The organism is Clostridia bacterium (assembly GCA_017410375.1).
Taxonomy (GTDB): Bacteria; Bacillota; Clostridia; order RGIG6154; family RGIG6154; genus RGIG6154.
Map to the genome: position 1 here is coordinate 1 of JAFQQW010000025.1, position 52,492 is coordinate 52,492.

Genomic DNA, 52,492 nt, shown 5'->3' on the forward strand with positions numbered 1-52,492 from the left:
CGAGGATTCCGCTCCATTGCTTGCTTTTTGTCAATTTGAACTCTACCGTACCTCTGTACGCCGACGAATTCAAATTGACAAAATATAACTTCCTTTTTCTTAAGTCTACAGCGTGTCGATAGGTTTATCGACACGCTGAGAGCATGCAATCGGATGATTGCATGCTCTTTTACAATTTTTTACGGAATTCCGTTGGTGTACTGCCGGTCATTTTTTTAAATTGACGGCTGAAATGTGCAACACTTCTGTATCCGCAATTCTCTGCAATTTCATGGATGGCTTTGTCGGTGGTGCGCAGAAGCGATTGGGCAATGATTATGCGATTTTGTATAATGTTTGCCATGGGAGAAATGCCGTATTTTTGCTTATACACGACATGAAAACGGGACGGGCTCATATGGCAGGTGGCAGCAACCTTTTCGATGTTCCAGTCAAACTGCGCACAGCCCAGTATTTCGGTACGCATGTTATGGATTGTAATTTCTTTGTCGGTGCGAGGCTGAACAGGTATGGTGCTGAAAATCTCTTTTGTTTTTTCCAGTAATGCTTTCAGCAAAAGGTCGAGGGTGGCACCGTGTTCGGTGCCGGAATGAAATTCTTCATGCAGTAAACGTAAAAGTGTGTAAAAAAAGTCAGTGTTCTGTATTTGAATCGGTGTATCGAAAGTTAGCTGACATTGTTCCTTTTGCGTTGCACTGAACACCACAAAACTGTTGATAAAAGGACCTTTTGCACTTTTAAAATATTGCTTGCTTGCAGGGCTAAACAAAATGATGGTGTTTTTCGGCAAGACAGATAGTGTACCGTTTAAAACAATTTTGGTGTCGCATTGAAAAAGCTGAAATGTGCAGTAAGGTGCATAGTCTCGCTTTGTATAAAATCTTTCTTTCTGTACGTTGTCTATACCGGTACGATAAATTTTCATCAGCTTCACCTCGCTTTCTTTTAGTATATCACACAAACAGAAAAAATCAAGATTTTTAATAAAAAATGCAAAAATCAGCTTTAAAAGAGCAAAAAAATGAACATTCGATACAAAAGAAAAATGCAAATTCCTAAAAGAAAAAGATATTGAATGTCATCTGATTATATGATACAATGAAATTAGATTATAATCAGGAAAGGAAGATGAATAATGAAAAGATGTATCAGTTTACTGTTAACACTTTGTATGTTGCTTTCGCTTGTTCCGGCAATCCCGGTATCGGCAGAACAACCAATAAGTGTATATGTAAACGGTGAAAAACTCGAGTTCGACGTAGACCCGGTTCTGATTAACGACAGAACCATGGTTCCTATGCGAAAAATCTTTGAAACCTTAGGTGCGGTTGTTTCCTGGAACGGAGACAGTGAAACTGCATCGGGTGTCCGCAACGGTGTTCGTGTTTCTGTGACCATTGACAGCCCAAAAGCAAGGGTTGGCAACGAAACAAAAACGCTCGACCAGCCTCCGGTGCTGTTAAACGGCAGAACCTTAGTTCCGCTCCGCTTTATTTCCGAAAGCTTTGGTGCGAAGGTAGAGTGGGTGGATGAAACCCAGACGGTTAACATCACCATGGAAGGAACGGCGAACGAAACATATTATTTTGCGGCAAAAGCCTTTGAGGCGCTTGGCTCCTGGGAGCTTTCTTCTGATTGTTTATTCGGTTCTACCGGCTCTAAAGATGATGAAACCGGTACCGTTCCGGGTACAGAGCCTGCGGTAACCCGACTGAATGTGAATCAGGAAGGTACATACAAGGTTTGGGTGCTTGCCCGTGACTTTGCAACCAACCGCCAGGGACACCGTTATTTTAATGTTGCAATTGACGGAAAGATGAGTGATATGAAGGTTGGTACCCACGGCAAAGACGGGTTCCATTGGCAGGAAGCGGGCTTGTTTATCTTAAAACCCGGCAGCCATACCTTGGAATTGCATGATACCTCCGGTTATTGGGCGCGTTGTCAGGCGGTTTTGGTAACCGCGGACAAGGATTTTGTGCCGAGTGTGGATGCAATCGGTGAATATGCAATTAAATACAGCAGTGCAATCAATCAGAGTATTCCGGTTTGCGTATATCCTTACTGGGCAACACAGCCGATGCAGGAATCGGATGTTATTTCTATTGAAAATGACGGCTACAAAGTAAACTTCATCAAAGGTCAGGGTGCAAAAGGTGCTTTGATTCAGAATGAAATCTTTGTAAAGAAAAACGGCGAATGGTTAAAGGTGAAGGATAAATCCGAACAGTTCGGCTTTTTGATGATGGCGGCTGACCATTCCGAAACTGCAACACCCCGTGTAAAGGGGCAGGTCATTACCTCCAATCTGGAAGGTGAATTCTTTAAGCAGACCTTAGAAATTAACGGTAAGCAGGAAACCATTACGGCTTCGAATTTCTATGAATCGGGCGTACCGTACTGGTTCCTGGCGAACAATATGCAGAAAATTTCGGATACCGAGGTTAAACTGTTCTTCCCGACAAAAGCAGGTGCAACCGTAACGGCAATCTGCTCTTTGGATGCATTGTGCAATGAACCCAAATTCCAATTGAATGCGAAATTTGATAAAGATGGTGCATATTCGTTCCTGTTTTTCTCAGGTGATGCAATAGATGAAAGCAAATTTGAAAGAGTGCTTGCGCCCTTTATGTTTACCCGAGAATATGTTCCCACAACCGGTGTATTCTCCGAAGTTTATATGTTTACGCCCATGGTATCTTTCGTAACCAACACAGCAGATGGCGGTACCATGACCGAGGGGGTAGTGGTAGACCCGACCTCTACTGTTCAGGATGTGGCATACGTTGAAAATGCACGGTACGGTTTTGTGCTTCGTGATGAACAGGGTGGAATGCGACCTGCTCTTTGCGCGCCAATGTTTGGCACGCCTGCTTCTAACTTCAAGGCAGGGGATACCTATTCCTTTGCGTACCGTGTGTTTGCAGGGACAGATGGTTGGTATGAAACCTTTAAGCATGTTTCGCAGGATATCTATGAAGTAAAAGACATCCGTACCAATTACCATGCGACTTTAAATGAAGCTATTTTCAACATTACCGATTTGATGGCAGATGACCTTTATGGTGCATGGGATGAAAAGACCAAAGGCTTCTATTATGCGGAAATGGATCATACGGCATCCCAGTGTAATCCTTTGGAAATTGTACAGCGCTACCTGCTTTCCGAGGATGAAGAATTTTATGAAGAACGCGTAGTGCCGACCATTGCATTCCTGCTTTCCAGACAGAACAATCATTTTAACCGCTATTTAGACGACGAGTCATATATGGGCACGAAAAAGTTAGGACTTTCGCCCAACATCAGCGGCAGTGCGATGTACACAGCACTTTATAAGATGTCCCAGGGCAGAATGCCGTATCTGCTGGATGCAGCATTAACCAAAAATACCAAGGACGGTCTGGCAGGTGTTGCTGCGCAGGAAAGCTTCTACGAAATCACCGGTGATGCACAGTATAAGGAAAATGTGAAAAAAGCGGCGGATGCCATTATCAGCAGTTATGAAACCGAAGCATTCAAGCGAGGGGACGACCTGCTCTTGAACGCGGGCTTTGTTTCCGGTGACTTTAATACCGAGCTTTCTGCGTTGATTTATACTTATGAGCTGACCGGCGAACAAAAATACTTAGATGCAGCAGAAGAGGTCGGCAGAAATGCAGCTTTGACCCTCTCTTCTTTAGGCTACCAGAATGGTTATGATGATAATATGTATCATGTAGATCCGCAGACTGCCGCGGATGCGCATGTTATCTACGCAGACAATACAGATGCGTGGTGGTGGAGAGGTGATGTGCAGTGGAGAATTGGTTTCCCGCATGGCACATGGGGACCTCTTGAAGGCACAGTTTCCACCATTGATGAGGACGATGCGCCCGGTTGGACATTTGCAACCGCAGGTCTTACCACAGAGCATGCAAGAACCGCAGGTCACAGTAACTTCATTTTAATGAATACCTGGGCACCGAGCTTCTTGAAGCTTGCACAGTATACAGGTGATGAATATTTCACCACCCAGGCAAGAAATGCTATTGTCGGAAGATTCAGTAACTATCCCGGTTACTACATCGACCGTTATTACACCGACTATATGAAGGAAAGATATCCGTATGAAGGACCGGAATACAACATGTTCTACTATACCCATGTTGCACCCTTTGCGGCATTGGCGGAAGATTTCCTGATTACAGAATTCAAAACCCGTTCGAATGGAAAAGTGTCTTTCCCTGAAGTGCATTTTGACGGCTATTCCTACTTTACTGCAACCCAGTACGGTGCGCGTCCCGGTCAGATGTACGGAGAACAGGATTTATGGCTGTGGAATACAGACGGTATTATGGAAACCTCTGATGTGAATGTAAACTTCCTGGCTGGCAGAAAAGATGGGGTAATGGGTCTTGCGCTCATGAATCAGTCTCAGAATGAGGTAACAACCGAAATTACTTTGGGTGCAAAAGTACCGAAGTTTACAGGCGAAGCGACCCTTTACGCACTTGACGGAAGTCAGTCTGCCGTGCAGGTAACAGACGGTAAGTTTACTGTAACCATCCCTGCAAAAGGTATGCAAACTGCAATTTTAAAGATTCCCGGCATGAAAAAGCCTGCCTACGCATTGGATGAAATCAAATATACCACAAACTACGGTAAAACTGTTACAACGCACAAAAATGGAAGAGGCTATTTGATTCAGCTGAATCCCGAAAAATATCATGCGTATGTATTTATTACCGATCAGGATATTAAATCGTTGCGTGTGGACTACGAAGTGAACGGTAAAAATGAAAGTGTTGTGTGCGACAGCTATCCCTTTGAAGCTATTATTCCCGTAAATTCGCCCGATGCAGAGTTAACTTATAACTTATATGCAACTCTGGCAAACGGTACCGAATCCTATTACGGCAGCGGAAAACTGGCGCCGATGTCCAATGGCCCTGCAACAAATGACATCAGTAAATTCACCCCCGGTGTTTCGAATATTACAGATAACAGACTTGATTTGAGCGGTATGGAGATGTCTCCGGAAATCCCGAAGAGCTTTAAAGGTTCTAAACCGATTGTGTCTTATATCGGTGTGGGCGTGGGAACATTACGTGTTGTTTGCTTGCCGATTGCGTTTGGATATGATGTGAAAGAGAATACCGCAACAGGCTTGTATGTACGAGGCACCTTAAAACTTATTGACGGTTCGGGCGGATTTAATTTCGAGGCCCGTGTTTTGAGCAACGAAGCACGTTCTGATGTTCTTGTTTTGAATGTTGCGGAAACGCCTGATATGCACTTAGAGTATAAAACAGAAAATATGGAGCTTGTTAATTTTGAGGTTTCCAGAACACCTTTTACAGACAAGCTTCCTGAAATTGACAATTCCAACGTGCCTACCATCGAGGAGTTGGCAATGAAGAATCTGCCCAAGAACTTTAAGGAACAACCCCTTAATGTAGATTATGCCGGTGTTGGCGTCGGAACCATCCGTATTGTTGCCTTTACAGACAATATGGATTATGAAGTGAAGTCCGATATGTTCTTTGGTACCAGAGTGAAGGGTAACTTTGTTCATAACACCACCAAAGCAGTTACACCGTTTGAAGGCAAGGTTCTGGGCAACGAAGTGCGTTCAAACAGTACCATTATTGTTGTTGAAGCATCCGTTCCCGGTAATGAACCTATTGAAAACTTCACATTGACAGATTGTGTTCTTTTCAAACCCGAGAAATAATTATAAAGAAGGCATGCAGTCGCATGTCTTCTTTTTTTGAAGACACAATATTGTTGAAAAGTCCAGAAATTAGTTGAAAAATCCATTGGAAATATGTAAAGTGTATGGTAAAATTAGAATGAATAAAAGAGAAAGGGTGAAAATTATGAAAAAGTGTTTAGGAATGTTTCTTGTGTTTTGTATGTTACTTGCACTTAGCCCGACATCTTCTGTTGTTTCTGCACAGCAACCGATAAGAGTGTATGTAAACGGTGAAAAAATTGAATTTGACGTAGATCCGGTTTTGATTAACGACAGAACTATGGTTCCCATGCGCAAAATATTTGAAACATTAGGTGCAGTTGTTTCCTGGAACGGAGATTCCGAAACCGCATCGGGGGTAAGAAACGGAGTTCGGGTTTCGGTATCCATTGACAGTCCGATTGCTAAGGTAGGACGGGATATGAAAAAGCTGGATCAGCCTCCTGTTCTTTTGGATGGGAGAACATTGATACCTCTTCGTTTTATTTCTGAAAGTTTTGGCGCTGAAGTTGAATGGGTAGATGAAACACAGACGGTTTATATCACTTTGAAAGACAGCGATGAAGGCACAATTTATTTTCCTGCTAAAATATTCAGTGATTTAGGCTCGTGGTCTGTTGAATCAGACTGTTTGTTTGGTTCTACAGGTTCTAAAGACGATGAAACCGGCTCTGTGCCCGGCACTGCGCCTGCTATTACAGAATTTGAAATCAAAAGTGACGGAAAATACAATGTCTGGGTGCTTGCAAGAGATTTTGCGACCAACCGTCAGGGACATCGCTATTACAATGTAGGTATTGATAATGAAATGAGTGATATCCGCGTAGGTACACACGGGAAAGACGGATTTCATTGGCAACTTGGTGGCACCTTTGATTTGAAATCCGGCGTACATCAGTTGAAATTGCATGATACCTCCGGTTATTGGGCACGTTGTCAGGCGGTTATGCTCGTGAAAAATCCGGATTTTGTTCCAAACGTAGATGAAATAACAGACTATGCCTTGAAATATGCAGTCAACGAGGGACAGAACTTGCCTGCATGTGTGTATCCGTACTGGGCAACACAGCCTATGACAGAATTTGAAACGGTTACTCTTGAAAATGATACATATAAAGTGCATTTTATCAAAGGACAGAGTGCAAAGGGGCAATTGATTCAGAATGAGATTTTTGTAAAGAAAAACGGTGAATGGATACAAATCAAGGATAAGACAGAGCAGTTCGGCGTTTTGATGATGCAGGCGGATTCGTCTGTTACCGGTACACCCAGAACAAAGGGGATGACCATTACCTCCAATTTGGAAGGCGAATTTTTTAACCAGACAGTCACGGTTAACGGTGAGCAAAAGCAGTTTATTGCAACAGATTTTTATGAAACGGGTATTCCGTACTGGTTTTTGGCAGATGATATGCTGAAAATTTCGGATACTGAAATTAAACTGTTCTTCCCGACAAAAGCCGGTGCAACACTGTCTGCAGTCTGCAGTCTGGATGCACTTTGCGACGAGCCGAAGTTTACCTTGAATGCAAAATTTGATGTGGATGGTGCGTATTCGTTTCTGTTCTTTTCAGGAGATGCTATTGATGAAAGTAAATTTGAACGTGTAATGGCACCGTTTATGTTTACCCGTTCGTATGTACCCCTATCCGGTGTGTTTTCTGAACCGTATATGTTTACACCAATGGTTTCTTATGTAACCAAAACGGATGACGGTGGCACGCTCACAAGTGGTGTGGTGGTAGATCCTGTTTCTACCAAACAGGATGTTGCTTATACTGAAAGTGCACGGTACGGGTTTGTTTTGCGGGACGAAAATGCAAAAATGCGTCCGGCGCTTTGTGCGCCTATGTTTGGTACACCCGGTTCAAACTTCAAAGCAGGGGATACATACTCTTTTGCGTATCGTGTGTTTGCGGGTTTGGATGGCTGGTATGAAACCTTTAAGCATATTTCACAAGATATTTATGAAGTGAAAGATATTCGCACAAATTATTATTCTACATTAAATGAAGCGGTTTACAACATTACGGATTTGCTTGCTGACGATTTATATGGTGGCTGGGATGATAAAACAATGGGCTTTTATTATGCCGAAACCGACAACACGGCATCCCAGTGCAATCCTTTGGAAATTGTACAGCGGTATCTGCTTTCCGAGGACGAGTCATTCTATGAAGAAAGGGTTGTGCCTTCTGTTGCGTTTTTGCTGACCAGACAAGGCAACCATTTTAATCGGAATCTGAATGATACGTCTGTCATGGGCACACAAAAATTGGGTATGGCACCCTCTATCAGCGGTGGTGCGATGTATACATCTCTTTATCAGATGTCGCAAGGCAGAATGCCATATCTGCTGGGTACGGCACTTGGTAAAAACAATATGTCCGGTCTGGCAGGGGTTGCGACACAGGAAAGCTTTTATCAGATTACCGGAGATGAGAAATATAAAAAGAATGTCATGACGGTAGCGGATGAGATTATTGCTTCCTATGATTCGGATGCGTTTAAACAAGCGGATGCCCTTTTGAGAAATTCTGCATTTGTATCGGGCGATTTTAATACACAGCTTTACGCATTGATTTATGCCTACGAGCTGACCGGCGACAAAAAATATCTGGACGCGGCAGAAGAAGTAGGACGTAATGCGGCACTTACGCTGTCTTCACAAGGTTTCCAGAACGGGTACGCCCATAATACCTATCATGTTGACCCACAAACAGCCGCAGATGCCCATGTAATTTGGGCAGATAACGTGGCAGGATGGTGGTGGAGAGGGGATATCCAATGGAGAATTGGTTTTCCGCACGGCACTTGGGGACCGCTTGAAGGCACAGTTTCCACCATCCACGAAGAGGATGCACCCGGCTGGCTGTTTGCAACTGCAGGTCTTACCACTGAGCATGCAAGAACGGCAGGACACAGCAACTTTATTTTAATGGAAACCTGGGCGCCTGCGTTTTTAAAGCTTGGTATGTATACAGGTGACGATTATTTCACAACACAGGCAAGAAACGCGCTGGTTGGCAGATTCAGCAATTATCCCGGTTACTATGTTGATCGCTATTATACCAACTATATGAAGAATGAATATCCTTACGAGGGACCCGAATACAATATGTTCTATTATACACACGTGGCTCCCTTTGCCGCGATGGCGGAGGATTTTCTGATTACCGAATTCAAAACCCGGTCGAATGGTAAAATTTCGTTTCCCGAACTGCACTTTGACGGATATTCCTATTTTACGGCAAGCCAATACGGTGCACGCCCCGGAAAAATGTATGATGTAGATGGTTTATGGCTCTGGAACACGAAAGGAATTCTGACAACCTCGGATGTAAATGTGAATTTTCTGGCAGGCAGAAAAGATGGTACTTTGGCACTTGCTTTAATGAACCAGTCACAAGAAACTGTCACAACAGAAATTACTTTGGGTGAAAAAGTGCCGAATTTTACCGGTGAAGCAACCCTTTATGCCCTTGACGGCAGTCAGTCTTCGGTGCAGGTGACGGATGGAAGATTTTCTCTTACTATTCCGGGACGAGGTATACAAACTGTTGTTTTGAAAATAGACGGTATCCAAAAGCCCTCCTATGCACTGGATGAAATTAAATATACTACAGAGTATGAAAAGACGGTTTCCGCGCATAAAAACGGCAGAGGATATGTGATTCAGTTTAATCCGGATAAGTATCATGCCTATATTTATGTAACTGATAATAATCTGAAGTCTTTGAAGATTGATTATGAAGTCGATGGAAAAAAGGAAAGCCGAGTGATTGAATCTTATCCTTTTGAAACCATTATTCGCGTGGATTCTTCGACAGAAGAAATAAGTTACAGCGTTACGGCAACATTAGCAGACGGGTCTGTGGCAGATTACGGCAACGGTGTTCTGGCACCTATGTCGGACGGACCACAGGAAACCAATCTTAAGAATTTTGTTCCGGGTGAAAGCGGATTTACAGCCTCCGGGGTAAATTTATCAACTCTTCAAGTTTCTTCTAAGGTTCCGGCGAATTTTGACAAATGCGTTGTGGAAGTTTCAAGAATCGGTTTGGGACCGGATGCGTTGCGTGTTGTGATTCCGACAGGCAAACTCAGCATTCCGGATGAAAATAATGCATATACCGGATTATATGTGCGCGGTGTTCTGCAAATGAAGAATGGGACAGGTGTGTTTCAATTTGACAGTCGTGTAATGAGCAATGAAATTATCGGTACGGAGAACATTATGAATGTATTGTCAAACGCAAATATGCATCTGGAAAACAAACCAGAAAATATGAATTTGGTTTATTATGAAATTTCTAAGAAACCGTTTACCGATGAAATTCCGATGGATGAAATTCAACTGGAAATTGAGAAGGAAAATGAAAAGGCGGAGCTTCCGGACGGACTGGAACAGTTGAAATTGAATGTAGATTATATCGGTGTTGGTCCCGGTGTGTTGCGTGTGGTTGCAAAAACAGACGGAATGGGCTTTGATGTGCAACAGGATATGTTTAAGAAGCTGAAGGCAAAGGTTTCGCTGAAACAGAAATCCGGGGACGGAACTTTGAATTTTGATGGTGTAGTAGTCGGAAATGAAATGCGAGCCGGTGCAACGGTGGTGCTTGTTGCCATAGATGGATTGCCGGTAGGTGTAGCAGATAATTACGACCTTACCGAATGCGTTCTTTACACAGAAACTAAATGATATTTAAAAGAGGACTGTGCGTAAGCATGGTCTTTTTTTAATCGATAATAAAATTTAAAATGAGAAAAAAAGAGAAAAAAGATAGAAAACGAAGAAAAAACGAGATATAATCGAATAGTTTAAAAAATTTTATTTTTTCGCTTGACAAATCATAAAAGTTGTTGTACAATAATCAAGTGTTGAAAATCAAGAATTTTGAAGGAGGTAAATTTCTATGCGTACTTACATGGCGAAAGCAAGTGAAATCGAAAGAAAATGGTACATCATAGATGCGGAAGGCAAACCCCTCGGTCGTGTAGCTGCTCAGGCTGCTGCTATTTTAAGAGGTAAGCACCTTCCCACATTCACACCCCATGCAGACTGCGGTGACCACGTAATCATCGTAAATGCTGCTAAGGCTATCCTGACCGGTAACAAAGAAGGTCAGAAGGTTTACTACCGTCATACCGGTTGGATCGGCGGTTTGAAGGAAACCAGCTACAAAGAAATGATGGAAAAATTCCCCACCAGAGCAATGACAATGGCAATCAAAGGTATGCTTCCCGGCAACACCTTGGGTGCAAATGCATTAAAAAGACTCAGAGTATACGCTGGTGCAGAACATGACAATGCTGCACAGAAGCCCGAACTCTGGACCAGAGAAATTAAATAAGGAGGTAATGGTAAATGGCTAACGAAAAAGGACTTTATGGTACCGGTAGAAGAAAGAAGTCTGTTGCCAGAGTAAGACTGTTACCCGGCAAAGGCGAAATCACTATCAACAAAAAATCTATTGACGAATATTTCGGTCTCGAAACTTTGAAGACAATCGTTAAGCAGCCCCTGGTTGCTACCGATACACTTTCTAAGTTCGATGTGATTGTAAACGTTGCAGGCGGCGGTTTTACCGGCCAGGCAGGTGCAATCAGACACGGTGTTGCAAGAGCATTGCTTGAAGCTGATGATTCTTTCAGAGCAATCTTAAAGGCTGCAGGCTTCCTCACCCGTGACCCGAGAATGAAGGAAAGAAAGAAGTACGGCTTGAAAGCTGCACGTCGTGCTCCGCAGTTCTCCAAACGTTAAAAGATATCGTTTTTTACAACCCCACTTTTTCGGTGGGGTTGTTATTTTATATGAAAAAAACTCTATAAGGGGAGTCGTTTGTCCGAAATCGAAAAACTTTTTTCTAAAAAATATAATTTTCTCTTTACTTTTTGATTTTGTTGTGTTACAATGAAATAGGAATTATGTGTGTATGTTAGATTTTGAATTCTGAAAAAATTAAAAAACTAATATAAACACATGTATTTTTGAAAAAATTGTGGTATAATTATTTGTATAATAAGGTCGGTATGACCTATTAAAAAGTAAAAAATAGAAATATATAAAAGGAGTGGATTTAAATGATGACTATTACACGCACAAGCAGAATCCTTGCAATTGTTTTGGCATTTGCTATGATTTTGTCTTTAGTTCCTGTAATGGCGGCAGCAGCAAGTGCAGAAAATTATGTGGGTTATGCAGAAATTACATACCCGGAAGATGGTTCTGCTACTTATGAAATCAAAACCAATTACTTTAATGCAGAAGGCAAACCTATCCAAGGTACCGTTGCAGTAAGAATTGCATCTCCCGTAGATGAATTGTTCTACTATGACATGCTTGCAGTTAAAGAAGACGGTGAAATCTCCATCCAGATCACCATGGACGCTGATGAAGATGTTCAGGGCAGATATGATGTTGAGTTCATCAACGAAGATCTCGGTGACCAGAGATATGCTTGCTACTACTTTACTGCAGATAGCGAAGGCAATGATACTTCTGCAGCTTCTTTTGAAGAAGTTGTTGCAGATCAGATTGAAGCAAACAACTTTGACAGCATTGAAGTTCAGCAGATGCTCGCAACTTCTGATGCTAAAATCTACAAAAAGTATGTTGTAGAAAACACCGGTGTTTCCAAGGAATTTGCTGACGAAGTAGCAGAAGCTGTGGCTACAGCTCTTGAAGGTATCGATTACGATGGCGAATACATTGACAATGTAGAAGTTGAAACTGTAGTTGCTTTGTTCGATTCTATTAAGAACAACTCTACCAAATCTTATATGGATACCTTTATTGGTGACTCCATGATTATGGATCTTATCGAAGAAGAAAGCGGCGAAGATTTTGATGATGCAAGATCTCAGTTTAAGATGCTTTCCTCCAGTGCAAAAGCTCAGGTTGCAACCAAAATGTGTGCATACCTCGGTAGCTTCGATAACATTCAGGATATCGTAGATGCTTTTATTGATTCTCTTCCTGAAGAAAATGACGACTACACACCCGGTCCTGGTGGCGGTAACAAGGTTCTCGGTGGCGGTACCACCAAGCCTTCTACAATCGCTGTAACAAGTGTATTCACCGATATCGATACAACTGCATACTGGTGGATGATTGAACCCTTACAGGTTCTGTATGATAACGGTTTCATCAATGGTAGAACTGCTACTACCTTTGCTCCCGGTGAAAACATCACCAGAGCTGAATACTTAAAGATTTTGGTTGCTGAACTTGGTCTTGATGCACCCGGTGCAACTGAAAACTTTGATGATGTAAGTGATTATGACTGGTATTACAAATATGTTGTTGTAGGTTCGGCTCTTGGTATTGTTAAGGGTAGAAGCGCAACTGAATTTGCTCCGAACGAGCTTATTACCAGAGAAGAAATTTCCGTAATGACTATGCGTGCAGTTCGTGTTGCAAACATCAAACTGAACGTAGTTTCCACCGGTGCAACCTTCACCGATCAGGCTTCCATTTCTGATTGGGCTGTTGAAGATGTAGTTGCTTTGAAAGAAGCAGGTATCGTTTCCGGTAGAGACACCGGCGCATTTGATCCGAAAGCAAATGCTATCAGAGCTGAAGCTGTTAAGATTCTCCACGGTATCTATGCTGCAAAATAAGATATAAGAAATGGTATAACGGAGGCTCTGCCTCCGTTTACTGATTATTAGACATTACATGGTTTAAATTCTTATAAGAATGGTTAACATGAATGTAACGACATGATTTATCAGGAAAAGGAGGCGTTATTTATGGCAACCAAGAAAGCAAAATCTGACGAACTGATGTACAAAAATCGTCCCCTTGTCAGAAGAGGTAATGTTTTGTATTATGGTTTTATCGACGATAATTTTATTGTAAAGCTTACCGAAGACGAAACCGAAAAAGTGGGAGATGTAGAATTGGGTACTAAGGTTACTGTCCAGTTGACCACCAATAACACTCGTCTGAAGGACAAAGAACGTATTATCCGCCAAAGCAAAAAGAACGGTCTTTATGACGCGTTAGACATTGGCGTTGTTTGGTTAGAAGAAGTTTTGGACTATCAGGACGCGTAAATTGAAAGGTGTTAATTCGCTTGTTTAGCGGGTTAACACCTTATTTGTTAAAAAAATGTTACAAAAAAATGTAAAAAATGCTTCAAAAGCATTGACAAATTGGTAAAAATGTATTATAATAAGCACATCAATAATGAAAGGTGTGTTTAACATGTTTATAAAAGGTAAATCTGTTAAAAAGCTCATCGCCATTCTTTTGGTTGGCGTAAATCTTTTAACAGCGATACCTGCATTGGCGATTGATTATACCGGCATTTGTAAAATTTCCGGTGATGCGGTCAATATCAGAAGCGAAGCGAATACATGGTCCACAGTTTTAGGCATGGAAACATATGGGGATTCCTTCCCGGTTTTTGGTGCTGCAAACGGCTGGTACAATATTTCATATAAAGGCAAATCCGCCTGGATTTGCGGAGATTATGTGGAAGTGTCTGATGTAAATGAATGGAATAGCAGCAGTACAGTTACCGGTGATTATGTGAATGTTCGCAGTGAAGCCGGGATCTACAGTTCAGTCCTGACATGTGTTACATATGGAACCAAAGTTACCGTATGTGGTGAAGAAAACGGCTGGTACAAAGTGAAAGCAAACGGTGTGGAAGGATACATAAGAGGCGATTATCTTAGCAACGGTGGCGAAACTATAAGTGTAGAACGCGCGGTTGCAACCGGGACCGGGAGCAATGCTGTTGTACAGGAAGCAATGAAGCATCTGGGCAAAGCATATATTTATGGTGACGAAGGACCGAATTCTTTTGACTGCTCCGGTTTAGTATGGTATGTGTACAAACAGCTTGGATATAATATGCACCGTACAGCAGATATGCAGATTTATAACGGTATCCAAATCAGCAAGAGTGAGCTTCTGCCGGGTGACCTTGTGTTCTTTTCGTCCAATGGCTATTCAATTACACATGTAGGTATTTATATTGGCGATAATAAAATGATTCATGCAAGCACAAGCACCACAGGTGTTATTATTTCGGATTTAACCTCCAACTATTACATGCGTGTTTACTATGGTGCGTGCAGAGTTATAAATTAGGTTGAAATTTCAATTGGGATATGATATAATAGGACTCGTATAGAGTCCTGTTTTTTTTGGAGTGATTTATTTGTGAACCGTGTGCTGTTTGTTTTTTCAGTTTCCGTGCTGTCGGGCATTCTTTTGCCGGATAACTTGCCGATATTGATGAGTGTGCTCGGCTTTCTTGTTTTGATACAGGTTTCTGTTTACGCATATAGCAAACGTTTTACGATTTTGCCTGTTATCCTTGGCGTTTCTTTCGGTTTCTTGCTTTCTGTTTTCGGCACGCCGGACAGCGTGCTTTTGCCACAATGCGGAAAAACTGTTTCGTGTACAATTGAAGTGCAAAGCGTCCCGGAAAAGAATACTTACGGTTTTTCTTTTGAAGGTATGGTTCGTTCCGTGAGCGGAAAACCGGTGTCTGAGCGGACAATCGTTTATGTTAACGGTGAAAGAGAAATCAAAGAAAACACCCTTCTTACTTTTAATACAGCGAAACTTAATTTACCATCCGAGCAGATGAATTTCAACAGCTTCGATTATCAGAAATACCTAAAAAGTAAAAAGATTTTTGTAACCGTAACAGCAAAAGCAGAGAATATCACAAAGGCTACAGCTTGTAAAATGAATCTTTCACGGCTGGCATTGAAAACAAATGCCTATCTTTGTAGGATTATTGATAAAAGCTTTGGTAAAGACGATGCCGCTCTTCTTAAAGGTTTGTTGCTGGGAGATAAATCCGGATTAAGCGGAGATGTAATTGCAGATTTTAGAAGCAGTGGTCTTTCACATGTGCTTGCGGTTTCCGGATTGCATTTGTCAATGATTACAATGATTTTGGGACTGTTTTTGCGTTTCTTCAGTAAACGAACCAGAGCATTTTTCCTTTTGCTTTGCATATGGGGCTTTGCTTTTATTGTCGGTTTGCCTGTTTCGGTGGTTCGTGCGGCATTTATGTTGAGTGTATTGACGCTTTCAGATTGCTTGCATTGTGAAAATGACACACTGACAAATATGGCACTTGTAGCTCTGGTGCTTATGGTTCAGAATCTGTATGTGATTTATGATACAAGCTTTACCATGTCTTTTTCAGCAACACTTGGTATTGTTTGTGTAATGCCGTTCTTTAAAGACAGAAAACCGAAAAGGCTTCCTTCTATGCTTTGGGAAAGTCTTATGATTTCTTTTTCTGCGCAAATCGGAATCATGCCGGTTTCTTTACTGAATTTTGGTCATATATCATTTGTGGGGCTTATCGGAAATCTTTTGATTGCTATTTTGATTCCTGTCATATATTTAATGACATTCCTCTCTTTTATTTTCAGATTTCAATTTCTGCTTTCTGTAAACGGCTTTCTTTTGAAAATGTTGTCTTTGTGGGCGGAGATTTGTGCAAAAATTCCTTTTGGTACATTTGTTCTTCCTTTTGAGCCAATACTGATTTTCGGTGTTTTCGCACTCGCACTTGTTTTTCTTTTGCTTCAGGCTTTTCCGAATGTTAAAATACCATCAATTGCCATTGGGGTATGCTTACTATTAATTGTTAGCGGTTACTTTATCGGTACAGCACCGCCAAAGCATACTGAGCTCACTTTTATTAATGTAGGACAGGCAGATTGTGCAATTCTGCGAACAACAGCCGGTGAAAACTATTTAATTGATGTGGGTACAGAGAAAGATGCTGAAAATGAAGTGGTGCCGTTTTTACAACGGGAAGGTGTTACACACTTAAACGGAATTTTCATTTCACATTTTGATGATGACCATTGCGGTGGTATTGAGAAAGTTACAGAAAGTCTGAAAACGGATGTGCTGTATGTGCCGGACACAACAGATGTCGGTGTCAGACAGTATGAGATTATAGTACATGCCAGGGAAAATGGGATTCAGGTTATTCCGTTACAAAAAGATGATGTGTTGCAGGCACAATCAGTCAAGTTTACCGTTTTACATCCCGATGGAACCGTCCCGGACAAGCATAATATAAGCTCGTTGGTTGTTCGTGCAGACAACGGGGATTTTTCCGCCGTGTTTCCCGGAGACCTTGAAAAAGATAATGTGCTAAGGAACTGTGATGCTGATATTTTAAAGGTTGCCCATCACGGTTCTGCAAACGGTTCAACACAAGCTTTTATTGACAGTTGCACACCGGAAATCGCGGTGATTTCTCTGGCGAAAAACAATTCTTACGGATTTCCCGTACCCGTTGTGCTGGATCGGCTAAGACAACACACAAATCATATTTACCGAACGGACCTGAACGGAACGGTTCGGATTACATGCAATAACTTTACATATTATGTACATACGCTCAGATAGGAGATGGGAAATTGGAAAAGATAAAAGCAGCAATTAAAAATAAAAATTTAGACCACATGTACTTTTTCTTTGGGGAAGAGGTGTATCTGGCAAATTACTATGTTCAGCAGGTAAAAAACACGCTGCTTTCGGATGCTTCGTTTGATTTTACACAGTTTGAGAGTGAAGATATTTCTGAGCTGCAGGAGGCTGTAGAAAGTGTCCCTGTGCTGAATGAACGAAAAGTCGTTGTGGTTAAAGGACAGGACTTAAGTTCCGAGCTTAAGGCGGCCGATGTGGAGTTTCTTTCGCAACTTTTAGAAGGTGTGCCGAATTCGACTTGTCTGGTTTTTGTTTCTGTAAGCATTAAAAAGAACACAAAGCTTTATAAGCTTTTGCAGGATAAATGTACAGTATGCCAGTTTGACAGACAAAAGCCTGCGGAAATCATAAGATGGCTTGTGAATTTAGCAAAAGCCAACGGGATGCTGTTGGGGCGTGATGCGGCGGCGTTGCTTCTTGAATATGCAGGTTCGGATATGACGACATTAAAAACCGAAATGGAAAAGCTCTTTTCTTACTGCATAGATACAAATATTATTTCCGAAAAAGCAATTGAGGAAATTGTAATCCGAAGTGTGGACGCGAAAATTTATTATTTGCTGGATGCTGTTTTTGGCGGAGACGGCGAGAGAGCTTTTATGCTGTTGCAGGAGCTTAAAGTGGAAAACGAAAAGCCGATATATATCAATGCATCTGTTATGGGCACACTGCGGTCGCTGATTGAACATGCCTACTTACAGAAAGAGGGGAGAAGTCCTGCGTCGATAGCGGACAAGCTTCGCCTCCGTCCCATTCAGGCAAAAAAAAATACCGCTTACTTAAAGCGGATTGACGTGCCGTTTTTAGAAAACATGTTAAAACGGTGTGTAGATCTGGATATGCGTATGAAACGAGGAGCGGACGGTTTTGCGGGGCTTTCTTTGGTTATCGGGGAAATGCTTATGAAAACCAAAAGATAAAATAAAAACGGCAAACCGAAAGGTTTGCCGTTTTTCACTTAATTAAAATTAAGCACCAATCTTATTAAACTTCAAAGTCATCTGAGACTTCTTTCTGGAAGCAGTATTCTTTTTCAAGATACCCTTGGCAACAGCCTGGTCTAACTTCTTCACAGTTAATCTATACAGTGCCTGGCACTGTTCTTTGTCTCCTGCAGCTACAGCTGCTTCAAACTTTTTGATGGTTGTTTTTAAATTGGTTTTAACCATTTGGTTTTGCAAAGTTTTGGTTGCGATAACCTTAACTCTTTTTTTCGCAGATTTAATATTCGGCATACGTTTCACCTCCATAAAGATATTCAGCAACCAATATTATACATCCTTTTTTTAAAAAAAGCAAGTCTTTTTTTGAAAAAAAACAAATTTTTTTAAGAAAATAGAATGTTTATGTGCTTTTTTTAGTATGAATCTAGTTAAGATGGAATAAAACCAACATAAACACATGGATTTTTTGAGTTTTTTACTTTATAATAATATTGGACATTTAATATTATAAAGGAGTGATTTTGAATGTTTAAGAAAACATTAAGTGTTGTTTTGGCACTCAGCATGATTTGTGCAATGCTTCCGGCATTTACGATTGTTTCCTCTGCTGAAGCTGTGACAGATATTGTTTATCCTATGGACTATATCCGTCTTGCTGTAAACGGCACAACCGAAAAGGATGTAGGTGTCATTTATCCGGACACCCTTTCTAGAACAATGTATAACATCAACAGCTGGACATCAACACAGCCTGCTTCGGACTGGGAACCGAATCCGGAAAACCATGTTACATATTTCTTACTTGCGTACGACGGTGCAACTTCCAACATGAAGTTCTCTGTTCCCGGCGGTACAAAAAATCCACGTAATGAAAACCCCTGGATTGGATATAACTTGCTTCGCGGCAACGGTGCTTACGGTTATTGGAACGGCACAATCGTAATTCCCGAAAGTGCGATTGATGACCCCAATACTGCAGAAGTGGAAACCGAAAGAGAATTCCAGTTCGCATCCTATGTTGCACGTACTCCCTCTAATGGTGCCTGGAACCGTTATGCTATTGGTGGCACCAATGGTACAAGCGGACGTGGTATATTTATCTCTGTTGACGGTAAATATGTTTCTGTAAGTCAGGAAGAGGGTAAAATCGACGCGTTTACCAACCTCATCAATGTTCATGAAGAAGGAAAACTTGATATCTATCCCTTTATACAGGCAGGTTATGTAGACTACAATAATACTACCTCTACTTATTGGCAGTGGGAGTGGAGTGCACCTATTTCCTTGACCGCAGGTGTTCATGAAATTGAATGTAAGCTTGCAGGTGGTGCGTTCTTCCCCGGTTTGGTCATTTCTTCCAAGCTTGGTCATGACTGGACAAAGGCTGTGCCGATGTATGATAGGAGTGTTTCCTTTAACACCGGTACCGGTAATCTCAAGAATAGAGAATTCGTTGCAAATTCCTTCGGCGCAAAAGGTTATATCGATACTACTGCACCAAGCACGGTTTCTAATGTAAACAGAACCGACTATGATTTTGATGAAGTAACACTTGCGTGGAATGCAGCTACCGATGCAAAAAATGCAAACAACCTCAACCCCTACAGCGTTGGTTATGAAGTAACCATGTCTTTGGATGATGAAGTAGTAAAGACAGTTTCTACTGTTGACACTTCTATTACAATTGATGAATTGTCACCGAGTGCGACTTATGATTACAGCATCGTTGCAATTGACGGTGTAGGTAACAAATCCACTGCTGTAACAGGTACTGTTGCAACCAAGGATGCATCCGAATCGGATGAAGCATATTTTGCACCCGAAGCTGAACTTACAGCATACGAAACAACCACAAGTTCCGTTTCCCTTACATGGGATTCTGCACTCTTGGGTGATGCGGCAACCGGCACAGCAGACGATATTTCTTACAATGTGTATGTAAACGGCGTTTTCTGTGAAAATATCGATGGTAACAACATTACAATAGAAGGCTTGAATGCTGAAGTTGAATACAATTTTGCAGTTATTCCAATGTTGGGTGATGCAGAAAGCACCATGTCCAAATTAGTATTGGATGCATCTACTGCTGATTTGCCTTATCATGATACAGGTGTTCCTCCGGTTCTCTGCTATGAGACGGTGGAAAACTGGACAGGTGGCGGTGCTGCCGGTAATGGCTTCTTGTATGCTACCACCTGGTTGGGTGCATCCAACGAGTATAGAGAAGTTGAAGTCGATATTGCTGAAGCAGGTAATTATTATGTAATTGCAAATGCTTATGCTTATGGTGAAACCTTAGACAGACACATTACTGTGGATGTTACACAAAATGGTACAACTTACAATGCATATAAGGGCGGACAGGATGCAGACGATGTAAAACTTTGCATAAACACCGGCAACGATTACAAAGCTGAAACATCTAAAGCAATCGCTTTGAATGCGGGTAAAGCAACCATTAAGGTTACTGCTAAAGGCGGTGCAGTTCGTGTTGACTATGTTGCGCTTGTAAAGGCAGATAGTTTCGATGCTGCAGATGCTGTAAACCAGTCCTTTAAAGACGAATTTAATACGTCCAGCCATATTCCTTCCGACGTGGACAGAGCACAGTTCCAGGAATATTTTGGTTTAGGTCTTATGTCTGCAGATCAGGTAACCTTTGAAAAAGACGGTACAAATGCAATCATCAACTGGACACCTAACAGCCTTGTAAAAGGAAATAAAGCAATTGAATATGCTGTTTCCATTAATGGTGTTAAAACCAAAACCTATGATTATCAGGCAAGAACACACACTTATGAAATGTCTGACGACGATGAATTCGGCGGCTTGCTGCTCGGTGATAACACTTTGACACTTACCGTTTATAACGATGGTGAAGAAGTGTTCAAAAAGAGCGGTACAGTAACCTTAGATGCATCTGAATTGGAAACACCGTACTTCTCTGGCACAGCACTGGCTACAACTCTTACTGCTGACGCGGATGAAGACGCATTAACCTCTACCTTGCCCTTAACCTGGGGTGCGGCAGTTGTAAATGACGGTGAATTCACAGGCTCTTATAATGTATATGTAAACGACGAACTGAAAGCAAACGTTTCCGAGCCGGAATATGTTGCAGAAGGTTTGGAACCGGCTACCGAATACAATGTTAAGGTTGTTGTTGTGGATGGCGAAACCGAGCTTGACGAATATGTAACCACATTAACAGCTTCCTTCACAACTGCGGTTGAACCTTCTATTGCTCTTGTAGAAGCAGGCGAGAACAGCGCTACTGTTAATGTAACAGATTTGTATGGTGTAGGCGAATATGAAATCGCTTTGTACGGCGCGGCTGCAAACTGGTCATTAAACGATGACGGTTCTGTTACTATTATTGATTTACTCCCGGGCACAAGATATGAAATTACCGTAAAATCTATTGTAGATTTCCCGTATTCGGAAGAAAAAATCACTTATGTACACAAAAAGTTTGCATTTACCACAGCAGGTAGCGCTTCGGGTGAAGCAACTTATACAACCGGCATGCCGATTTTGAACGGTGAGTATGCTGAGGAATTAGGACTTCTTGGTTCGGACGGTGCATCTCCTTCTTCAAACGGCAAGTGGAACTACAATTCCGCTGACGGCTATAAGGGTGCATACGGTCAGGCAGGTGTTCCGGTATTCTATGCAGGTGCAGGACACTCTGTAACCTTTACTGTAGAAAGCTCGCAGGAAGCACAGTACTATGTAGGCGTTCAGTCTGCAAACTATGCATCCGGCACCCGTTATGTAACTGTTGCAGTAAACGGTGTGGAAATGGGATATCACTTCGCTGAAAACGATTCTTCCATGAAGAAGGTTGTAGCGCCCAACCCGGTTACTCTGAACGAAGGTACAAACACCATCAAGGTTCAGGCAAACGGCGGTTGGTGCCGTATTGACCACGCGGTACTCATTTCTGCAAACTCTTATGCAGATGCGCAGGCTAAGTATGATGCTGCAACAGGCGGTGCAGCAGGCATTACCGATGCATTTGGTATTCCTACAACCCTGATTTCCGAAGGCAGTGTGATTTTGACACAGCTTGGTACTGACAGCGTAATGGCTTCCTGGACTCCTAACGAAGTGGCACGCGACAAGACCCTCACCTTCTCGCTGACCTTAAATGACGAGCCACCGGTTGTTCTGAACAACAATGCAAGAAGATATACCTTTAACGCCTTCGACGGTCTTGTGCTTGGTACAAACACCTTAAAGATGGTTGTAACAGATGAACTGGGTAACGAAGAAGTGGTTAACAAGACCATTGAAATTGCGACCTTGCTCGAAACTGAAGTTAGCGAAGTTATGATTCAGGAAGAGGTTGACGGTGTAATGCAGGATAGCGATTATACCGATTCTGTAACAATTTCCGTTTCTAACCCGACAGGTGAAGTGAAACCCGTTAAGGTTATGGCTGTTGTATACAGCGGCAACCGTGTAATTGAAAAGCATGTAAAAGATATTGACTTGTTGTTAAGCGAGAGTGTAACATTTGATTTGGCAAACGATGCAAGATCAATCAAAGCGACTGCTAAGCTTTCGCCCGCACTTGTACAGGTTAAGTATTTTATGCTGGATATGACTGACGACGGTTACTTACCCTTAGAACTTAACTACTAATTCAAGTTAAAAAAGCATGATGCGTTTGCATCATGCTTTTTTTGTGTTTTTTGCAGCGTGAGAGGTGTTTTGAATAAAGCAAAAACGATAAAAATAAAAAATGTAAAAGTTTTTAAAATTTTTCTTTACATTTTGCTTTTTTTGTAGTACAATATAGTATATAAAAGCATATTTACGGAGTTCCGAAGGTAGTGGATGAAAAAAGGACTCTTGTGAAAATGTAAAAAAACAAAATTTATATAAGGAGTGATTTTTGAATGTTTAGAAAAACATTAAGTATGGTTTTAGTAATTGCTATGCTTTGCACAATGCTTCCCGCATTTGCACTGACTGCTTCTGCTGAAACCGTAGCGGATGATGTGTATACCGAAGGTATTCCGTATCTCCGCAAAGTAATCAATGGCTTAGACGAAAACGGCACACCTAAAAATGAGCCTATCGCTTTGCCGGATTCATTCGAATTTAACACAGTAAATGACAACGCATCCACAAGTGATTTGCCGGCAGGTGAGCTGACATATATTTTGACAGCTTCTACCACACCTGCGGTATCTAACTTTACCGGCACCATGACATCATCGAATATTCTTAACCCGGTTACAGGTAACGGTAACGGCATACGTCAAACAGAAGATGTAAACGCTACAATTGTTGTTCCCGGTCCGCAGGCTAAGGCATTTCAGTTGGTTACCGTTGCACGTTCTCCTTCTGCCGCCGGTAATCCCGGTACGGTAGAAGTTACAATTGACGGCGAGTTGGTTGATAGCAAACTTGGCGGTGGTCATGCATATGTAGGTGCATGGACTGCGGCAGGCTTCGGTACAACTACCGACCAATCCAACAGCCAGTGGGCAGTGTCTCCCCGTTGGGACTGGGGTAATACCGTTACCTTAGAACCCGGTGTTCATGAGATTGACGTTAAAATGAAGAATGGTTCCAGTGCAGGTCTTTATGCATTGGTGCTTTCTACCGCAAGAGGTTATGACTGGACTAAGATTCATGGCTTGATGGCTGCTGTTCCGCAGGGTTCTGCCGCATCTGTAGACGCGTTCCAGAATTCTTTCGGTGCAGCAGGCTTGTTGGACTACACTGCTCCTGCAGCTGTTACAGGTGCTTCTGCTGAAGTAGATTTTGTTGAAGCTACTTTGAGCTGGAACGGCATTTCCGAAGCAAACGGCTATAATGATGTTTATGCTTACACTGTAACAGTTGAGGGCCCCGGCTATGAAAAAACTAAAACAACGATTGATGAAGAAATTACCTTTGAGGGTCTGCTTGCAGATACTGAATACACCTATACCATTAAAGCAATGGACATGGTAGGTAACGTAGGTGCTGCTGCAACCGGTACATTCACAACCCTTTCTGCAGCAGATTCCGATGAAGCATATTTTGGCGCAGGTGCAACTCTTTCCAAAATCGGTGCTACCGTTTCTTCTTTGGATCTGACCTGGGATTCTGCACTTTTGGGTGCATTGGCTTCGGGCGAAATTACATATAATGTATATGTAGAAGATGAATTGCTTGAAAATACAGCTGGCAATACAATTACTGTTTCCGGCTTGAAGGCTGAAACAGAATATGATGTGAAGATTGTTCCCGTACTTAACGGTGTTGAAGGTTCCTTCTCTGCTTTGGCTGATACCTTTGCTACTGCTGATTTGACCTATACTACAGTTACTGCAGGTCCGTTGGTAGCATACGAAACTGTAAATAACGGCAACGGCTGGACAGGTAACGTAACCGACTCCTCTTTGGGTGGCGGTAATATGGCTTACCGTTATTGGAAATCTCCTGACGAAGCTTGGGCAATCTCTGATGACGAACCCTGCTACTTCGTTGGTAACAACAACAGTGCTGCACAGACTGCAACTGTAAATGTTCCGGAAAACGGCAACTATTATGTTGTAGCACGTGGTTCGGTTTGGACCGGTACAAACAGATACCTTTCTATTAAGATTGACGGTACAGATGCACAGGCAAATACCACAGAAGGTACACACTTCTTAGGCTGGGGTGGCGGTAACAACGAACCTGCTCCTGTAGGTAACACCATGGTTAACGACTACTCTGAAAGCCCCATTGCTTTGACTGCAGGCGAACATACCGTTACTCTTGCAACTAAAAATGGTTGGGTACGTGTTGACTATGCAGGTTTGGTAAAAGAAGCTGACTATGATGAAGATGGCGATGCTGACAATGCAGATATCTACTGGTTGCTCAACAACACCCTGACTTCTAAGGAAGCTGTTATGGAATTCTTCGGTTTCAACCTGATGAAGGATACCGATGTTACCATGACACAGACCGAAGATAACACGGTTGAAATCGCATGGAAGCCCACCACACAGGCAAAGGGTAACAAAAACCTTACTTTTGAACTTTACATCAATGGTAATAAGACCAAGACTTATGATTACGAAGGCAGAAGCCACACCTATTCCATGTCTACTGACCCTGAAAACGGCGGTCTCGGCATTGGCGAGAATGTAGTTAAGTTTGTGGCTAAGAACGGCAACACCGTTCTGGTTGAAAAGGAAGAAACCTTTACAATTACTGCTGAAGATATTACCACTGCATATTTCAGTGGTGCAGCTCTTGAAACACCTTACAATGCAACCACTCCGGTTGAAGATATGACAGATACTCTGGAAATCAACTGGACTGCTGCAATTGTAAACAATGGTGAATTCGAAGGTTCTTACAACGTATACGTTGATGATGAACTGGTAGGCAACACCGCAGATACTGCATATGAAATCACCGGCTTAACTCCGGGTACTGAATACGAAGTTAAGGTTGCAATCGTTGAAAACGAAGTAGAGCTTGATTCTTACATCACAACCTTAACCAAGACCTTCACAACTGCAAATCAGCCTGAGATTGCTTTGGTTGGTGATGCAGGTGAAACAGAAGTTGTTCTTGAAATTACCGATATGTTTGAAGCAGAAGAATACGAAATTGCTTTGTATGGCTCTGCAGCAGTTTGGACTCTTAACGATGACGGTACAGTTACCATCACCGAATTGCTCCCCGGCACAAGATACGAAGTAACTGTTAAATCTACCGTTGCTTCTCCTTATGCAGATGAACCCATTACTTATGTACACAAGAAGTTTGCATTTACCACAGACGGCAGTGCTTCGGGTGAAGCAACCTATACCTCCGGTATGCCGATTTTAAACGGTGAGTATGCTGAAGAACAAGGCAAACTTGGTGTGGACGGCGGTCAGAACAACAATGACGGCAAATGGAACTATGTTTCTAGTGACGGCTATAAGGGTGTATTTGGTCAGGCAGGTGTTCCGGTATTTTATGCAGGTAGCGGTCATGCGGTAACCTTTACTGTAGAGTCTCCGGCAGAAGCACAGTATTACGTTGGTGTAGAAACAGGTTGTTATGATGCAAATGCCCGTTATGTAACTGTGACCGTAAATGGTCAGACAATTGATTATCGCTATACTGGTCAAGATATGACCAAGAGCGTTGCACCGACTCCTGTAACCTTAAATGAAGGCGAAAACACCATTGTTATTAAAGCAAACGGCGGTTGGTGCCGTATTGACCACGTAGTGTTTATTTCGGCAAATTCTCAGGCGAAGGCAATGGCTGAGTATTCTGCAGCAAACGATGCAACTGCAATGGAGGGTGCATTCGGTATTCCTTCAACCATGATTTCCGAAGGCAATGTGATTTTGACACAGCTTGGTACAGACAGCGTAATGGTTTCCTGGACTCCTAACGAAGTTGCACGCGATAAGACTCTTACCTATAAACTGTCCTTGAACGGTGAACCGGAAGTTACTTTGAACAACACAGCAAGAAAATATATCTTTAACACCTTTGATGGTCTTGTACTTGGTACAAACACCTTAAAGATGACCATTACAGATGAACTGGGTAACGAAGAAGTGGTTAACAAGACCATTGAAATTGCTACATTGTTAAATGTTGACGTTGCACAGGAAATGATTGTGGAAGGCGAAGGCGAGGATGCTGTTGAAACAGAATATGTGGATAAAGCAACTATTACCGTATCCAATCCGACAGGTGCAGTGAAGAAGGTTAAGGTTATGGCAGTTGTATACAACGGCAACCGTGTAATTGAAAAGCAGATTCAGGATATTGACCTGCTTTTGAGCGATACCATCGTATTTGATCTGGAAACAACAAACGCAAGAGCGATCAGACCGACCGGTAAGCTTTCACCTACACTTACACAGGTTAAGTATTTCGTTCTGGATATGGACAACAATGCATATCTCCCGCTCGAAATCAACTATTAATTAAACCAAAGACGCCATAGCGAGGCTGTGGCGTCTTGCTTTTCCAAAACACAGAAAGGAAATCAGATTTATGCAACTTACGCAGGAAGAAATTATGAAAAAATCAACTATGACTGTTTTTAAATGTCATCTGATTATGATTTTCGTAACCTTTTTACTTATGTTCTTTTTATCAAGCTCCAAATGGTTTGTGATTGCGTTTTATACGTTTATCACCGTAAGCTACGGCTTTTTGCTATACTCTGAAAGTCTTATGGCGGCACGAAGAGATTTTTACAACGCTAACGGTGATATGAAAAAGGTGGATTTGAAATTTGGATTTAAAATCGGCTTCCGTGCGCATATTTTGTCATTGGCGCTACTGCTTGCAGAGCTCTTGTTTTATCTGGTTTGTATGGCAACCGGGCGCATGGAGTTGTTTACTGATAATCCAATGCGATTCTGGATGTTCCCGTTCTTTGGCTTTTTCCCGAATGTCGGAACTTACCAATGGCTGACTTTCCTTGTGTATCTGCTTATGTGTTTCTTTCCCTGCATTGTATGTGGAATCTGTTATTATATCGGAATCCGTCAATGCAAAACAAAAAACAACTAAAAAAAGCATCCCGAAAAATTCTTTCGGGATGCTTTTTTACATATATTTTCATTGAGGTGGTTTATAATGGTCATTAAAATGAACGGTAGAGTGGTGTTGTTGATTCTGACAACGATTTTGGTGCTTTTGGGAACAATTCTTGTATCTTTTGGGTTACGAACAGAAACGGTAGCCAGATTTCCAATGGAGGGTCAAATTTTTGTTGTGGATGCAGGGCATGGAGGGTTGGATGGCGGTGCGAGTACAGCAGATGGTGCTTTGGAAAAAGACATCAATCTAAAAATTGCCAAATATTTGGAGGCATACTTAAAGCAAAGCGGTGCAAAGGTAGTGATGACCCGAACAAAGGATATTTCTTTGCATAAAACGGATGAAAGCTCTGTGAAAAACCGAAAACGAGAGGATTTGTTAAAGCGCAGGGAAATTGCAAACACTTCCGGAGCAGATTTAATGGTAAGCATTCATTTAAATTGCTTTGAACAGACAAAATACAGCGGTGCGCAGGTGTTTTATGAGCAGAATTTTGCCGAAAGCAAAGCTTTGGCGACTGCTTTGCAAAATACAATGCGTGAAAATTTAAATAAAGAAAACAAAAGGGTGGAGCAGAAGATTCCTGCGGATAAATTGCAGTTTCAAAATCTCTCTGTGCCGACCGTGCTTGTCGAATGCGGTTTTTTGTCCAATCCTGAAGAGTCTGCACTTCTGAAAACCCCTGAATATCAGCAAAAGGTTGCACTTGCCATTTACATGGGGATTTTAAGATTTTATAACGCGGAATAATAAATTGTACGATTACACCGTTTCTTCGAAGGCTTAAAAAGTGTCATTTGTGCATTTTTTTATATCATTAATATAAGATTTGAACAAAATGATGTTTTATAATAATGGTATAAGTGGATTTGTATTCACAAGAAAAATGAAAAGGAGAGATGAAGAACATGAAAAAGACAATAGCATCATTTTTAGTACTGACTATGCTTATGTCTCTTTTTGCAGGCATTTCGGTGTTTGCAGAAGCAAAAACGGATTTTGAAGCCTTTGACTTGAAATATGCTTCTCACGGCATGAAAGAAAACGGCACATTCCGTTTTATTGTCTTAAAAAGTGATGTTCCTTTTGAAATCACCGAAGACAATATGTTAAACCTTGCGGTAAAGGGGGTTTTAGAACACGATGGCGGTTCTATTCCTTTTGAAAGCTACATTAAAAGTGTAGAAATGCGTGATCCCAAGGTTGTTTTGGTTGTTCCGCAAACTAAGGAAGTTACCGTAAAGGAATTCCCGGATTCTGAACCCAAAACCAAAAAACATACTTTTAAGTGTAAAATCTATCCGGAAATTTATGAAGCGCCCAAGGAGGAAACCAGCATTGTGATTCAGGATGACGGTCCGGTGCAGGAAATGCCTTACAGAGCAAACAAGCTCTATTATTTCTTGGACACAGACAATTTCCTGGATAACAAAGGAACCTGGAATGTAGGGCAGGATTCTCCTTTTAAGAATTTTGATGCTTACAACAAAAAAGATTGCCGTGCGACCTCTGCGTTAACGGTTGGCAGAGACGGAACCTATTATGTGTGGGTTCGTGCCCGCGATTATGCAACTGACAAGACCGGTTCCAGACGTTCGGTGGTTGAAATCAACGAAACACAGCTTCCGAATCAGGTTGGTAATCATTTAGGTGAAGGCTATGTATGGCAGCTCGCGGGTACAATCGACTTAATTGCAGGTCAGAAATACGATTTATCTGTGGTTGCAGCTACCGCTTATGCAAAGTTTGATATGGTATGCGTAACCAACGACAGTGTTTTCAAGCCCGTAAACAGTCTTACAACCTTAAAAGATATTGTAGTGGGTGAGAGCTATGATGCATCTAAGGTTGTAGCAGACAACAGTCCGCTTCCGGCAGATCCGAACAGACCGAATACAGAAATTGCAGTAAATTTCAACGGTGAATACATGACCTTTGATGTGGAACCGCAGCTTATCAACGACAGAACTATGGTTCCTTTAAGAGCTATTTTTGAAAGACTTGGCTGTGATGTGGAATGGATTGACGAAACCCAGACCGTTATCGCAAAAAGAAACGGCAGAACCGTAGCAGTTACCATTGGCAGTAATGAAGCAAGTGTTGCCGGCAATCCGGCTTATGTAGATCAGCCTCCCGTGCTGATTGACAGCAGAACTTTAGTACCGCTTCGCTTTGTATCTGAAGCCTTTGGCTGCGGTGTAGAATGGGAAAATGATTCGCAGACTGTATTTATCTTTGCGGAAGAACCGGTTGACGCAACTTATATTGATGCCAACGGCTTTGCAGTTCTTGGTTCCTGGAAATACAGCAAGGACGGCGAGGTTGAAATTCTGCAGGGTATTTCCGACTCCAAAAACGAAGAAGGATTTAACGGCGAAGGTGCTGTACCTGCTGAAACCACAATCAACATTGATGAAGCAGGTACATATAAAATCTGGGTTCGTTCCAAAGACTATCCGACCAACAAACCCGGCTCGCGTTACTTCCATGTTGCGTTTAACGGACAAAGATATCCCGATAAATTCGGTGATCACGGTAAGGCTGGTTACGGCTGGGAAGAAGCAGGTGTGCACGAGCTTCAGCCTGGTTCATATAAATTAGAACTTATTGATACCTCCGGCTTCTATGCAAGATTCGGTGGCGTTTTAGTTACTTCCGAACTGGATTTTGTTCCCTCAGACGATGATACAGAACTGCGTAAGGTGGTTGCACCGTATAATCGCTTTAATGAGATTTTACCGCCCAGCTATCCGGCTTATGCAAAAGAGGATATTGCGGCAGTAAAACAGGATTCCATTGAAAATGAATCCAATAAAATCGTATTCTATCAGGGTGAATCTTCTAAGGGTGCGTTGGTACAGTATGAGTTGTATGCAAAAGACAAGGCGAACGGTGAATGGGTACTTGTTAAGGATAAAACCGAAGACCAGGGCTTTTTGATGATGTATGCAAAGAAGGCATCGGTTTCCAGCAAAACCATGGGATCTCCGGTAGGTATTGTGGCTGATATTGGTGGATTTGAAGTTTCCAGCGCAACAGACAATTACTATCGTATGGGTCTTTCCGAATGGTTAATGCCTGCTGATTTTGAAAAGATTTCCGACAAGGAAGTTAAGCTGACTTTTGCGCCTAAGCAGGGTGTAACTTTTAGCGCAACCTATTCCTTTGACGATTTTGTAGATGACCTTAAGGTAACAATCCATGCATCTTTTGAAAACGACGGGGCATATTCCTTTGAAATGTATAATGGTAACGGTGTGATGCCCGAACAGTTCGATACCGTTACTGCACCGATGGTTTATGTAAAGCACGCGCTTCCTGAAACCTCCATCCTGCTGTCCGAACCCTGGATGTTCACACCTATGAACACCTTGCATTTTACAGCAGACAACAACGTAAAAACACCGGGTAGAGCATTAACTGCAGGCCTTGCAGTTGATCCGACCTGTGTAGCACAGCATGTGGCACATCCGGATACGGCTGATTTTGGTACTGTATTCTATACAACCGGCGGTCAGGTTCGTCCGCATCTGGTTGCGCCTGCAATGGGTGCAAACGACTCTAACTTCAAAGCAGGGGATACCTATACCTTCTCTTACCGTGTAATTAACCGCTTTGAAGACTGGTATGATACCTATAAGCACATTGCAATTGATATGTACAATTGTAATGATATCCGTACCAACTACTACGGTTCTTTAAATGATACCATCTACAACACCACCGAGCTGATGTTAAACGATGATTATGGCGGATGGGATGACGACTGGATGGGCTGGTACAATATGGAAGGTAAAAACTTGGTTACCCAGTCAAATTTCCTGACTCTGTTCCAGAGATATCTGCTTACAGAAGATGAAACTTTACTGAACGAACGTGTTGTTCCGACCATTGCATATTCTCTTTCCAGAGGTGGCAGATCGTTTATGCCGTCGAGAGAAACATCTACCACAAACTATGCTTCTCCCATGGCTCCGCTCAGCGGTATCGCATCCGGCTACGGCGTTTCTACCTACGGTGGTATGTATGAAATGTCGCAGGGCAGAATGCCGTATCTTTTAGACTTGGCATTGCGTGAAGCAAGCAACGATTCTGTTTCTAACCTTGGTGCAATGTATAAATACACCGGTGATGAAGCCTACAAGAAGGAATTGATTGCAACAGCGGATGCGTACTTAGCGAACAATCCCATGGTAGGCAAAAACCGTGAGGATGAGCTTGTAAACAACTTTGTGTTTGGTGATTATACCATCATGACCTCCACTTTGGTGGCAGCATACGAATTAACCGGCGATCAGAAGTACTTAGATGCGGCTGAAGAAGCAGGCAGACTGCTTATGACCTCTGTATGGACAACCGGTTATCAGAATGATTATACCACAAACACCTATCATATAGACCCGGCAGAAACCACCGCCCGTCGCCTGAATGCAGAAAACTATAATTTCTGGTGGCATGGTGCAGAAAAGTGGAGACTGGGTAACGTGGACGGTGAAGCTAAGACTGCACAGGATCTGTTTAATGCAGGCGTTCTGGCTCTTCCCGAAGAAGATGTTCCCGGATGGCTTCCGTCCAGAACCGGTCAGGGTACCGAGCATCTGGTAACACCCGGTCACGGTAATATTATTACCATGAACAACTGGGCAGGTGTTGCGGTTCGTTTGTCTAAGTATACCGGTGACGAATGGTTTGAAACTCAGGCGAGAAACGCGCTGGTTGGCAGATATACCAACTATCCCGGTTATTATACCGACCGTTACATCACACACCACATGCATCCTGATTACCCGTATAAAGGACCTGACCTGACTTCGGTATACTGGCATCATATTCCGATTTTCCTGACCATGGTTGAAGACTTCTTAATCAATGAAGCATGGGCGAAATCCAACGGTCATATTGAATGGCCACACCTGTATCAGAGTGGTTATGCATACTTTAATTCTTACCACTTCGGTCAGGAAGCAGGTAAGTTTTATGACGAAAATGATATGTGGTTGTGGCTCGACCGTGGCATTATCGAAGTAGATAACTTCAACATCGACTATGTAGCGGCTCGCAAAGACGGCGTTTTAGGCTTGGCACTCATGAACGAGGACAATGCTGAACGCACCACAACCATCACTTTGGGCGATAAGATTCCGAATGCAACTGCTGTAAACGGCAAAGCAATCGTATATGATGAAAACGGCAATAAGGCTGAAGCGGACGTGGTAAACGGTCAGTTTACGTTAAACATTCCCTCCAAAGGCTTAAGAGCAGTTGTAATCAAGGATATTGAAGTAAAAACACCTGCATTTGTAAAAGAGTACAAATATTCGAACGAAATTGGCTCTACCGCATCGGAACACACCAACGGTAAGGGGTATGTGATTCAGGTTACCGATGATTACTATCATGCATACGTTTACATTTCCGACACCTCTGAGCAGATTCAGAGTGCAACACTTACTTATACTGTGAACGGCAAGACAGAATCTGTTACCGATACCACCCAGGGTATTGAATGGCTTGTTAAGGTGGATGATCCCAATGCAGAATTCAAGTATACCATTGAAGTGACAAATCTTGATGGCAACAAAGTAAGCTATGGTGGCGGTTCACTGAAAACACTTGCAAATTCCACCCTTAAGGGTACCGGCGTAGATGTTTCTGCACCTCCGGTTGTTGCAGGCGAATTAGATCCCGCACTTCCGAACTTTGACCCCATTGATGTGACTTATAAGGCACAGGGGACCGGTGGCGGATATATCCGTCTGGTTATTCCGGCAGGTCAACTTCCGTTTAACGCAACCAAGAATATTTTAAAGAATGTAAAGGCAACCATTATCATGAAGGAAGTGGAATCCGGTAAAGAAACAACGGTTGAAACTACACTTGCAGGTAATGAAGAGCGTTCGGATGGCGGTACAACCCTGCTTGTGAAGCCTACTCAGGATATGCCCGTTAAGGACTATGACAACGACAAAGCAAAAACACATAAATTTATTCAAATCACATTATCGAGATAAAGATAAGGAGCAACGCAAATAATGCGTTGCTCCTGTTTTTTCGAAAAATTTTCGTAAGTAACAACATTGACAGTCAAAAGTATTTTATGTATAATAATAGACAAATAGTTTTGTTTTGTCCACTAATTAATGCGTTTTGTACCTTTACAAAATGTTTTAATTATGGTATAATTAAAAAAAATAAAAAGGAGAGATGAACATGACAAGAAAAATCCTGGCGTTGGTTTTAAGCTTAGTGATGGTTCTTTCATGCATGCCGGCACTGTCTGCTTTTGCAGCAGATACAAAGACGGATTTTGAGCCTTTTGACTTAAAATACGGCACACACGGCTATGATATGAAGGAAAGCTTTCGCTTTGTTGTATCCAACGCAAGCATTCCTTTCGAGGTGACAGCAACCAATATGCTGAACCTCAAAGTAGAAGGTGAATTTGAGGCAGAAGGAAAAACCATTCCTTTTTCCAGCAGAATTACAGGCGTTGAACTGCGTGACGGCAGCAGCGTTCTGATTATTCCCGGAACAGAGGAAGTTCCTGCTTCTGAATGGCGAGATGTAACAAACAAATATCCGCCACACACCTTTAACCTTAAGGTGTACCCCGAAATTGTAAAGGTAGAGATTAAGCCTTCGCAGATTGTGGTTGAAACGGATGAAACACCTGTCCCCATGAAATACAGAGAAAACTGTGTTTACTATTTCTTAAACAAAGTAAACTTCCAGAATGAGTTAGGCGGTTGGGCAAACGATACCCAGTCTCAGCTCGGCAACCTTTACGGTGGCGGTGCAGCGGGTGCAACAGCTTCTGCTGATCTGGTTTTACCTTACGATGAAACCTACTATATCTGGGTGCGTGCAAGAGACTATGCAGGCGACCGTCCCGGTACACGCTATATGAATGCCGCAATTGACGGTACAACTTTACCGAACACGTTGGGTAAGCACGGTCAGGAAGGTTTTGCTTGGGAGCTTGCAGGCTCGGTTGATTTAAAAGCCGGTGCGCACGAGTTTTCCATGATACACACCAGCGGTCATTACGGAAGATTTGATATGGTTTGTGTAACCGATGACAAACGCTTTGAACCGGTAAACAGCTTGCCGACTTTAGTGGAAATTGTGAACACCAATACATATGATCCGACTAAAGTTGTACCCTTTGAAAAAAACAACGAGGTTAAAATCGATCCCAACAGACCGAAAACCGATATCGCTGTTAAATTCAATGACGAATGGATGCAGTTTGATGTAGACCCCGTTTTAGTGAACGACAGAACCATGGTACCGCTCCGTGCCATTTTTGAAAAGCTCGGCTGTGATGTTTCCTGGGATGATGCGACTGAAACTGCAATTGCAAAAAGAAACGGTACAATTGTAACCGTAACGGTTGGCTCGAACACGGCAACCATTGCAGGTGAACCGAAATATCTGGATCAGCCTCCGGTGCTTTTAAATGACAGAATCATGGTGCCGTTGCGCTTTGTATCCGAAGCGTTTGGTTGCTATGTAGAATGGGAAGATGCAACCCAGAGTGTATATATCGAAGCAGATGAAGTGCCGTATGCATTTTATGTAACCGGTGACAGCTTTGGTACGCTTGGTACATGGTCCAGCCAGCCTGACGGTTTGTTACAGGGTATTTCTGTTGCAAGCAATGAGAATGGCTTTGACGGAAACGGTGCAGAACCCGCTGTTGCAACCTTTAACATTACCAAAGCAGGTACTTATAAGCTTTGGATTCGTGCGAAAGACTATGCAACCAACAAGCCCGGTTCCCGTTACTTCCACATCAGCTTTAACGGTCAAAAATATCCGGAAAAGTTTGGTGACCACGGTAAAGAAGGCTTTGCCTGGGAAGAAGCAGGTACTTATGAATTACAGCCCGGCAGTTACAACTTAGAGCTGCTGGATACTTCCGGCTTCTTTGCTCGTTTTAACGGTGCATTCTTAACCTCGGACGTAGACTTTGTTCCGCCCGCATCTGAATCGGATCTTCGCAAGATTGCAGCACCTTATAATGCGCTGGATGAAATTTTGCCCGCAACGTATCCGGGCTATGTTACCGAAGATATTGCGGTTGCAAAAACCGATTCGATTGAAAATGAAACTACAAAGGTGGTATTCTATCAGGGTGCCTCCTCTAAAGGCAATATTGTACAGTATGAAATCTTTGCAAAAGACCCGAGCGGCAACTGGCAGCTTGTAAAGGGCAAGAACGAAGAAAGCGGTTTCTTAATGAAATCTGCCGCAACAACTGATCTTGCAAATAACGCTATTGGTTCGGGCATCGGTTTGTCTGTAAATAAAAACGGCACGACCATTTCGGGTACCGTGGATAACTATTACCGTATGGGTGATACCACATGGTTGATTCCGGACGATTTTATTAAGGTTTCGGATTCCGAAGTGAAGCTGTACTTCCCGGCAAACGATAAAGTTGCATTCTCTGCAACCTATTCGTTTGACGATTTGGTAAAAGACCTTAAGGTTTCAATTGATGCAACTTTCAATCAGCCCGGTGACTATTCCTTCTCGATGTTTAACGGTGACGGTGTTGAAATGGAAGATTTCCATACTGTAACTGCACCGATGCTTTATGTAAAGCACGACATTCCGGATTCTCCGGTTGTTATTACACAGCCCTGGATGTTCACACCTATGAACACCTTGTATTTTACCGCTGACAATAACAAGAAAACTCCCGGATTGGAACTGACTTCAGGTCTTGTAGTAGACCCGACTTGTGTTGACCAGCGTTATACACATCCTGATACCTCCGATTTTGGTACAATTTTCTATACAACAAGCGGTAAGGTTCGTCCCTCGTTGGTTGCACCTATGCTTGGTACAGACAGATGTACCTTTGCGGCAGGGGATACCTATAACTTCTCTTATAGAATTGTAAACCGCTTTGAATACTGGTATGATACCTTTAAGCACGTTGCGGTTGATATGTATAACAATACCGACCTTCGTACCAACTACTATGGCTCTATCAATGATTCTATCTACAACATCGTAGATTTGATGAAGGATGATTTCTATGGTGGTTGGAGCGATGATTGGATGGGCTGGTACAACATGGAAGGCCAAAACCTTGTTTCACAGTCCAACTCCATGATTTTGTTCCAGAGATATCTGCTCTCGGAAGACCCTGAACTTTTAGAAGAAAGAGTTGTTCCCACCATTGCGTATGTACTTTCCAGAGGTGGCGCACACTTCCTGCCTTCGCATGAGTATTCCACAGAAAGCTATGCAAAATCCATGGCACCTCTTTCAGGTTATGCAAACATTTATGGTGCCTCTGTTTGGGGCGGTATGTATGAAATGTCCCAGGGCAGAATGCCGTATCTTTTAAATCATGCAATCACAAATGCAAGTAAAAGCAGTGTAACCCATGCAGGTGCGGTTTATAAATACACAGGCTCTGAAGAAGATAAGAAAGCTTTGATTGAGACTGCTGATAAATATATGGCAAACAATGCATTTACAGGTGCAGGTCGAGAAAAATATCTGATTAACGGCTTTGTTTACGGTGACTATATTACAATAACTGCTACCTTGACTGCAGCATACGAATTAACAGGCGATAAGAAGTATTTGGATGCCGCTGAAGAAGCCGGCAGACTCTTGATGACTGTTATCTGGACAACCGGCTATCAGAATGATTACGCAACCAACACCGTTCGTGTAGATCCTGCCGAAGTTGTTAAACGTCCCGTTAATGTAGACGTTGCAGGCTATAACTTCTTCTGGCACGGGGAACAGAAATGGAGACCCGGTAACGAAGACGGCTTTGACTATAGTGCAAAAGAGCTTTACGATATGGGAACCGGAATCATGATTCCGGAAGAAGAAATTCCCGGCTGGCTGGCTGCACCTACCGCACACGGCACCGAGCATTCTTCCACCCCCGGTCACGGTAACGTAATTACCATGAACAACTGGTTGGGTATGATGGTAAGACTTTCCAAGTACACAGGCGATGAATGGTTTGAAACCCAGGCAAGAAACGCGATTGTAGGTCGTTACCAGAACTATCCCGGTTACTATATTGACCGCTATGTAAGCAGCCCGATGCATGCAGATTATCCCTACAAAGGACCTGACATCACATCGCTTTACTGGCACCATATTCCGATTTATCTGGCAATGGTAGAAGATTTCTTAATCAACGAAGCGTGGGCAAAATCCAACGGCAATGTAGACTTCCCGTATCTGTACCAGAGCGGTTATGCATACTTTAATTCTTACCAATTCGGTCACGCCGCAGGTAAGTTCTATGATGAAGAAGATATGTGGCTCTGGATTGACAGAGACATCATTAATCCCGACAGTATCAATATTGACTACATCACTGCAAAGAAAGACGGCGTTTTAGGTATCGAACTGATGAACGAAGATAATAAGGAACTTACCACCACTGTTAAATTGGGTGCTAAGATTCCGAATGCAGAATCTATCAATACCACCGCAACACTTTATGATGAAAACGGTAACAAATCTACTGTGGACATCGTAAATGGTGCGTTTACCGTAACAATTCCGTCTAAGGGTATGCGAGCATTGGTTATTAAGGATATTGCGGTAGAAACTCCGAAATATGTTCGTGAGTACAGCTACTCCAATGAGCTTGGTTCTACCATGAGTGCACACACTAACGGTTTGGGTTATGTAATCCAGGTTGTGGATGATTTCTATCATGCATACATCTATATCTCCGATACTACCGATGATGTGAAGAGCGCAACCCTCACATATACCGTAAACGGTGAAACCAAAACTGTAACGGATACCACCCAGGGCTTGGAATGGCTCATTAAGGTGGATGACCCGAATGCAGAATTCACTTACACAATTGAAGTGGAAAAAGCAGACGGCACAAAAGCATCCTACGGTGGCGGCACCTTAAAGACCCTTGCAAATTCTGAATTGAAGGGAACAGGTGTTACCAAACAGCAGGCGCCTGTTGCAGGTACAGATACAAATGCAAGTGTACCGGCAAATACATTAAAGTTTGATGCGTTTGATTTGACCTACGGTTCACAGGGTATGCAGCCCGGTGTCTTCCGCTTTGTGGTAAGCAAGACAGCGATTCCGTTTGAAATCAAAGAAGCAAAAGATGCCATCGGCTTAATTGTAAAAGGTGAGTTGGTAAACGGCAGCGAAAAGATTCCGTTCGAAAGCTATATTTCAAACGTAGAGTTCCGTGACACAGCTTATGTATTGGTTGTCAAGGAAACAGCTGAGGTTGACTCATCTGTCTACACTGACAACAGCAAGGGCCACAAATTTGTCCTTAAAGTTTGTCCGCAGGAATAAAATAACAAAAAATGCAAGCATACTGATGTATGTTTGCATTTTTTTACAGTTTATATAAAAATACTATAAAGTAAAAAAAGACCATTGATTTTTTGGGAAAAATATACTAAAATATAAATATAGAGTAAAACAAAAAGGAGGAAATGAATATGACTGCATATGAAATTGCAAAAGAAAAATACGCTGCGATAGGCGTAAATACTGAAAAAGCCATTGAGGCACTTAAAAAAATCTCTGTTTCCATTCATTGTTGGCAGGGTGATGACGTAAGTGGTTTTGAAAATCCGGATGGCGATTTAACCGGCGGTATCCAGACAACCGGTAATTATCCCGGTAAAGCAAGAACGCCCGAGGAATTGCGTTCCGATATTGTGAAAATGCTTACATATATTCCCGGCAAACACAAAATCAGCATCCATGCGTCCTATGCTGAAACGGATGGTGAAAAGGTTGAACGTGATAAATTAGAACCTAAACATTTTCAAGGCTGGATTGACTGGGCAAAAGAAAACAAGATTGGTCTTGACTATAACCACACTTTGTTCTCACATCCGCTTTCCGCTGACGGCTTTACTTTAAGCCATGTTAACGATGATATCCGTAAATTCTGGATTGAACACTGCATCAAGGGCAGAGAAATTGCAGAATATATCGGTGAACAGCTGCAGGATAAGGTTATGAATAACCTCTGGATTCCGGACGGCTTTAAGGATATTCCTGTTGACCGTTATACACCCAGAAAGCTTTTGAACGATTCTCTGGATCAGGTTTTTGCTAAAGAAACAAAATGGAATGTGGATGCTGTAGAAAGCAAGGTGTTTGGTATCGGCTCTGAAAGCTGTGTAATTGGCTCTCATGAATTTTATACCGGCTATGCTGTAAAGAATCAGAAGTACATTACCTTAGATACCGGTCATTTCCATCCCACAGAAGTGGTTTCCAATAAAATCACAGGTATTATTGATTTTGTTCCGGGTATTCTGCTTCACGTTTCCCGTCCGGTTCGTTGGGACTCTGACCATGTAGTTATTTTGGATGATGAACTGCAGACCTTAGCTGCCGAGATTGCAAGAAACAACTTCTTTGATAAGATTGCAATCGGTCTTGACTTCTTTGATGCTTCCATTAACCGTATCGCGGCATGGACAATCGGTACAAGAAATACATTAAAAGCATTCTTAATCGGCTTACTTGAACCGACTTCGGCACTTAAGGATTACGAACATAAATTCGACTATACCTCCAGACTTGCAATTTTAGAAGAATTAAAATCTATGCCCTGGGCAGATGTATGGAACGAATACTGCGAACGTGAAAATGTCCCCGTTGGTCTTGATTGGCTTAAGGATGTTAAAAAATACGAAGCAGACGTATTACTTAAGAGAAACTAATCTTAAAAAACACCGAAAAGATATTTTCGGTGTTTTTCTTGTTCTTTTTTGAAAAATGTGTTATACTATATTCGGAAAATTTCTAAAGGGAGTGAAAAAATGCGGTATCAACCCACATACCGGTTTGATGTGATACAGGATGCGCTTTACGAATCAGAAATGCTTAAAGCTGAGCAGGAACTTGAAAAATACGCAAATTATGATACCGTAACTTCTTTTGATGACGCAAAGCTTTTTTGTGTGTATTATCTTGCTGAAAATCCAAGGGCGAGTGTTGTATTTGTGCATGGCTTTAAAGAGTTTACAAAAAAATATTGCGAGCTTGCTTTATATTTCCTGCAGATGGGCTACAATGTGTTTCTGTATGACCAAAGAGGACATGGTCTGTCACACAGGGAAACGGAAGATGAAACGGTTATCCATATCAATCGTTTTGAGGATTATGTGGAGGATTTACACTGTGTTATACAGACGGTTGTGTTACCGCAAAGTCAGAAAATTCCCGTTTATCTGTATGCGCATTCCATGGGGGGAGCGGTGGCACTTTTATATCTTTCGGCACATAATGAAACTGTAAAAAAAGCACTTCTTTCCGCTCCGATGGTTTATCCGGTCTGTATGTCTCTTCCGCGGAAAGTGCTGCGTTTTCTGGTGAAAAAGAATGCCGGAAAGGATGGCTGGACCGCCAAATCAACTGAAAATGCTTTTTTTGATCCGAATCAGAAATATATTTACAGCAGTGATTTAAGTGAATGTCGGTTTAAACGTATTTTAAATTACCGTATTGCCGAGCCGAAATATCAGTATTCTACTGCTTCGCACCGTTGGAATTATGAAGCGTTGGGGGTTATTGAAAAGCTTTTTGATAAAAAGAACCTCCGCCAAATCCATGCTGAAATTTTTATGGTCAGTGCAGGGCAGGATACAGTTGTTGAGAATAAACCGCAGCAAAAGCTTGCAAAACAGCTCAAGTGCAAATTCAAATGTTTAGAGCACGCCAAGCATAGCTTGTACACACAAAAGGATACGGATTTGCAAGCTTATCTGGAAAAAGTTTTTGCTTTTTTTGATTCTGACAGAAAGGGGAGTGTTACGTCATGAAGGAGATCCGCTACCTCTTCTTATCGGATATTTCGGACACAGACTTAACCAAAACCTTTTACGCAATGAGTCCGATGCGGCGTCAAAAGGTGTTAAAAGCATTGCGTGATACAGATAAAAAAATGACGTTAGCGGGCGAATTTCTGGCTCGTCAAATGATAGAGACACATTTCGGCATTCCATTTGATAAAATGGAAATTTCAGAGACGGAAAAAGGAAAACCCTTTGTGCTTGATTTTCCGCTGTATTTCAGCATCAGCCATTCCGGTGATATGGTTGCTGTTGCAATTTCTGATACGGAAATCGGCATAGACATCCAAAAATGCCGTCCGGTTTCTGTAAATCTTGTGAAGCGTGTTTGTAAAGCCAATGAACTTTCGTATGTTTTGGGCAAAATGCCCGAAAAAGAACCGTTGTCAGACGTTCAGATGGAACGTTTTTTTGAAATCTGGACTGCCAAAGAAGCATATTTTAAATGTATTGGCACGGGAATCACCCGATTTCAAAGAGTAGACACTTTTTCAAAGGAACTTGAAAAGGAGAAAATCAAAATTGGTGACTATATTTTGCATACAGTTACAATAAAACGGTGAACAAGTCTGCTCACCGTTTTTTAATATCCAAATATAAAATAAAGAACACCGTAAATAATCGGTTGATGTAAAACGTAAATGTAAAGGGTGTTTCTTCCAATCCATTCCAGCCAGCGTATGCGTATGCAGGAAAGATGCTTCAGCCAGTCTCTTTGCTTAAAAATGTGATGCAGAAAAAAACCGGCTTCGTATAAAAACAGCCACGGAACAAGCGGAAAATAATCGGATGAATAAAAATCCGGTGCAGGAAATCCCAGGTAAGCAGTAAATAAATTACAATAAAGAAATTCAGGCAACTTTGCTTTGAAATGCCCCAATCCGATATAGCCAAACGAAACATTTTTTGTCAGTACAAACAGCAGAACAAACAAGATGAAACCAATATACGGGTTCACTTTTTTGAGGGGCTTGTCTAAAACAGGCATCAAAAGCATGCCTGTTCCGATTAAGCTTAAAATCCCAAAATGTATAGGCGAGTCGGGAAATACAACTAAAGTAACAGCTGTTATAATCAAAGAAAAAGCCAGCACAACAAGCGTTCTGCTGATTTTCTGACGGCTTAACGGTCTGCAAAAGCCGGAAAGCAATACAAACAGCCACCTGCCAAGCTCCTGGTAATAAAAAGTCTTGTCGAAATCAAGCCACGGAATCTCTATGTTGTAAATGTAAATTAAATCCCATATGCCGTGCAGAACAACCATGTTCAATATTGCAAATCCGCGAAGAATGTCTAAGATTGCATAACGTTCTTTTTTCTGTGTCATAAATGACAACCTCCAATGCTATTTAATGCGCACATCTAAGCTGTCGGAATAAACATCATATTCAAAAATCCGTGCATAGCCCGGAAGTGTTTTATTTACATCTTCTACAATTTTATCTATGCAAACAGATTTATCTTTTATATAAAATGCGGCAACAATTTTTTTATTTTTCTCAAAAACTTTGACTTTGTTTATGCCTTCAAATGCATCAAACAGTGCTTCGATTTTTTCGGGATACACGTTTTCACCATTGGAGAAAAGGATGATTCTTTTTTTACGCCCCACAATATAAAGTTTATTGCTTTTTACATAACCTAAATCACCTGTTCTGAAAAAACCGTCCAGGTCAAAGGATGCGTCAGTCAACTCCGGGTTTCCGTAGTAGCCCGGGGTGACGTTTGCACCTTTTATCAGGATTTCACCGATTCCTTCTGCGCTTGGTTCAAGTATTTTAACGGTTATGTGTTCCATGATTGTACCGGCACAAGTGTTTTCGTTGCGATTGGGATACTCAAGGGCTACAAGTGCCGCTGCTTCGGTTAATCCGTAAGAGCAAAGCAAATTGATTCCGTTATCCTTAAAAAACTTTACAATTGCAGGCTCCAGTCCGGCACCGCCGATGAACAAATATCTGATTCTACCGCCAAGGAGAGCTTTCGGCGAGCATTTTTGAGACAGACAAATACTGTAAATGCGTTCACAAATCAATGGAACGGCACATAAAACGGTTGGCTGTACCTCTTTAAGCTCGGACAGAATGCTTTTAACATCACTGCAAAGGTAGACAGACATTCCAAAAAGCAAGGAATATAAAAAATTGCAAATACCGCCATATACATGGTGAAGTGGTAAAAATAAATAACTTACATCACTGCTGTTCATGGGTGCGCGTCTGGTTAACCCTTCAAAGTTTGCAAACATGTTATTCTGTGTAAGCGTTACGGCTTTGGAAAACCCTGTGCTGCCTGATGAAAAGAAAATTTTTGCTATGTCCATGCTTTTTCCGGGAACGAGTGTTGCTTTACCTGCAGGTAAACTTAAAAGTACATCTGTTGAAATACATTCAACGGCCGGAAAAAGCTTTGACAGTTTTGCGATGCAGTCTTGTTTACTTGGTGAAAATATGATGCATTTGCTGTTCAGTTGCTCGCATATGCAGGCTAATTCCTTGCAGGACCACTCTTTGGGTACAACGGCAGAAATACCGACATACCCCATGATTGCGATGTCTGCAACCATATAGGCGTAAGAGTTTTCTGCACAAATGATGATTTTTTCTCCTGCGTAACCTTTGCTTGTCAGATAAGAGGCAACCTTGTGAACATCGTCATAAAATTTTGAAAATGTGTGCGGAGTAAAAGCACCGTTCTTTTTTTCAAATATATAATGATCCGGATTGTTTTTCACGGCGCAGCTGTTTAAAATTTCAGCGATGTTACAGACCATTTTATCACCCCGCTTTTTTTATTTATTATAACATTTTAAGTAAAAAAAGCAAGCGGCTTGCAATGCAAACCGCTTGCCGAAGATGTCGCCATTTATAGTTATTCTTCGACAGGCTCAAAGACATCTTTGCCGAGACCGCAAAGCTCACATGTGAAATCTTCCGGAAGTTCTTCCCATTTTGTGCCCTGTTCTTCTTCGTCGTAAATCCAGCCACAAGCTGTGCATACATATTTCATCTAATTCACCCCCTTTAAAGCGTTTTTGTTTATTAATCATTTGTATCTATCTCCCAGGAAAGTATGGTACCGTCTTCAGCCTTGATATCAGCACTGTATTCTATACCGTCTTTTATGAATTCCACTTCATACTTCCAGATGCCGTTGTCTCTGTCCAGCTCAGTCCGTTTCATAAAAACATCTTTTTGGGAAAGTTCTGCTTTTTCAAGCGCAATTTCAATCGCTTTTTCCTCTCCGATAACATCGGGATTTTGTTTGTTACACGCAACGGATAATAATAGTATACCGATTAAAAGAAATGTGCATATTACTCTTTTCTTCATTTAAATCATCCTTTCTTTTATAGTATATCTTTGTAAGAAAATTATATCACATTTTTTCAAGAAAATCAATATAAATATACTACGTTTAATTGGTGAATCCTGATATAAATGGATCAGAATTTCAAAATGAACCAAGAGAAGCATGGTAGATATCAAGTAAAAGCTCTACCTTACTTGACGTCCATAGAAAGAGATGATGTTTTGTTGGTGAAGGATTAAGAATTACCGATGCTGTTAAAACGCAGCAAAGTTTATTTTATTTATCTGCTTTTTTCTTTTTGTTTAAAATAATCAAACCAAGGGACAGAACGATTGGGAAGAACGTTGCAACCAATAGTCCGATTTTTAAATTACCGCCTGCCATTTCGGAAAACTTACCGACTGTGGCAGGGCTTACTGTTGCGCCCAAATCACCGGCTAATGCCAAAAAAGCGAACATAGCTGTTCCGCCTCTGGGGCATTTTTGCGAAGAAATACTGATTGTTCCCGGCCACATAATACCAACAGCCAACCCGCAAAGTGCACATCCCATAAGACCCAATATCGGAGAAGGGGAGAGTGATGCCGTTAAATAGCAGGCCGTACAAGCTAATGCACATAAGAGCATGGTTTTGGAAAGATCAAATTTATCGCCTTTTTTGCCGTATAACATGCGGGCGATACCCATAAACAAGGCAAACAGACAAGGAACTGCCAGATCACCAATGGCTTTGGACACACCAAGTGCAGATTCCGTAAAGGCCGATGCCCATTGGGACATGGTTGCTTCGGATGCACCTGCGCATATCATGAGAAGAATCATAAGCCAGAAAACAGGAACACCAAGCAACTGTCTTACACGCATACTTCCGCCGTCCTCATTTAATTTTTCGATGGGACAGCTTATGAAATTAAACGTATTATACAGCGGAATCAGTGCCCAGATAAAGGTGAGAACTTTCCAGCATTCTATACCAAATATGGCAAAAAACGCAGTTGAACCTAAAATGACACCCATCGCACCCCAACAGTAAAAGGAGTGCAATAGACTCATCATACTGTCCTTGTTTTCAAAGGGACATGCCTCCACAATTGGGCTTACCAAAACCTCAATAAGACCGCTGCCGATTGCGTATAAGATTACCGATATAATAATTCCTGTAAAAGGAACGGGCATAAGTTCCGGTAAAACCGCCATCAGGATCAGCCCCAGAGAGGATAATAACTGCGATGCTACCACACATTTTCGGTAACCGATTTTGTCCGCAAATTTAGTCGCTGCTAAATCAACCAATAGTTGAGTCAGGTAAAATGTTACGGGAATCAGTGCGATTTCTTCAAATGAAATGTTGTAGGCATTTTTAAATGTAAGAAAGAGCAAGGGTGTAAAGTTTGCCGATATTGCTTGCGTTACAAAGCCAAGATAGCAGGCAATCAATGTTTTTTTATAGTTTTTTTGTTGCATTATGAGTAGACCTCTTATGTGTTAAAATTCTGTTATTTCATTAATAAAACCGCATTCTTTACCGATTATTTCAACCCATTTGCGCATGGTCTCATAATCGGTATATTTCTTTGAGAATGCATGGTTTTTATATATTTTTCCGTCGACAGACCATTCAATAATCCAAAGCTCCGCATCATCTGACGGTGCAAGCTTTTGAATTTCAGTTGCGCTGTTTCTGTCCTGCAGCCAAATACCTTTAGCGATTTGTTTTTTGTTTAAATCTTTGTCATACGCCGTAACAGTGTATTCTGCTTTCTTTTCAGAAAGGGTATCGTTCATGGCGTAAAGGTATAAATCTCCGCCAACCTCTTTGGATGTCGCGCTGATAAGAAATTCCTGCTGAGACTGTTTAATCCAGTGGTATGCAAGCTTTTTGTTAAAATCGCAATCTATAACCGAATAGTTACAAATCATGGGCCACATATCCATAAGCGACCACCAGATTACACCGGATTTGGACCAGCGACAAATTCTGCAGTACTCAATAATATCTTTAAAAAGCTCTGCGCTTATGAGATTGATTGCAAAAGCGTGATGCTTCCAGTCTGTAAAATCAAAATCTTTTTCAAAAAATTTCTTGATAAGATTTTTACCGCATCTTATCAGACCTGCCATATATCCGTCCAGCTGATGAAGGGGTTCGAAAGCAGGAATATCGTTACTTTTCCATAATCTTTCAAGGCGTGCTTTTTCCAATTCAAATATGCGTTCGTTTACCGTGAACGAATTGATTTCAATCGGACCCGTTTCACCGATAAATATTGATTTTGTGGTTTTCAGCTCCTGCTCGTAATCTTCGAACAGAGGATACATATGTGTTTCGGTCTGGTGATGTTCAAGCAATCCCTTTTTCCGTTCTCTAAAGTTGTCGTCACTTGCATAAGGCGAGCTTTCTATGTAAACGCGATAGGGGTCAAAATGAATTACAGCATCTTTTAAAATCTTTCGTGTGATTGTATTGTTACTCGGAGCAACCTGAGAAAAACGGTGATGCCAAGAGAGACATTCATCGTCTTCATTATCGCCACACCATATTGCCATAGACGGATGATTGCGGTATTTTTTGATTACATATTCTGCTTCTTTTGCAACAATACGGCAATACCATTCTTCGGTTGCAGGTGTTTCGCAGGCAAACATGAAATCGTGCCAGATGAGCAGACCGTTCTGATCACAGAAATCAAAAAAGGCTTTGTCTTCGTAAATGCCGCCACCCCAGATACGAACGGCATTACAATTTAAGTTTACAATTTCGTTGAGTGCTCTTTGATTTCTTGTAAGCGCATCCGCAATAGAACCAAGAGGGTGGAGTGGCTTCCAGTTCGTACCCCTTATAAACACTTTTTCTCCGTTTACAACAAAAACAAATTCTCCGTTTCCATCGCTGTCTACAAACTCTGTTTTTTCAAGCTCTATGGTTCGGATACCAAGCTTTTGCGTATAGCTTGCAACAGATTTCCCGTTTCTTACAATTTCTATTTTTAAGTCATAAAGCTTTGCTTTTCCAAAGCCTGCGGGCCACCAGAGTTCAATCTTATCTCTCGGAATTTCTATGTGCGAGCTTCCTTGGGTGAAAAACACTTTATGTGAATATGTATGTACAATTTCGTCTCTATCCGAGATTGTGTAAACCATGGTATCCTTCAGGCAATTGGTTTCTTCCGAAACGTATTGCCAGAACGCGCCGATGGCAACACTTTCTTCGCCAATTCTTTCAGTATACACATACACATCTTCAAAACGGTTTTTATCTAAAACTTCAATATATACCGGTCGGTATATGCCGGTTGTAAAGACTCTCGGTGCGTTGTCCCATCCACCATTATGCCGCGCCTTGCGGATGTGTGCAAGCATATCCCAGGTGCCGTAGTTGCCGTGTGGAGCAGAAAAAATATCATGCGGTTTATCTTGTGCATAAAGCTGACAGCTTCTGATGATAACCTTTAGTTCATTTTCATCCTTAAGCTTATCGGTTACGTCTAATTTATATGCAATGTGCATGTTTTCGCAATCTAAGATTTTTTCACCGTTTAAATAAACCTGTGCGATTGTATCTATACCCTCAAAAACAAGTTGTTTTTTTCCTTCGTTCAAATCTTTTGTAAGGAAGGTGGTCGTGTATGTCCAATCGTCAACAATTTCAAATTTTGTGGTTGCATACGCGTTGTCAACAGGCATATAGTCATCAATCAACCCAAGCTCAACAAGCTTTGGTTCCACATTGGACGGAACCTGAATTTTTGTATGAATCATTTTGTTATCGTCAGGATTTGTAAAGGATAAATCCCATAACCCGTTAAGAGAAAGCTGATTCATATTTTTACCTCCGTAATTCATTTTACGTTATTATATCACTATTCTTTCAAGAAAGCAAGAACATAAAGAAAAAAGAGTATGAGGATAAAATCACCTCATACTCAAAAAGTACAGATTTTATTTTGTTTGAATCAGATGGAAGAAAAGAAAAATTGCATCTATTAAAAGATTACTCAATATCAGTTTTTGGCTGTAAATTCAACGTGGACTAATTTTTGTCAATAGCCTTTTGCTGCAATTTTTTATAATTGTTTTTATATGCTATTCGCATTCCGCTAACCACCAAGCATATAGCTGAAGATAATTTCATAATGCCAATTGAAGATACAAGCACCTTATTTGATATAATAAATTCTCTTACAGCACTGATTCCAATAGCATTTACATTAAATTGTTGTACTAAATTTAAAATCCACATCAAAACCGGAACCCCGAAGCCTAACAGCGACATTGTGATAATCTCAATTGCAAAGGATCCATTTGATTTTTTGCTAAGGACAAGAATAATTGAGATAATTAAGCAAGCGACAATGTATAAAACACTTCCGATGGGTAAAATCGGTCGGTAATTAATAATATCAACTGAGGAAACATAGCGTGAAACCATTGGTTCCCAGAAGATTGTTAATACAGCTATCGAAATCAAAAATGAAACAGCAGAAATAATTACCGAAAGTATTGATAATACATTAATCGGCATTTTCTTGTTTGAAATAACTTTTTCGATAATTCTCATTCCGCTTGTTATCAAGCTCAACGCAACGGACAAGTTTGCAAAACCTACTGGAATAGCCATTATACTATTTGCAGTCCCCAAGATGGCCATAGAATTTTCCCCCATAGGATGTCCTGTTAGCATAGTTTGATTCAAATCCAATCTATAAGTTAAATACGGAAGAAGAAAACTTAAGAAAACTATTGATAAAATCTCAATTACAATAAACTTTCTTGATTTATAACTCGCAAGAAGAACTAAAGAAATAATAACACATCCTAATATGTATACCATATTTCCTCTTGGAATAATAGGTGTAGCTTTCGTAATAACTTCAGGACTATTTAACAAAACATTAATCGGCTCCCAAAGAAATGTCAAAATTGCTGTAGCAAGTAAAACACCTATGAGAGAAAGTATAATAGAAATAATTGATAATATTTTTACTGACTTATTCATAAAAAGTCCTCCAAATTTATTTTTTTATAATTATACCTTAAATTGTCTATTATGTAAATATGTTTATATAAATTAAATTCATAAAGTGTGTGCAACTGGCAACAAAATTTGCTTCTATAACAACCATCAAACCCTTGCAGGACATTGCTTTCAAGAGATTAACCGGCAATTTGTTGCCAGTTTGAACATCAAATTTACTGAAATGTTGAGATTACAACAAATCGTACAATGTGGCATCAAAAAAATGCAAAAATAATACCAAAAACCCCTTGACAATAGGCTTTACCTAATGTCAAGGGGTTTGAGAATTCATTGTTATTTCAATTATTTGAAATATCTCTTTAAAAGACCTTCTAAGCCCTTACCATGACGAGCTTCGTCAAGAACCTCTGATTTTGGAATGCTGATTTTATCAGCATTTGCGGCGTTTTTTGCTACTTCGATTTTGCCATTTCCCACGGATTTCCCACGAGTTAAAATTTCCCACGAAAAGTCCGTCAAAGCCAGTTATTTCAAGGGTTTGCAGGCTAAAATCTCGTCAAAATCCAAACCGTCGTATTTTTCTAAAAATTCCAGTAAAGATTTGCGTGTAACTTTCCTGCATCCAAGCTTAATTGACTTAAGGTGTCCGGCGTTAATCAGAGTATAAACAAAATTTTTGTTTACTTTAAGTATTTCCGCTATTTCACTTATAGTATACAATAATTCCCCTGATTTGTCAATGTTCCTGTTTAATTTTCCGGTCATGTTAACACCTCCTGATTATGCAATATGTGCAAGTCCCGAACGTAGTTTTTTTAACGCTTTATTTTTCTGCACATATATGTTGTTTGCACTTGTGCCAAGCAAGTACGCTATCTCTCCGGCAGTCAAGCCGCCGATAATGTTCAAAACAATAACAATCCTTTCAATCTCGTGGAGATTTAGAATTGCACTTATTACCATTTCGTTTTCAAGCTCGTTTATAATTATCCGGACCACCAATTTGTCAAATATCTTTTTGCAACCTTTTTTGATTTCTTTTTCAGTCAGTGGAACTGAGTCAGCAAAATCAGTTTTGTTTTTGTCGTACCAGTTTATAATTATGTATTGCATATAGGCTATCATATCATCGCCTCCCAATCCGTAGTATGCCCCTTTTTAACAGCCGTTGGCTCGGCGTACATAGCATTTCAGCTCTCCCGGGTTCTCCGCGAGGACCGTAGTCAAGTATCAATTACTGGCTGTATGTTTCATCGCATCCCGATTTGCCAATCAGTCGGTTTATAGTCTGATAGTTCTCGCTCGTGCCCTGTCGGGCAGTCTTGGCGTATCAACTAACGTGCTGGCAGTTTTGCCGCCCATACAGCTTTACGATTAAAAAGGTGCTATTCAGTTGTAAATGTTCAGATAAGATTTATGTGATGCTTTTTGTGTTTTTTAGTATCACAATTTATCTGTTTAGCTTCATTATACATATCAAAGGTGTACGTACCGTTCACCTTATAAAAAATAATTTATATTTTTTCAAATCCTCCTTTCTTAAAACCCATTTTATCGGGTAAATATGAAAGAAACCTTCACATTTAAAAAATTTTTTTCAAAAATTTTTATCTCCCCTTTCTTGACACCCATTATACAGGTCAAAGGTAAAAGCCAGCTTTACCTTTGAAAATTTTTTTTGATTTTTTTGAAGTTTATTATCTCTCCGCTGATTTTAGTGTAACATCTAAATACCGCAGATTTTACGGGTAATTCAAAAATTATTTCAAGAACTTTAAAAAAAGTTTTGAAAGTGCGCATTAGCCTTATAAAAACAAAAAGACCATAGAAAACCTATCAACGATAGAATTTCTATAGTCTTCTTCAAAGATGTTATGTAATTTAGGGGTAGTGAATCTGTTTTTTATTAAGTTTTTATTTTTCTTCGGATTGAAAAAATTTGTAGCAAATACTATAATAAAAATAATATTTATTTGACTTTTTTCGATTCTGAATCGTCTAATAGATGTAAGAGCTTTTACAAAGGCGAAAGGAGGACTTGATTTGTACGAACTGTTCGAGCAGAAATATAAAGAATGTGAAAAGTCTTTGTTCTTGGTCGCTTTCGGTTATTTGCACAATACCGAAGATGCAAAAGATTGTGTTCAGGAAGCCATTTTGTCGGCATTAAAATCTTTTAACTCATTAAATAATAAAGAGTTTTTCAAAACATGGCTTACAAGAATTGTAATCAACAAGAGCAAGGATTATCTGAAAAAACAAAGATTCACCGAGGAATTAACAGATAATCTAAATGTATTTTACGATATGCCTTTAGATGAAATAGGCATAATGGATTGTATATGCAAGCTTGGCCCAAAGTTGTCAATATACATAACTCTCAGGTTTTATAACGATATGACTTATGACGAGGTTGCACGCACATTGAAATCACCCGTTTCAACTGTAAAATACAAAACTAAAAAGGCACTTAACGAACTCAAAACTCTTTTGGAAGGAGATGCAAAATGAGAATATCTGAATTGGAAAACAAATTAAGAAAACACGCTGAAACAACAAAAAGTGTCATGCAGGCTCCTTTCGACCTGAATGAAGAAATCAAAAATATGGAGGTAAATACTATGAGTA

At 41.2% G+C, this 52,492-nt stretch carries 30 protein-coding genes; 19 read left to right on the plus strand and 11 right to left on the minus strand.

Features of this window, described 5'->3' with window-relative positions; translation table 11 throughout:
* Positions 1-169 precede the first annotated feature (169 nt).
* Positions 170-925: a helix-turn-helix transcriptional regulator gene (locus IJE10_04215; GenBank protein MBQ2967313.1), complete on the minus strand. Its 756-nt coding sequence runs from the start codon at positions 923-925 to the stop codon at positions 170-172.
* A 210-nt stretch (positions 926-1,135) separates the two neighbouring features.
* Here IJE10_04215 and IJE10_04220 point away from each other — a divergent pair, with 210 nt between their 5' ends.
* The 9 genes from IJE10_04220 to holA all read left to right on the plus strand — a co-directional run bounded on the left by IJE10_04220 (position 1,136) and on the right by holA (position 18,142).
* Positions 1,136-5,713, plus strand: coding sequence for a hypothetical protein (locus IJE10_04220; protein MBQ2967314.1), 4,578 nt, complete (start codon positions 1,136-1,138; stop codon positions 5,711-5,713).
* A 145-nt stretch (positions 5,714-5,858) separates the two neighbouring features.
* Positions 5,859-10,436, plus strand: a complete 4,578-nt coding sequence (locus tag IJE10_04225; GenBank protein MBQ2967315.1) for a hypothetical protein — start codon at positions 5,859-5,861, stop codon at positions 10,434-10,436.
* Between the two features lie 214 nt (positions 10,437-10,650).
* Complete coding sequence (gene rplM / locus IJE10_04230; GenBank protein ID MBQ2967316.1) at positions 10,651-11,088, plus strand: 50S ribosomal protein L13; 438 nt, start codon at positions 10,651-10,653, stop codon at positions 11,086-11,088.
* 14 nt (positions 11,089-11,102) lie between these two features.
* On the plus strand, positions 11,103-11,498 hold the full coding sequence (rpsI, locus tag IJE10_04235) for a 30S ribosomal protein S9 (GenBank protein MBQ2967317.1): 396 nt from the start codon (positions 11,103-11,105) through the stop codon (positions 11,496-11,498).
* 320 nt (positions 11,499-11,818) lie between these two features.
* On the plus strand, positions 11,819-13,357 hold the full coding sequence (locus tag IJE10_04240) for an S-layer homology domain-containing protein (protein ID MBQ2967318.1): 1,539 nt from the start codon (positions 11,819-11,821) through the stop codon (positions 13,355-13,357).
* 132 nt (positions 13,358-13,489) lie between these two features.
* A complete protein-coding gene (locus tag IJE10_04245; protein ID MBQ2967319.1) occupies positions 13,490-13,795 on the plus strand; it encodes a hypothetical protein in 306 nt (101 codons plus the stop codon).
* Between the two features lie 151 nt (positions 13,796-13,946).
* Entirely contained in the window at positions 13,947-14,840 is an 894-nt protein-coding gene (locus tag IJE10_04250; protein ID MBQ2967320.1) for a C40 family peptidase, read from the plus strand.
* Between the two features lie 72 nt (positions 14,841-14,912).
* Positions 14,913-17,141 carry a DNA internalization-related competence protein ComEC/Rec2 gene (locus tag IJE10_04255; protein MBQ2967321.1) on the plus strand — a complete coding sequence of 743 codons (2,229 nt, stop codon included), beginning with the start codon at positions 14,913-14,915 and terminating at the stop codon, positions 17,139-17,141.
* A gap of 11 nt (positions 17,142-17,152) precedes the next feature.
* Positions 17,153-18,142 (plus strand): DNA polymerase III subunit delta, encoded by a 990-nt coding sequence (holA, locus tag IJE10_04260; GenBank protein MBQ2967322.1) that lies wholly within the window; start codon positions 17,153-17,155, stop codon positions 18,140-18,142.
* Between the two features lie 48 nt (positions 18,143-18,190).
* On the opposite strand, the gene rpsT is transcribed toward holA, so the two are convergent.
* Entirely contained in the window at positions 18,191-18,457 is a 267-nt protein-coding gene (gene rpsT, locus IJE10_04265; protein ID MBQ2967323.1) for a 30S ribosomal protein S20, read from the minus strand.
* A gap of 234 nt (positions 18,458-18,691) precedes the next feature.
* Between rpsT and IJE10_04270 the strand changes: the two genes are divergently transcribed.
* The 9 genes from IJE10_04270 (at position 18,692) to IJE10_04310 (ending at position 42,137) form a co-directional block, all read left to right on the plus strand.
* Positions 18,692-22,813, plus strand: coding sequence for a hypothetical protein (locus IJE10_04270; protein MBQ2967324.1), 4,122 nt, complete (start codon positions 18,692-18,694; stop codon positions 22,811-22,813).
* A gap of 257 nt (positions 22,814-23,070) precedes the next feature.
* Positions 23,071-27,099 carry a hypothetical protein gene (locus IJE10_04275; GenBank protein MBQ2967325.1) on the plus strand — a complete coding sequence of 1,343 codons (4,029 nt, stop codon included), beginning with the start codon at positions 23,071-23,073 and terminating at the stop codon, positions 27,097-27,099.
* 94 nt (positions 27,100-27,193) lie between these two features.
* Positions 27,194-27,694, plus strand: coding sequence for a hypothetical protein (locus IJE10_04280; protein MBQ2967326.1), 501 nt, complete (start codon positions 27,194-27,196; stop codon positions 27,692-27,694).
* A gap of 66 nt (positions 27,695-27,760) precedes the next feature.
* Complete coding sequence (cwlD, locus tag IJE10_04285; protein ID MBQ2967327.1) at positions 27,761-28,474, plus strand: N-acetylmuramoyl-L-alanine amidase CwlD; 714 nt, start codon at positions 27,761-27,763, stop codon at positions 28,472-28,474.
* Positions 28,475-28,632: 158 nt separating this feature from the next.
* A complete protein-coding gene (locus IJE10_04290) occupies positions 28,633-33,735 on the plus strand; it encodes a hypothetical protein (protein ID MBQ2967328.1) in 5,103 nt (1,700 codons plus the stop codon).
* 199 nt (positions 33,736-33,934) lie between these two features.
* Positions 33,935-39,052, plus strand: coding sequence for a hypothetical protein (locus tag IJE10_04295; GenBank protein MBQ2967329.1), 5,118 nt, complete (start codon positions 33,935-33,937; stop codon positions 39,050-39,052).
* A gap of 143 nt (positions 39,053-39,195) precedes the next feature.
* The gene (locus IJE10_04300) at positions 39,196-40,443 is read left to right on the plus strand and encodes an L-rhamnose isomerase (GenBank protein ID MBQ2967330.1); all 1,248 of its coding nucleotides are present in this window, start codon (positions 39,196-39,198) and stop codon (positions 40,441-40,443) included.
* A gap of 99 nt (positions 40,444-40,542) precedes the next feature.
* The gene (locus IJE10_04305; GenBank protein ID MBQ2967331.1) at positions 40,543-41,544 is read left to right on the plus strand and encodes an alpha/beta hydrolase; all 1,002 of its coding nucleotides are present in this window, start codon (positions 40,543-40,545) and stop codon (positions 41,542-41,544) included.
* The gene (locus IJE10_04310) at positions 41,541-42,137 is read left to right on the plus strand and encodes a 4'-phosphopantetheinyl transferase superfamily protein (protein ID MBQ2967332.1); all 597 of its coding nucleotides are present in this window, start codon (positions 41,541-41,543) and stop codon (positions 42,135-42,137) included. The genes IJE10_04305 and IJE10_04310 overlap by 4 nt, the downstream gene beginning before the upstream one ends.
* 20 nt (positions 42,138-42,157) lie before the next feature.
* Here IJE10_04310 and IJE10_04315 read toward each other — a convergent pair whose 3' ends face one another.
* The 9 genes from IJE10_04315 to IJE10_04355 all read right to left on the minus strand — a co-directional run bounded on the left by IJE10_04315 (position 42,158) and on the right by IJE10_04355 (position 50,989).
* Positions 42,158-42,901 (minus strand): DUF1624 domain-containing protein, encoded by a 744-nt coding sequence (locus IJE10_04315; GenBank protein ID MBQ2967333.1) that lies wholly within the window; start codon positions 42,899-42,901, stop codon positions 42,158-42,160.
* A gap of 18 nt (positions 42,902-42,919) precedes the next feature.
* Positions 42,920-44,347, minus strand: a complete 1,428-nt coding sequence (locus IJE10_04320) for an AMP-binding protein (GenBank protein MBQ2967334.1) — start codon at positions 44,345-44,347, stop codon at positions 42,920-42,922.
* A gap of 98 nt (positions 44,348-44,445) precedes the next feature.
* A complete protein-coding gene (locus IJE10_04325) occupies positions 44,446-44,583 on the minus strand; it encodes a rubredoxin (GenBank protein ID MBQ2967335.1) in 138 nt (45 codons plus the stop codon).
* A 32-nt stretch (positions 44,584-44,615) separates the two neighbouring features.
* Positions 44,616-44,906, minus strand: a complete 291-nt coding sequence (locus IJE10_04330; protein ID MBQ2967336.1) for a PepSY domain-containing protein — start codon at positions 44,904-44,906, stop codon at positions 44,616-44,618.
* Positions 44,907-45,162: 256 nt separating this feature from the next.
* Positions 45,163-46,353, minus strand: a complete 1,191-nt coding sequence (locus IJE10_04335) for an MFS transporter (GenBank protein ID MBQ2967337.1) — start codon at positions 46,351-46,353, stop codon at positions 45,163-45,165.
* Positions 46,354-46,371: 18 nt separating this feature from the next.
* Positions 46,372-48,708 (minus strand): hypothetical protein, encoded by a 2,337-nt coding sequence (locus IJE10_04340; protein ID MBQ2967338.1) that lies wholly within the window; start codon positions 48,706-48,708, stop codon positions 46,372-46,374.
* A 208-nt stretch (positions 48,709-48,916) separates the two neighbouring features.
* On the minus strand, positions 48,917-49,882 hold the full coding sequence (locus IJE10_04345; GenBank protein MBQ2967339.1) for a hypothetical protein: 966 nt from the start codon (positions 49,880-49,882) through the stop codon (positions 48,917-48,919).
* A 507-nt stretch (positions 49,883-50,389) separates the two neighbouring features.
* Positions 50,390-50,629, minus strand: coding sequence for a helix-turn-helix domain-containing protein (locus IJE10_04350; protein ID MBQ2967340.1), 240 nt, complete (start codon positions 50,627-50,629; stop codon positions 50,390-50,392).
* A gap of 15 nt (positions 50,630-50,644) precedes the next feature.
* Positions 50,645-50,989, minus strand: a complete 345-nt coding sequence (locus tag IJE10_04355; protein ID MBQ2967341.1) for a sigma-70 family RNA polymerase sigma factor — start codon at positions 50,987-50,989, stop codon at positions 50,645-50,647.
* A gap of 918 nt (positions 50,990-51,907) precedes the next feature.
* On the opposite strand from IJE10_04355, the gene IJE10_04360 reads away from it, so the two are divergent.
* Complete coding sequence (locus IJE10_04360; GenBank protein MBQ2967342.1) at positions 51,908-52,375, plus strand: sigma-70 family RNA polymerase sigma factor; 468 nt, start codon at positions 51,908-51,910, stop codon at positions 52,373-52,375.
* Positions 52,376-52,492 lie beyond the last annotated feature (117 nt).

Excerpts from the sequence above, each read along its gene's own strand:
- IJE10_04215 (MBQ2967313.1), bottom strand. The coding sequence starts at position 925 with ATGAAAATTTATCGTACCGGTATAGACAACGTACAGAAAGAAAGATTT.
- IJE10_04220 (MBQ2967314.1), top strand. The coding sequence starts at position 1,136 with ATGAAAAGATGTATCAGTTTACTGTTAACACTTTGTATGTTGCTTTCG.
- IJE10_04225 (MBQ2967315.1), top strand. The coding sequence starts at position 5,859 with ATGAAAAAGTGTTTAGGAATGTTTCTTGTGTTTTGTATGTTACTTGCA.
- rplM (MBQ2967316.1), top strand. The coding sequence starts at position 10,651 with ATGCGTACTTACATGGCGAAAGCAAGTGAAATCGAAAGAAAATGGTAC.
- rpsI (MBQ2967317.1), top strand. The coding sequence starts at position 11,103 with ATGGCTAACGAAAAAGGACTTTATGGTACCGGTAGAAGAAAGAAGTCT.
- IJE10_04240 (MBQ2967318.1), top strand. The coding sequence starts at position 11,819 with ATGATGACTATTACACGCACAAGCAGAATCCTTGCAATTGTTTTGGCA.
- IJE10_04245 (MBQ2967319.1), top strand. The coding sequence starts at position 13,490 with ATGGCAACCAAGAAAGCAAAATCTGACGAACTGATGTACAAAAATCGT.
- IJE10_04250 (MBQ2967320.1), top strand. The coding sequence starts at position 13,947 with ATGTTTATAAAAGGTAAATCTGTTAAAAAGCTCATCGCCATTCTTTTG.
- rpsT (MBQ2967323.1), bottom strand. The coding sequence starts at position 18,457 with ATGCCGAATATTAAATCTGCGAAAAAAAGAGTTAAGGTTATCGCAACC.
- IJE10_04270 (MBQ2967324.1), top strand. The coding sequence starts at position 18,692 with ATGTTTAAGAAAACATTAAGTGTTGTTTTGGCACTCAGCATGATTTGT.
- IJE10_04275 (MBQ2967325.1), top strand. The coding sequence starts at position 23,071 with ATGTTTAGAAAAACATTAAGTATGGTTTTAGTAATTGCTATGCTTTGC.
- IJE10_04280 (MBQ2967326.1), top strand. The coding sequence starts at position 27,194 with ATGAAAAAATCAACTATGACTGTTTTTAAATGTCATCTGATTATGATT.
- cwlD (MBQ2967327.1), top strand. The coding sequence starts at position 27,761 with ATGGTCATTAAAATGAACGGTAGAGTGGTGTTGTTGATTCTGACAACG.
- IJE10_04290 (MBQ2967328.1), top strand. The coding sequence starts at position 28,633 with ATGAAAAAGACAATAGCATCATTTTTAGTACTGACTATGCTTATGTCT.
- IJE10_04295 (MBQ2967329.1), top strand. The coding sequence starts at position 33,935 with ATGACAAGAAAAATCCTGGCGTTGGTTTTAAGCTTAGTGATGGTTCTT.
- IJE10_04300 (MBQ2967330.1), top strand. The coding sequence starts at position 39,196 with ATGAATATGACTGCATATGAAATTGCAAAAGAAAAATACGCTGCGATA.
- IJE10_04305 (MBQ2967331.1), top strand. The coding sequence starts at position 40,543 with ATGCGGTATCAACCCACATACCGGTTTGATGTGATACAGGATGCGCTT.
- IJE10_04310 (MBQ2967332.1), top strand. The coding sequence starts at position 41,541 with ATGAAGGAGATCCGCTACCTCTTCTTATCGGATATTTCGGACACAGAC.
- IJE10_04315 (MBQ2967333.1), bottom strand. The coding sequence starts at position 42,901 with ATGACACAGAAAAAAGAACGTTATGCAATCTTAGACATTCTTCGCGGA.
- IJE10_04320 (MBQ2967334.1), bottom strand. The coding sequence starts at position 44,347 with ATGGTCTGTAACATCGCTGAAATTTTAAACAGCTGCGCCGTGAAAAAC.
- IJE10_04325 (MBQ2967335.1), bottom strand. The coding sequence starts at position 44,583 with ATGAAATATGTATGCACAGCTTGTGGCTGGATTTACGACGAAGAAGAA.
- IJE10_04330 (MBQ2967336.1), bottom strand. The coding sequence starts at position 44,906 with ATGAAGAAAAGAGTAATATGCACATTTCTTTTAATCGGTATACTATTA.
- IJE10_04340 (MBQ2967338.1), bottom strand. The coding sequence starts at position 48,708 with ATGAATCAGCTTTCTCTTAACGGGTTATGGGATTTATCCTTTACAAAT.
- IJE10_04345 (MBQ2967339.1), bottom strand. The coding sequence starts at position 49,882 with ATGAATAAGTCAGTAAAAATATTATCAATTATTTCTATTATACTTTCT.
- IJE10_04350 (MBQ2967340.1), bottom strand. The coding sequence starts at position 50,629 with ATGACCGGAAAATTAAACAGGAACATTGACAAATCAGGGGAATTATTG.
- IJE10_04355 (MBQ2967341.1), bottom strand. The coding sequence starts at position 50,989 with ATGATAGCCTATATGCAATACATAATTATAAACTGGTACGACAAAAAC.